Source organism: Aliidiomarina haloalkalitolerans (assembly GCF_003987315.1).
GTDB lineage: Bacteria > Pseudomonadota > Gammaproteobacteria > Enterobacterales > Alteromonadaceae > Aliidiomarina > Aliidiomarina haloalkalitolerans.
In genome coordinates this window covers 1-57,671 of sequence record NZ_PIPI01000005.1, presented here as the reverse complement: position 1 = coordinate 57,671, position 57,671 = coordinate 1, and the positions used below count along the sequence as shown (strand labels likewise).

53 protein-coding genes, 1 other RNA gene and 1 pseudogene are annotated in these 57,671 nt (G+C 50.2%); 26 read left to right on the top strand and 29 right to left on the bottom strand.

What is annotated here, in order from left to right; translation table 11 throughout:
* Positions 1–141: 141 nt before the first annotated feature.
* Positions 142–2,235, top strand: a pseudogene (locus CWE06_RS12635) (putative bifunctional diguanylate cyclase/phosphodiesterase); the annotation flags it as partial.
* A gap of 95 nt (positions 2,236–2,330) precedes the next feature.
* Here the strand turns inward: CWE06_RS12635 and rnpB are convergent.
* Together rnpB and rsmI are read right to left on the bottom strand one after the other, a co-directional pair.
* An RNA gene (gene rnpB, locus CWE06_RS08030) (RNase P RNA component class A) lies at positions 2,331–2,702 on the bottom strand.
* A 65-nt stretch (positions 2,703–2,767) separates the two neighbouring features.
* Complete coding sequence (gene rsmI, locus CWE06_RS08025; RefSeq protein ID WP_126793149.1) at positions 2,768–3,595, bottom strand: 16S rRNA (cytidine(1402)-2'-O)-methyltransferase; 828 nt, start codon at positions 3,593–3,595, stop codon at positions 2,768–2,770.
* Between the two features lie 56 nt (positions 3,596–3,651).
* On the opposite strand from rsmI, the gene CWE06_RS08020 reads away from it, so the two are divergent.
* Genes CWE06_RS08020 through CWE06_RS08005 form a run of 4 tightly spaced genes read left to right on the top strand, consistent with a single transcriptional unit; the run spans position 3,652 to position 7,104 of the window.
* On the top strand, positions 3,652–5,640 hold the full coding sequence (locus CWE06_RS08020) for a penicillin-binding protein activator (RefSeq protein ID WP_126792946.1): 1,989 nt from the start codon (positions 3,652–3,654) through the stop codon (positions 5,638–5,640).
* Complete coding sequence (locus tag CWE06_RS08015) at positions 5,615–5,965, top strand: YraN family protein (protein ID WP_126792944.1); 351 nt, start codon at positions 5,615–5,617, stop codon at positions 5,963–5,965. Before CWE06_RS08020 ends, CWE06_RS08015 begins: the two co-directional genes overlap by 26 nt.
* Positions 5,966–5,967: 2 nt before the next feature.
* Positions 5,968–6,531: a D-sedoheptulose-7-phosphate isomerase gene (locus tag CWE06_RS08010; protein ID WP_126792942.1), complete on the top strand. Its 564-nt coding sequence runs from the start codon at positions 5,968–5,970 to the stop codon at positions 6,529–6,531.
* A gap of 3 nt (positions 6,532–6,534) precedes the next feature.
* Positions 6,535–7,104, top strand: a complete 570-nt coding sequence (locus CWE06_RS08005) for a BON domain-containing protein (protein WP_126792940.1) — start codon at positions 6,535–6,537, stop codon at positions 7,102–7,104.
* On the opposite strand, the gene CWE06_RS08000 is transcribed toward CWE06_RS08005, so the two are convergent.
* The 8 genes from CWE06_RS08000 to zapE all read right to left on the bottom strand — a co-directional run bounded on the left by CWE06_RS08000 (position 7,081) and on the right by zapE (position 13,504).
* The gene (locus CWE06_RS08000; protein ID WP_126792938.1) at positions 7,081–7,626 is read right to left on the bottom strand and encodes a ClpXP protease specificity-enhancing factor; all 546 of its coding nucleotides are present in this window, start codon (positions 7,624–7,626) and stop codon (positions 7,081–7,083) included. The two genes, CWE06_RS08005 and CWE06_RS08000, sit on opposite strands and share 24 nt — an antisense overlap.
* 5 nt (positions 7,627–7,631) lie before the next feature.
* Positions 7,632–8,267 carry a stringent starvation protein SspA gene (sspA, locus tag CWE06_RS07995; protein ID WP_126792936.1) on the bottom strand — a complete coding sequence of 212 codons (636 nt, stop codon included), beginning with the start codon at positions 8,265–8,267 and terminating at the stop codon, positions 7,632–7,634.
* A gap of 108 nt (positions 8,268–8,375) precedes the next feature.
* Entirely contained in the window at positions 8,376–9,110 is a 735-nt protein-coding gene (locus CWE06_RS07990) for a cytochrome c1 (RefSeq protein WP_126793147.1), read from the bottom strand.
* Positions 9,110–10,369: a cytochrome b gene (locus tag CWE06_RS07985; protein ID WP_126792934.1), complete on the bottom strand. Its 1,260-nt coding sequence runs from the start codon at positions 10,367–10,369 to the stop codon at positions 9,110–9,112. The genes CWE06_RS07990 and CWE06_RS07985 overlap by 1 nt, the downstream gene beginning before the upstream one ends.
* Positions 10,369–10,956, bottom strand: a complete 588-nt coding sequence (gene petA / locus CWE06_RS07980; RefSeq protein ID WP_126792932.1) for a ubiquinol-cytochrome c reductase iron-sulfur subunit — start codon at positions 10,954–10,956, stop codon at positions 10,369–10,371. Before petA ends, CWE06_RS07985 begins: the two co-directional genes overlap by 1 nt.
* Positions 10,957–11,295: 339 nt before the next feature.
* Positions 11,296–11,688, bottom strand: coding sequence for a 30S ribosomal protein S9 (gene rpsI, locus CWE06_RS07975; protein ID WP_126792930.1), 393 nt, complete (start codon positions 11,686–11,688; stop codon positions 11,296–11,298).
* A gap of 16 nt (positions 11,689–11,704) precedes the next feature.
* Positions 11,705–12,133 carry a 50S ribosomal protein L13 gene (rplM, locus tag CWE06_RS07970; protein WP_126792928.1) on the bottom strand — a complete coding sequence of 143 codons (429 nt, stop codon included), beginning with the start codon at positions 12,131–12,133 and terminating at the stop codon, positions 11,705–11,707.
* Positions 12,134–12,349: 216 nt separating this feature from the next.
* Positions 12,350–13,504 carry a cell division protein ZapE gene (gene zapE / locus CWE06_RS07965; protein ID WP_126792926.1) on the bottom strand — a complete coding sequence of 385 codons (1,155 nt, stop codon included), beginning with the start codon at positions 13,502–13,504 and terminating at the stop codon, positions 12,350–12,352.
* A gap of 97 nt (positions 13,505–13,601) precedes the next feature.
* Here zapE and CWE06_RS07960 point away from each other — a divergent pair, with 97 nt between their 5' ends.
* The 3 genes from CWE06_RS07960 (at position 13,602) to CWE06_RS07950 (ending at position 16,926) form a co-directional block, all read left to right on the top strand.
* Positions 13,602–14,045: a ZapG family protein gene (locus CWE06_RS07960; RefSeq protein WP_126792924.1), complete on the top strand. Its 444-nt coding sequence runs from the start codon at positions 13,602–13,604 to the stop codon at positions 14,043–14,045.
* A gap of 233 nt (positions 14,046–14,278) precedes the next feature.
* Positions 14,279–15,649, top strand: coding sequence for a DegQ family serine endoprotease (locus CWE06_RS07955; protein ID WP_126792922.1), 1,371 nt, complete (start codon positions 14,279–14,281; stop codon positions 15,647–15,649).
* A gap of 200 nt (positions 15,650–15,849) precedes the next feature.
* Positions 15,850–16,926, top strand: coding sequence for a trypsin-like peptidase domain-containing protein (locus CWE06_RS07950; RefSeq protein WP_126792920.1), 1,077 nt, complete (start codon positions 15,850–15,852; stop codon positions 16,924–16,926).
* Between the two features lie 70 nt (positions 16,927–16,996).
* Here CWE06_RS07950 and murA read toward each other — a convergent pair whose 3' ends face one another.
* The 7 genes from murA to CWE06_RS07915 form a co-directional block, all read right to left on the bottom strand.
* Positions 16,997–18,298, bottom strand: coding sequence for a UDP-N-acetylglucosamine 1-carboxyvinyltransferase (murA, locus tag CWE06_RS07945; RefSeq protein ID WP_126792918.1), 1,302 nt, complete (start codon positions 18,296–18,298; stop codon positions 16,997–16,999).
* 51 nt (positions 18,299–18,349) lie between these two features.
* Entirely contained in the window at positions 18,350–18,607 is a 258-nt protein-coding gene (locus CWE06_RS07940; RefSeq protein WP_126792917.1) for a BolA family protein, read from the bottom strand.
* Positions 18,608–18,688: 81 nt separating this feature from the next.
* Entirely contained in the window at positions 18,689–18,985 is a 297-nt protein-coding gene (locus CWE06_RS07935) for an STAS domain-containing protein (protein ID WP_126792915.1), read from the bottom strand.
* A gap of 20 nt (positions 18,986–19,005) precedes the next feature.
* Positions 19,006–19,473 carry an outer membrane lipid asymmetry maintenance protein MlaD gene (gene mlaD / locus CWE06_RS07930; RefSeq protein ID WP_126792913.1) on the bottom strand — a complete coding sequence of 156 codons (468 nt, stop codon included), beginning with the start codon at positions 19,471–19,473 and terminating at the stop codon, positions 19,006–19,008.
* A 3-nt stretch (positions 19,474–19,476) separates the two neighbouring features.
* Positions 19,477–20,250, bottom strand: coding sequence for a lipid asymmetry maintenance ABC transporter permease subunit MlaE (gene mlaE / locus CWE06_RS07925; protein ID WP_126792911.1), 774 nt, complete (start codon positions 20,248–20,250; stop codon positions 19,477–19,479).
* Positions 20,247–21,053, bottom strand: coding sequence for an ATP-binding cassette domain-containing protein (locus tag CWE06_RS07920; RefSeq protein WP_126792909.1), 807 nt, complete (start codon positions 21,051–21,053; stop codon positions 20,247–20,249). The genes mlaE and CWE06_RS07920 overlap by 4 nt, the downstream gene beginning before the upstream one ends.
* Before the next feature lie 197 nt (positions 21,054–21,250).
* Entirely contained in the window at positions 21,251–21,859 is a 609-nt protein-coding gene (locus CWE06_RS07915) for a TetR/AcrR family transcriptional regulator (RefSeq protein ID WP_126792907.1), read from the bottom strand.
* Between the two features lie 209 nt (positions 21,860–22,068).
* On the opposite strand from CWE06_RS07915, the gene CWE06_RS07910 reads away from it, so the two are divergent.
* The 10 genes from CWE06_RS07910 (at position 22,069) to CWE06_RS07865 (ending at position 28,874) form a co-directional block, all read left to right on the top strand.
* Positions 22,069–23,058: a KpsF/GutQ family sugar-phosphate isomerase gene (locus CWE06_RS07910; protein WP_126792905.1), complete on the top strand. Its 990-nt coding sequence runs from the start codon at positions 22,069–22,071 to the stop codon at positions 23,056–23,058.
* Positions 23,058–23,639 (top strand): 3-deoxy-manno-octulosonate-8-phosphatase KdsC, encoded by a 582-nt coding sequence (kdsC, locus tag CWE06_RS07905; RefSeq protein WP_126792903.1) that lies wholly within the window; start codon positions 23,058–23,060, stop codon positions 23,637–23,639. Before CWE06_RS07910 ends, kdsC begins: the two co-directional genes overlap by 1 nt.
* The gene (lptC, locus tag CWE06_RS07900) at positions 23,636–24,229 is read left to right on the top strand and encodes an LPS export ABC transporter periplasmic protein LptC (protein ID WP_126792902.1); all 594 of its coding nucleotides are present in this window, start codon (positions 23,636–23,638) and stop codon (positions 24,227–24,229) included. The genes kdsC and lptC overlap by 4 nt, the downstream gene beginning before the upstream one ends.
* Positions 24,189–24,791: a lipopolysaccharide transport periplasmic protein LptA gene (gene lptA / locus CWE06_RS07895; protein WP_126792900.1), complete on the top strand. Its 603-nt coding sequence runs from the start codon at positions 24,189–24,191 to the stop codon at positions 24,789–24,791. The genes lptC and lptA overlap by 41 nt, the downstream gene beginning before the upstream one ends.
* A 1-nt stretch (position 24,792) precedes the next feature.
* Positions 24,793–25,518, top strand: a complete 726-nt coding sequence (gene lptB / locus CWE06_RS07890; RefSeq protein WP_126792898.1) for an LPS export ABC transporter ATP-binding protein — start codon at positions 24,793–24,795, stop codon at positions 25,516–25,518.
* 83 nt (positions 25,519–25,601) lie between these two features.
* Positions 25,602–26,954 (top strand): RNA polymerase factor sigma-54, encoded by a 1,353-nt coding sequence (locus CWE06_RS07885; protein ID WP_126792896.1) that lies wholly within the window; start codon positions 25,602–25,604, stop codon positions 26,952–26,954.
* 26 nt (positions 26,955–26,980) lie between these two features.
* A complete protein-coding gene (hpf, locus tag CWE06_RS07880; RefSeq protein WP_126792894.1) occupies positions 26,981–27,268 on the top strand; it encodes a ribosome hibernation promoting factor in 288 nt (95 codons plus the stop codon).
* Positions 27,269–27,273: 5 nt separating this feature from the next.
* Positions 27,274–27,738, top strand: a complete 465-nt coding sequence (ptsN, locus tag CWE06_RS07875; protein ID WP_126792892.1) for a PTS IIA-like nitrogen regulatory protein PtsN — start codon at positions 27,274–27,276, stop codon at positions 27,736–27,738.
* Entirely contained in the window at positions 27,729–28,586 is an 858-nt protein-coding gene (gene rapZ / locus CWE06_RS07870) for an RNase adapter RapZ (RefSeq protein ID WP_126792890.1), read from the top strand. The genes ptsN and rapZ overlap by 10 nt, the downstream gene beginning before the upstream one ends.
* Before the next feature lie 12 nt (positions 28,587–28,598).
* Positions 28,599–28,874 carry an HPr family phosphocarrier protein gene (locus tag CWE06_RS07865; protein WP_126792888.1) on the top strand — a complete coding sequence of 92 codons (276 nt, stop codon included), beginning with the start codon at positions 28,599–28,601 and terminating at the stop codon, positions 28,872–28,874.
* A 106-nt stretch (positions 28,875–28,980) separates the two neighbouring features.
* Here the strand turns inward: CWE06_RS07865 and pmbA are convergent, their stop codons facing one another.
* Entirely contained in the window at positions 28,981–30,378 is a 1,398-nt protein-coding gene (pmbA, locus tag CWE06_RS07860; RefSeq protein ID WP_126792886.1) for a metalloprotease PmbA, read from the bottom strand.
* Between the two features lie 107 nt (positions 30,379–30,485).
* On the opposite strand from pmbA, the gene yjgA reads away from it, so the two are divergent.
* Positions 30,486–31,010, top strand: coding sequence for a ribosome biogenesis factor YjgA (gene yjgA / locus CWE06_RS07855; RefSeq protein ID WP_126792884.1), 525 nt, complete (start codon positions 30,486–30,488; stop codon positions 31,008–31,010).
* Between the two features lie 2 nt (positions 31,011–31,012).
* Here yjgA and tldD read toward each other — a convergent pair whose 3' ends face one another.
* From tldD to CWE06_RS07815, 8 genes are all read right to left on the bottom strand, one after another.
* On the bottom strand, positions 31,013–32,479 hold the full coding sequence (gene tldD, locus CWE06_RS07850; RefSeq protein WP_275065575.1) for a metalloprotease TldD: 1,467 nt from the start codon (positions 32,477–32,479) through the stop codon (positions 31,013–31,015).
* Positions 32,469–33,305: a carbon-nitrogen hydrolase family protein gene (locus CWE06_RS07845; protein WP_126792880.1), complete on the bottom strand. Its 837-nt coding sequence runs from the start codon at positions 33,303–33,305 to the stop codon at positions 32,469–32,471. The genes tldD and CWE06_RS07845 overlap by 11 nt, the downstream gene beginning before the upstream one ends.
* Complete coding sequence (locus tag CWE06_RS07840; RefSeq protein WP_126792878.1) at positions 33,292–37,320, bottom strand: YhdP family protein; 4,029 nt, start codon at positions 37,318–37,320, stop codon at positions 33,292–33,294. Before CWE06_RS07840 ends, CWE06_RS07845 begins: the two co-directional genes overlap by 14 nt.
* Entirely contained in the window at positions 37,320–38,789 is a 1,470-nt protein-coding gene (gene rng, locus CWE06_RS07835; protein ID WP_126792876.1) for a ribonuclease G, read from the bottom strand. Before rng ends, CWE06_RS07840 begins: the two co-directional genes overlap by 1 nt.
* Before the next feature lie 6 nt (positions 38,790–38,795).
* The gene (locus CWE06_RS07830; protein ID WP_126792874.1) at positions 38,796–39,410 is read right to left on the bottom strand and encodes a Maf family protein; all 615 of its coding nucleotides are present in this window, start codon (positions 39,408–39,410) and stop codon (positions 38,796–38,798) included.
* 64 nt (positions 39,411–39,474) lie between these two features.
* Complete coding sequence (mreD, locus tag CWE06_RS07825; RefSeq protein ID WP_126792872.1) at positions 39,475–39,960, bottom strand: rod shape-determining protein MreD; 486 nt, start codon at positions 39,958–39,960, stop codon at positions 39,475–39,477.
* Complete coding sequence (gene mreC, locus CWE06_RS07820; protein ID WP_126792870.1) at positions 39,960–40,856, bottom strand: rod shape-determining protein MreC; 897 nt, start codon at positions 40,854–40,856, stop codon at positions 39,960–39,962. The genes mreD and mreC overlap by 1 nt, the downstream gene beginning before the upstream one ends.
* A gap of 3 nt (positions 40,857–40,859) precedes the next feature.
* Complete coding sequence (locus tag CWE06_RS07815; RefSeq protein ID WP_126792869.1) at positions 40,860–41,903, bottom strand: rod shape-determining protein; 1,044 nt, start codon at positions 41,901–41,903, stop codon at positions 40,860–40,862.
* A gap of 230 nt (positions 41,904–42,133) precedes the next feature.
* On the opposite strand from CWE06_RS07815, the gene CWE06_RS07810 reads away from it, so the two are divergent.
* The 3 genes from CWE06_RS07810 to CWE06_RS07800 all read left to right on the top strand — a co-directional run bounded on the left by CWE06_RS07810 (position 42,134) and on the right by CWE06_RS07800 (position 48,175).
* Positions 42,134–43,600 (top strand): histidine-type phosphatase, encoded by a 1,467-nt coding sequence (locus tag CWE06_RS07810; protein ID WP_126792867.1) that lies wholly within the window; start codon positions 42,134–42,136, stop codon positions 43,598–43,600.
* Positions 43,601–43,766: 166 nt separating this feature from the next.
* Positions 43,767–46,616: a TonB-dependent receptor gene (locus tag CWE06_RS07805; RefSeq protein ID WP_241972517.1), complete on the top strand. Its 2,850-nt coding sequence runs from the start codon at positions 43,767–43,769 to the stop codon at positions 46,614–46,616.
* Between the two features lie 83 nt (positions 46,617–46,699).
* A complete protein-coding gene (locus CWE06_RS07800) occupies positions 46,700–48,175 on the top strand; it encodes a purple acid phosphatase family protein (protein WP_126792865.1) in 1,476 nt (491 codons plus the stop codon).
* Positions 48,176–48,265: 90 nt separating this feature from the next.
* On the opposite strand, the gene CWE06_RS07795 is transcribed toward CWE06_RS07800, so the two are convergent.
* From CWE06_RS07795 to CWE06_RS12600, 3 genes are all read right to left on the bottom strand, one after another.
* Positions 48,266–49,171 carry an MBL fold metallo-hydrolase gene (locus tag CWE06_RS07795; protein WP_126792863.1) on the bottom strand — a complete coding sequence of 302 codons (906 nt, stop codon included), beginning with the start codon at positions 49,169–49,171 and terminating at the stop codon, positions 48,266–48,268.
* An 86-nt stretch (positions 49,172–49,257) separates the two neighbouring features.
* Positions 49,258–51,564 (bottom strand): Calx-beta domain-containing protein, encoded by a 2,307-nt coding sequence (locus CWE06_RS07790; RefSeq protein ID WP_126792861.1) that lies wholly within the window; start codon positions 51,562–51,564, stop codon positions 49,258–49,260.
* A 164-nt stretch (positions 51,565–51,728) separates the two neighbouring features.
* A complete protein-coding gene (locus tag CWE06_RS12600; protein WP_157981157.1) occupies positions 51,729–52,268 on the bottom strand; it encodes a pilus assembly FimT family protein in 540 nt (179 codons plus the stop codon).
* A 189-nt stretch (positions 52,269–52,457) separates the two neighbouring features.
* Here CWE06_RS12600 and CWE06_RS07780 point away from each other — a divergent pair, with 189 nt between their 5' ends.
* Genes CWE06_RS07780 through CWE06_RS07765 form a run of 4 tightly spaced genes read left to right on the top strand, consistent with a single transcriptional unit; the run spans position 52,458 to position 57,447 of the window.
* Positions 52,458–53,036, top strand: coding sequence for a type IV pilus modification PilV family protein (locus tag CWE06_RS07780; RefSeq protein WP_126792857.1), 579 nt, complete (start codon positions 52,458–52,460; stop codon positions 53,034–53,036).
* Positions 53,036–53,848 carry a PilW family protein gene (locus CWE06_RS07775; RefSeq protein ID WP_126792856.1) on the top strand — a complete coding sequence of 271 codons (813 nt, stop codon included), beginning with the start codon at positions 53,036–53,038 and terminating at the stop codon, positions 53,846–53,848. The genes CWE06_RS07780 and CWE06_RS07775 overlap by 1 nt, the downstream gene beginning before the upstream one ends.
* A 10-nt stretch (positions 53,849–53,858) precedes the next feature.
* Complete coding sequence (locus tag CWE06_RS07770; protein ID WP_126792854.1) at positions 53,859–54,320, top strand: hypothetical protein; 462 nt, start codon at positions 53,859–53,861, stop codon at positions 54,318–54,320.
* Positions 54,307–57,447 (top strand): DUF6701 domain-containing protein, encoded by a 3,141-nt coding sequence (locus tag CWE06_RS07765; protein ID WP_126792852.1) that lies wholly within the window; start codon positions 54,307–54,309, stop codon positions 57,445–57,447. The genes CWE06_RS07770 and CWE06_RS07765 overlap by 14 nt, the downstream gene beginning before the upstream one ends.
* Positions 57,448–57,671: the final 224 nt, after the last annotated feature.

Below are 57,671 nucleotides of genomic sequence, written 5' to 3'. Positions count from 1 at the left end.
AATGATACAGTCTAGGTGTCAGTCTGATCACCTGTCAAGAAAAAAAGCACAAGAATTAAGCGAAGTGCGACATTAATTTCACTTGCGCAAAACTTGAACATCGGTAACTATCGAACTTATAACTTAAACAAAGGTACAGTCGTGCGTCGTAAGCTGTTCATCATTCTCATCAGCCTGTCCGTCTTTCTTATTGGAGAGGTGATTTTGGCACGCTTAATTCAAGCCGAGCAGCAGCGCATTGAAGAAACCAATCGGTATTTAGCCCTTGAACGAGTGAGTACTCTGCGAGCTCGAGTCGAAGGGCTCTTGCAAGCAAATCTGCTGGCCATTCGACAACTGCGCACAGAAATCTATTTAAACCCCGAGTTCGACGAAGAACGCTTGCGCCTTATTAGTAACAGTATTTTCTCTGATTCACTGCAAACTCGGCACGTGGCAATTGGTGTCGGCTACGTCATTCAATTTATTCACCCACTTACAGGCAACGAAGCAGCGCTTGGCTTTGACTATCGCACCGCCCCAGAGCAGTTAAATAGTTACGAGCAAGCACTCGAAACCAATGAAATTACTATTAATGGTCCAGTTCAACTGACCCAAGGTGGCACCGCACTGATAGCACGCGTTCCAGTTTTCGCCGACGGTGCGCATAACATTGTTATTTCGCAAGTCATCGACCATGAGCGTTTGTTCCAGCAGGCAGGCGTGATGGACAGCTCAGAGCTCTTGGTGAGCATTCGCGGCCGCAATGGTTCGGGTCGCGAAGGTCCTGTGATTTTCGGGCCCAACGCTATTTGGCAACAAGATCCTGTCACCCAAGTGATTAACTTGCCAAGTGGTGAATGGTATATCGCCGTTATGCCAGCGAGTGGTCATTGGCGCAGCGAGTCTGGACTCGCGCCCTGGTGGTGGTTTTTTGGTACTTTGTTATCAGCCCTGTTAGCACTTGCGACTGCCTATATCTTATTCAATCAGCAACGCTTAAAACGGGCTTTCCGAACGATTACCCAACAAGCCCGCTTCGACTCACTAACCGATTTGCCAAACCGGCATTATTTTCTTGAGCAGCTCGAGCACTATGTCAATAGCTGCAAACGGCGTAACGAACAATGCGCACTGTTGTTTATCGACCTCGATCGCTTTAAAGAAGTGAATGATGTTCTTGGCCACGCAGCGGGTGATCAATTATTAAAAGTGATTGCGGAACGCTTACGAATCTCCATGCGCCAAGACGATCTCGTTGCACGCTTGAGTGGTGACGAATTTGTCTTGGTGTTAAAGAATCTGCACGAGCCCGTGCACGCGCAAATCCAAGCTGAGAAGATTCTCCAGTTTATCCGTGAGCCTATTACCTTAAACAACCAAGACGTCACCATCGACAGTTCGATTGGCATTGCCATTTATCCGGAAGATGGTGACAGCGCCGATGACCTATTAAAAGCCGCTGACCTCGCCATGTATGAGGCGAAAAATAATGGCCGCGGCATGGCGGCATTTTTTAGTCAGAAGTTACGCGCGAAAATTGAAGACCAAGTCCGCCAACATCATGAACTTGTGCACGCACTCAATAATCAAGAGTTTTTAGTTCATTACCAACCGGTTATTCATGCCGACAACGGCGAAATAACCAGCGTTGAAGCTTTGGTTCGCTGGCAGCATCCGACCGCAGGCTTACTTGAGCCTGCTGAATTTATTCAAGCAGCAGAGCGTAATGGTACAATTCGGGAGCTAGGTAACAAAGTGCTGCAGCAAGTCTGTCGCGACTTACCCGCACTTCGCGCGGCCGGTATTCAGGGTCGCATTGCGGTCAATATTTCATCCCATCAGTTTTACGACCAAGCCGCGGTGGAGACCTGGTTTGCAATAATGCAGGAGCATGACGTTAGTCCAGCGGAGTTTATCTTTGAAATTACCGAGTCCATGTTGCTGCCAGACCGCGAGCGCCAACGCAAAATGCTACTTTCTTTGCATGACCGCGGGATTCAACTGGCCATTGATGATTTTGGAACCGGTTATTCGTCGGCCAATCACTTACGCCACTTTCCAATTTCAATGTTGAAAATTGATCGTAGCTTTGCCGTGGGCGTACCGGATGACCATGCACACAGCAACCTTTTAGCCGCATTAATCCATATGGCGCGAGCTCTGTCTGTTGATGTGGTCGTAGAAGGCATTGAATCTGCACAGCAAGTTGAATTTATTCGCCACCAATGTGCCGATTTAATCCAAGGCTATTACTTTGCCCAACCCATGGCGTTGGCTGAATTATTGCAACGCTACGGAAAAACCGACGCAAGCAACACTGTTGATTTAAATGCTGCTACAAAAAAGAAAGGTGGAGTCAGCCGTTAAGCCGGGTTCTGTCGAGGACAATCATTCGTCTAGGACTACAGTCACCTGTAGCCTCCAGCAACCTACCCGGACCCGAGGCGGGCCACCCCATGGATCCCTATTTGGTCTTGCTCCGAGTGGAGTTTACCGTGCCACAAACTGTTACCAGTTGCGCGGTGCGCTCTTACCGCACCCTTTCACCCTTACCTGATCCTATTCCGAAGAATAGGCCATCGGCGGTTTGCTCTCTGTTGCACTAGTCGTCGGCTCGCGCCGCCCAGGCGTTACCTGGCACTCTGCCCTATGGAGCCCGGACTTTCCTCCCCTCGCTATGTCCGAAAACACAGTAAGCAGCGATTGTCTTGGCTGACTCCGGCGCGCAGTATAGCCGATTTACCTATGCTCACGCTAGCGCATTCGGGCTCGTAAGCAAACGCACTCATTTGAGTGCGTGCTGATACAATTCATTCGCGCGCAAGTTATAGTGGCTCGCAACTAATTTTGCCGCTTTCTTCGGCGGTAGTTCAGCACTCAGTAGCTGCAGCAACTGCAGCGCCGCAACTGGGATCTCATCGCTTTGACTCGGAGCCCCAGCAACCATTAGTACGATTTCCCCGCGCTGCTGGTTCGGGTCACGCTCGACCTGCGCCAACACCTCACTGACCGTGCCGCTTAAATAGGTTTCAAACTGCTTGGTTAGCTCCCGCGCCATCACAACTTGGCGCTCAGGGCCAAATACAGATTGCATTGCCGTTAAGCTTTCGACAATCCGTCGTGGTGCTTCGTAAAACACCAAAGTCGCAGTTTCAGCTGCAAGTTTTTGCAGTGCGGTTAAACGCGCTTGCTGCTTCGGCGGCAGAAAACCCGCAAATAGAAACCGGTCAGTGGGTAAACCCGCCGCTGACAACGCCGTAATGGCCGCACATGCACCTGGCAGCGCAACCACCGGTACACCCGCCGCACGACATGCGTTCACCAACGGATAACCTGGGTCGCTAATGAGCGGTGTGCCAGCGTCACTAATCAAGGCGATTGACTTGCCACTACGCAGTTGCTCAATCAAGCCTTGGGCTTTCTCCCGCTCATTATGCTCATGCACCGCCCACATCCGAGTTTGCACGCCGAGGTGTTGTAACAAGACACCACTATGGCGGGTGTCCTCTGCCGCTATCACATCAACCTGTTTGAGCGTTTCAATGGCGCGCAAAGTAATATCACCTAAATTACCAATCGGCGTTGGCACAATATATAAGGTGCCGGGGGAGATGCTCACAACGAAGCTCCTTTTGTGTGGCGTTGTCGACCGCTAGCGAAGTCGCCACAATGAAAGTTCTTTACGAATTTACAACACGGTTGCGTTTGTCTGCAGCGCACTGGCAGTTTATAGTAAGGCTACTGCAGGTAACTGAGACGTTCATTGTGCCAAAGAAGATACTTCCTTGCCTAATATTTTGTTCCTTCGCCACGGTTTGGTTAGCCGGCTGCGCCTCTGCGCCTGCGCCGCAGCAACCCTCTACCGAGCAAAGCCCTGAACAGCAACGTGAACGGCCCGTCGTTATCGACGAGCTTTCTGCAGCCGATTATTTAGCCCGTGCCGAACGCGAAACCTTACCAGCGCAGCAACATGCGATGTTAGTTCGCGCCGCTGGGCGTTACTTTGATAACGAGGAGTTTCAAGCCGGCGGCGTCGTCCTCTCGTTTATTAATTCTGGTTATTTAGCCTCGGCGCCTGCTCAGCAACACCGGTTACAGCAAGCACGCTTTGCAGCCTACATGGGCGACTGGCAGCGAGTGATTGAACTCACAAACGGCCTCGACCAACAACTGACCCAACGTGAACAACGTTTGCAAACGCTCGACTTGCGTCACCAAGCCTTTAAAAACCAAGCAGATTATGTCGCTGCGGCAGCGGCATTAGTGGCGTATGGTCGCTATGCCCCCGACTTAAACCTCAGCACCGAAGTGTGGCAATTGTTAGCCCAAGTTCCAGCTGAGCAATGGCGCCAAGGCGTCAGCCATAATGATTCAATTATGCGCGGTTGGATTCAGTTGTTTGAGCGCCTGACCCAAGCACTTGACGAAAACCGCTCACGCGCACAAGTGCTCTCGTCGTGGCAGCGGGCATTTCCGCAACATCCCGGTGTAGAGTTTGTTACCGAGCTGCTTGAACGTCCAGAAATTACCGCTCAATTACAAAATGTCGCCGTGCTTTTGCCACTCAATGGCCAATTTGCCGACGCCGGCCGCTCCGTTCGAAACGGCATTCTTGCGCGACTAACACAGCAAGAACAACCACTGCAGGTGCAGTTTATCGATACCACGCAAATTAGTGTCGAAGAGCTCTACCAACAACTCATCGACAGTCAAATAGAGCTAGTGATCGGTCCGCTCGATCGCAATACTTTGGAAGCGTTTAACAATTTTCAGCGCCAACAAGAAGAAGCCGCCCCTTGGGCGCAACTATGGCTAAACAACCCAGAGAACAAGAACGATAATGATCGTCATGCGTTTTTTGCACTCGATACGGTAGCCGAGTCGGTGGCAGCAGCCGAGTTGTTAGAACAAATGAATTACCAACACGTTTTGGTACTCGGACCCGACACCAATCGCGGCCATAACGTTGCCGAGACCTTTCAACGCTATTGGCCAGAACAAACCGATTACTCCATGCGTGCGCGCTTTTATGCTGCCAGTACCGACATCCCAGATGCAGTGCAACAGAGTTTATTGGTCGATCGGAGTCAAGCTCGCATTGATATGATTGAGCGCTTGGTTCAGCAGCACGTACCGGCAACGCGCGGCACCACGGAACTCCATTATGAAATTCGCAGCCGTCAAGACATCGACGCTATTTACGCCTCGGGTGACGCTCAGCAAGTACGGTTATTGAAGCCCTACTTAGACGTCAACATGAGTGCGTTCGGCCGCCGCGCACCTGTGTATGCCAGTAGCGCCGTTCACCAAGAACAACTCAGCCGCGGTGAAAATGACCTCGACGGCGTTATTTTTTCCGACGCACCTTGGTTACTCAGTGCCAGTCTGGCAGCTGACGTGCGGCAGCAGTTTGAGCAACAAGTCGGTCGTTTAAGCTTAAGCCAACAACGCTTAATTGCGATGGGCTACGACGCCATGGCCATTGGCCCGAAAGTGCTCGCGATGAACTACCTCCCCGGCTACACCCACAATGGTTTAACTGGGCAATTGCGGATAGATGCGCAAAAAGTGGAACGCCGCCTCGATTGGGCTAAGTTTGAGGGACATGAACTCAAACTGGAGCGTACCATTTATGACAACCAGGCAAGTCGGCACTGAGTATGAAGAACTCGCGGTCACCTATCTCAATGAGCACGGTCTCACCTGTATCGATCGCAATTTCCGTCTCGACAATGGCGAAGTCGATTTAATTTGCCGTGACGGTGAATATTTTGTCTTCGTTGAGGTCAAATATCGCCGTAACCGGTACTTTGCTGATATCCTTGAACAATTGACCGCAGCACAGTTACAACGGGTGCGTTTCGCTGCCCGGGTGTGGCTGCTGCAGCAAGACATTAGTGAAAACTCTGCGGCGTGTCGCTTTGACGTCGTCGCTATCACCGGTGAGCCTTTTCAAATAGAGTGGTTAAAGGACGCATTTTAGTTATGCAAGATACGATACGGACCTTTTTTAACGAAAGTATTCAGGTACAAGTTGCGGCAGCCGACAGCTTAGTTCAGCCATTGGCACAAGCCGTACAGTTGCTTACGTCGTCGTTGCTCGATGGCCGACGAATTTTCAGCTGTGGTGACGGCAATAGTACTTTCGTTGCCCAACATTTTACCGATTTACTCATTCACGGTACCGAGCTTGAACGTCCGCCCTTCCCGGCAGTGACCTTGGGGATGAATTCGACGCAGCCGGTACAAGTTGACTGTCTGGCACGCCAACTCAGCGCACTCGGTAGTCAAGGCGATATTCTTTTAGCGTTTGTCAGTCAAAATCACTCCGAACGCGTTCACCAAGCCATGGAAGCAGCGTTATCGCGGGAAATGACCATTATTGCCGTTACTGGCGATGACGCCACCGAAATTACCAGCTTACTTGGTCCGAATGACATTGAAATGCGGATTCCAAGCACCAACACCACACGCATTGTTGAGCAACAATTGTTTCTTAGTCAGTTGCTGTGTGACCTTATCGAACAACAAATTTTTCACGGGGGTTAACCCATGCGTAAGCTTCTACCGCTCGTTCTTTGTTTACCGTTGTTGTCGGGTTGCGCTGCCGCTGTGGTTGGCGTTGCCGTCGGTACCACAGCCGTCGCCCTCGACAGCCGAGAAGTTGGCCAACAAGTCGATGACAGTGCCATTCGCTTACGGATTGTCGGCTTATTAAACCGTGACCAAGACTTTGCACAGCAGCGCGTGCGGGTGATTTCGTACAACGGTGATATCTTGCTTTACGGCCAAGTCAGTCAGGACAGTCTTAAGCAAAAAGCGGAAACCTACGCCCGTAATACCGACGGCGTGGTAAGGATTTTTAATCAGATTCAGGTGGGAGAGATTTCAACCCTGCGCGAACGCGCTGATGACAGTTGGATAACCACTCGAGTCAAAGCAGAGTTACTGCGTGATCAAGATCATGATCTGTCGGGTGTTAAAGTGGTGACCGAAAAGCGCGAAGTGTTTCTAATGGGCATCGTGACCCAGGCAGAAGCGGATCGCGCCATTCATATTGCTCGTCATGTGAATCGCGTTAACCGAGTTGTCAACGCCTTAATCGTTGCGGACAACTCGTAACATCGGTTTACCACGAACTGGGCGTTGGTCGCCGGAGGTGGCTTGTTCTGAGTCATCTTCCATGTCACTAGCCGGCTCTTCTTGCACCTCGTCATGGGGTGCGTCAGAACCGTCATCACTGACCGCCCAAAGCTCACGTTCGTTATTCAGTTCGCTCGCGTTTTCACCAGTAAAGTTTTCGCTCTCATCGTCCTGCGCTGGGAAATCTATCCCTTCTTCTGGTTCGAAAATCATGCCCGCGCCATTCTCGCGGGCATAAATCGCCATAATCGACCCAATCGGCAAATCAATCTTTTGATCCTGACCACCGAAACGCGCGCGAAAGCGCACGCCGTCATTGTCCATCATAAAAGCTTGCACCGCGGTCGGCGCCACATTCAAAACAATCTGATCATCATGAACGTAGTCCAGTGGTACTCGAACGTGCGGCCAAGTCGCATCGACAACTAAATGAGGGGTAAGCTCATTATCGATCAACCAGTCGTACAGGCCACGAAGGATATAAGGTCGACGAGGGATCATAAAACTTAGACTTTACCGATTTCGCGTTCGTCGTCAGTCAATGCATCGCGGAACGATTCACGCTCGAACAACCGCAGCATGTACTGTTTTACTTCTTTAGCACCCGTACCTGACAACTCGATGCCATATACCGGTAAACGCCATAACAGTGGCGCTAAGTAACAATCGACCAACGTAAACTCTTCGCTCATAAAGAACGGCGTGTCAGCAAAAACTGGAGCAAGAGCTAAAATGCTCTCTTTTAGCTCTTGGCGAGCCGCTTCCGCTTCTTTCTTCGTGCCAGTCAAAATCGTGTCTGCTAAGGCATACCAGTCACGCTCAATACGGTACATCATTAAGCGGCTAGTGCCACGCGCCACAGGGTAAACAGGCATCAGTGGTGGGTGTGGGAAACGCTCGTCGAGGTATTCCATGATGATTTGCGCTTTGTATAGCACAAGCTCACGGTCAACTAGCGTTGGAACGTTATCTGCATATGGATTAAGCTGGAGCAGGTCTTCCGGTTGATTATCTTGATCAACAAACGCAATCTCTACAGTTACCCCTTTTTCAGCCAACACGATACGTGTTTGGTGACTGAACAAATCATCTTTCCCTGAATACAGGGTCATTACTGAACGCTTATTGGCAGCAACAGCCATAAGATTCTCCACTCTCAGAAAACAGCAAAGGGGGCGAACCTCGCCCCCGAATAAACTTCTTACTTTCCAGTAGGTTGCAACTTCATGCAGACTACTTGCAAAGAGAAATTACTTAATGTCGCGCCAGTATTCTTTCTTCAGAAGAATACTCAGTACGAGCAACACCAGTAAGAATCCAATGACGAACATACCTAAGCGTTGACGCTCAAGAATCATTGGTTCACCGGTGTACACCAAGAAGTTAGTTAAGTCTAACATCGCTTGGTCGAACTCTTCTTCGCTCAGGCGACCGGTGCCGTCTGACTTAATGCCGACATAGACTTCACGCATTTCGCCATCCACCATCCGACGCTCGTAGGTTTTACGCGGAACACCCTGCATTTCTTGCAGAACCCACGGCATACCGACATTGTCGAATACTTCGTTGTTAACGCCGAACGGGCGGCTTTCGTCAACATAGAAGCTGCGGAAGAAGGTATATAACCAGTCAGCACCACGGACACGAGCAACCATGGTTAAGTCTGGCGGTGCCAAACCGAACCATTCCGCCGCGCCTTCACGGTCGATTGCTGAGAACTTATGCGAACCAGGACCTTCGCCGGTGAACTGTAGTAACTCAGCACCTAAGTCGACCGGAATACCTAAGTCTTCGAAGGTACGCTGGTAACGCTGATACTGCATGCTGTGACAGCCTAAGCAGTAGTTCATGTAGATCTGCGCACCACGCTGCAAAGAGGCTTTGTCAGACTGATCAATGTTAGCTTTATCTAGCGGGCCACTATAACCTGCCGCCAAAACGGTGGCAGGTAATAATAGAGCCAGAACCATCAGAAAACGCTTCATCATTTCGTCAACCTCTCTGGTAGTGGCTTGATCTTCTCATTCTTACTGTAGAAGAACAGTGCAATAAAGAATCCGAAGTACAGAATTGTACAAACACGTGCAATGAAGGTGTACAAGTCAGTCGCTGGCATCGCACCAAGGTAACCTAAGATCACGAAGCTGATGGCAAACTGAGTCAAGTTCGCTTTATGCAGCGTGCTACGGTAGCGCACTGAGCGTGCTTTAGCACGGTCTAGCCATGGAATGAGCGCAAGCATAACAATGGCTGCGAACATTAGGATAACGCCACCGAGTTTGTCTGGAACCGCACGCAAGATTGCGTAGAACGGAGTGAAGTACCAAACCGGTGCAATGTGTTCAGGCGTGACCATTGGGTCTGCCGCTTGGAAGTTAGGTGGCTCAAGGAAGAAGCCGCCCATCGTCGGTGCGTAGAAGATCACCAATGAACACAGAATTAAGAACACCACGAGACCAACGATATCTTTCACCGTGTAATACGGGTGGAAAGGAATTGCGTCAACAATGTCGTATTTGTTGGTGTAACGCTCATGGAATTTGAACTTCGCTTGCTCAGCTTCAGGCACTGAACCTTTTGGCTTCTTAATTTCAACGCCGTCAGGGTTGTTCGAGCCAACTTCGTGCAACGCGATTAAGTGTAAGAACACCAGAATGACCAATACCAATGGTAAGGCGATCACGTGTAATGCGAAGAAGCGGTTCAAGGTCGCGCCAGAAATGACGTAGTCACCACGAATCCAGGTGGTTAGGTCATCGCCGATAATCGGAATTGCACCAAACAGCGAGATGATAACCTGCGCACCCCAGTAAGACATTTGACCCCATGGCAATAAGTAACCCATAAAGGCTTCTGCCATTAAGACCAAGAAGATCAGCATACCGAAGATCCACAGCAATTCACGTGGCTTCTGATACGAGCCATACATGAGACCGCGGAACATGTGTAGGTAGACCACCACGAAGAATGCCGAAGCACCGGTGGAGTGCATGTAGCGCAGCAACCAGCCGTATTCAACATCACGCATGATGTATTCAACCGAGGCGAACGCACCTTCTGCACTTGGGTTATAGCTCATGGTCAGCCAGATACCAGTCACGATTTGGTTGACTAAAACCACAATCGCTAATGACCCCATGAGGTACCAAAAGTTAAAGTTCTTTGGTGCCGGGTATTCCGTCACGTGCAACTTCATGGTGTTGCTAAACGGAATACGCTTATCAATCCAGTTCATGAGTGACATTATGCAGCTCCCTCTTCTTCACCAACCAGCACGGTTTCGCTATCAACGAAATAGTGCGGTGGAATGACCAAGTTGGTTGGGGCTGGCACACCTTGGAACACGCGACCAGCGATATCAAAACGTGAACCGTGGCATGGACAGAAGAAGCCAGAATCGACACCTTCCGCAACACCAAAGTTACGGTCGATAAACTGCGGTGAACAACCGAGGTGAGTACAAATACCCACAGCAATAAACCACTCTGGGTCTATTGAACGGTGTTGGTTACGGGCATAGTCAGGCTGTTGTGGCTCGCGCGACTCAGGATCACGTAAACGGCCTTCAATCAGTGGAAGACTGTCTAACATTTCTTGAGTACGGCGAATAATCCATACCGGACTACCACGCCACTCTACGCGGACTAATTGACCTGGCTCTACTTTATCGATCTTCACTTCTACCGGTGCACCCGCAATACGGGCTTTCGCACTTGGGTTCCATGAAGCAATGAAGGGCACGGCGGCACCAACGACTCCTGCACCACCAACTACCGAAGTAGCGACAGTCAGAAACCGACGACGGCCTTTATCTACAGGCGCATTGCTCATCCATCTCTCTCCAGTTTGGACGCTTCGCGAAATAACGCAGCAAAATTAACTCAATGCTTGCTCGAAAAAAATCCTCACAATCATAAAGAAAATCACCGATCTTTACAAGGCACAGGCGCAAGTAAAACCACATGCAAATTCGTGGTATTCGGTGCTACTCCTGATTCAGGTAGTTCAGCGCTAACCCTTATTTGCCGTAGCTTACAGCAGAATAGGCAGGTTCCAAACTGAACAGGAGTACTCCTCGATTAAGCTGATAAGAAAAAACCCGACACGAGGTCGGGTTTTTGTAAAGTGGTCTGTTCCAACAGAAACTCTGTTGGCCGCCAGTTCGGAAACTTAACGCTTCGAGAACTGTGGACGCTTACGCGCTTTGTGAAGACCAACTTTCTTCCGCTCAACTTTACGCGCGTCACGAGTAACATAACCCGCTTTACGTAAGTCGCTACGAAGTGCTTCGTCGTATTGCATTAACGCACGGGTAATACCGTGACGGATTGCACCCGCTTGACCTGTTGTACCACCACCAGTAACAGTGATGTAAAGGTCAAACTTCTCAGACATCTCTAGAAGTTCTAGAGGCTGACGTACAACCATACGCGCAGTTTCACGACCGAAGTATTCTTCGATTGAACGGTTGTTGATTTTAATGTCACCGCTGCCAGCACGCAAGAAAACACGCGCTGTAGAGCTTTTGCGACGACCTGTACCGTAGTATTGATTATCTGCCATCTTCATCTGCTCCGTATTAAATCTCTAAAGGTTTAGGCTGCTGAGCTGCATGAGTGTGCTCAGGACCCGCATACACTTTCAGCTTACGGAACATCGCACGGCCTAATGGACCACGTGGCAGCATGCCTTTAACAGCTGCTTCGATGATCATTTCTGGTTTCTTAATCAATAGCTTTTCAAAGCTGATTGACTTCAGACCACCAGGGTAACCGCTGTGCGCGTGATACATTTTAGCTTTCGCTTTGTTACCAGTTACGTGAATTTTCTCAGCGTTAACGATAACGATATAGTCACCCGTGTCTACGTGCGGCGTGTATTCTGGCTTGTGCTTACCGCGCAGGCGGGTTGCTACTTCAGTGGCCAAACGACCTAAAGTTTTGCCTTCTGCGTCAACGACATACCAGTCGCGCTTAACAGTTTCTGCTTTTGCTACAAAAGTTTTCATGAGTTATTTATACCCAAATTCATGAGTTTACCTTGCGGCTTTCCGGGCTTCCCCGCGAAATGCCAATTAATTTTCACCCCGTGTAAACCGGGGTAGGTAACGTGGGCGGCCGACATTATATACACGCAGCCATACAAACGCAACGCAAGATGGTGTTTTTTTGAACCTTTGCGAGACTCGCAACTGCCTAACTCAGTGGCAGCGAAAAACTGGTTCCTACGGTAAGTGCTCGAGCCCTAAGTACTCGTGCGACTGCATTTCTTGCAAGCGACTGAGACAACGGCGGAATTCAAAGCTTAAACCGCCACCGGTATACAGCTCATTCATGGGTACCTCCGCAGAAAGAATGAGCTTCACTTTGTGCTCGTAAAACTCGTCAACAAGGGCAATGAAGCGCCGTGCGGCGTCATCTTTTTCGCGCCCAAGTTGCGGCACATTGCTAACTAACACCGCATGGTACAAGCGCGCGAGTTCAATGTAGTCATTTTGACTTCGTGGGCTGTCGCACAATTCTTTGAAATCAAAGAACGCCACGTCATCGGCTTCACAGCGAACCTGAATCGGACGGTTGTTAATCTGAATCGCTTCGTTACACTTATGCGCAGTGTGGTCTGGGGCTAATTGATGAAAGTACTTCAGCAAGTTTTCATCGGCTTGTGGGTCTAGCGGTGAATGATAAATTTCGGCTTGAGTTAATGTTCGCAAGCGATAATCAACACCACCATCAACATTGACCACGTCACAATGCTTTTTAATCAGCTCAATGGCAGGTATAAAGCGAGCACGCTGCAGGCCATTTTTATACAGATCATCAGGCACAATATTCGACGTTGCCACAAGTACGACGTTATTCTTGAACAATGCGTCAAGTAACGTCGCAAGAATCATAGCGTCGGTAATATCTTGCACATAAAACTCATCAAAACAAATCACGCGTGCTTCTTTGGCAATTTTTGCGGCGATTTGCGGCAGCGGATCGGAGACCCCTTTCAAGTTTTTCATTTCGTCGTGAATACGATGCATAAAGCGATGAAAATGCACACGCCACTTTTGTTCGAACGGCAGCGCATTAAAGAAGGTGTCGACTAAATAGGTTTTTCCACGGCCAACGCCGCCCCAAAAATAGAGCCCCTGCACGCTGTGGTTATTTTTCTTCCGTAATGGCGCAACCAGTAACTTTTTCAAGCCACGCTTTGGCGGCGCTTCAAGCAAGTCCTCGTAGAGACGCTGCAAGTGCTTCACCGCTTGCTCTTGCGCGGCATCCGCATGAAACTCTGGGCGTTCTAAGTCGGCTTGATAAGCTTCCCACGGACTTGGCTTTGATTGTTCTTGAAGATTATTTGCGTTTTTCACCACAATTTTGCCTGACATCTGACTTCTGTTCGAATGTAAACATGATACCATTAAGTCAGAAATTAGATCACACTAGTTGTGCTACAATGACGTCACACGCTTGAGGATTTTCAATATGGATTGGCTACTAGGAATTTTACTGCTTATTGCTGGGGCGATTATCGGCTTCTTCGTCGCGCGTTTTTACTTGAGCCAAACCGGCGAGTCCGCGCAGCTTAAAAGTGAAATTGAGAGCACCCGTCAGCAGTTTGAAGCCTACCGCAAAGATGTGGTCGAGCATTTAGGCACCGCCCGCCAATTGGCGTCGGAAGTGACTGACATTCAGCACCGCTTAAACCTGTTTTTACAAGACAGTCAAAACTTGCTTGAGCAAGAAAAAGACTGGCAGCAAAACCTTCCTTTCTTTTCCGAAGAAACCATGCGCTCTATTCGTCAGTCGAATATTCTCAATCGCGAACGCCGCGACGAGAACGAAGACGAATCGTTAGAAATGCCTCGCGACTACTCCGAGCCAGGTAGTGGTTTATTTACCCCGGTCAAAACTGACAAAGAAAGTTAAGTCTCGGCACTCAATCAGCGTCGCAACTCCTCTTTGCTTTAGCAGCGGGTTGCGACTTGATTAGCCACTAGCCTCTCTATCACTTCGCAAAATTTCACCTTGAAATCAAAAATTAGCGAACTTATTTCTATCTTCGATGGTCATTTCTAACTGTTAGGTGTGTAGTCCTGCTGCCTGTTCGGTAGTCGCCTGCAACACCCTGAACGTCAGGATGTTTATTCGGAGTAGAACAGATGAAGAAACTCGTTAATTTCGCCACTGCATTAACAGCAGTTTTTGTTCTTTCAGTACAAGGTTTTGCCATTGCCCCAGCGTTGGCAAACTTCCCTGCAGCTGCGACCGACGAACGCGGCATTCCTACCCTCGCCCCAATGCTCGAAGAAGTCACACCCGCGGTTGTGAATATTTCTGTGCAAGGCAAACGCGTCACTCGCCAACGCTTACCGGAAGCATTTCGATTTTTCTTTGGCCCCAATGCGCCACGCGAAGAAGTTCGTGAGCAGCCGTTTCAAGGGCTGGGTTCCGGGGTAATTATTGACGCAGAGAACGGCTACGTCGTTACCAATAATCATGTCATCAATGACGCCACGGATATTACCGTCACCCTCAAAGACGGCCGTCAATTCCAAGCGACCGTGCTTGGCCGCGACGATGAGTCTGACATTGCTCTATTGCAGCTGGAAAACCCACGTAACCTCACCCAAGTCGAAATCGGCGATTCCGACCAACTCCGCGTCGGTGACTTTGTCGTCGCCATTGGTAACCCCTTTGGTTTAGGTCAAACCGTTACCTCTGGTATTGTCTCGGCACTTGGCCGCAGCGGGCTCGGTATCGACCGCTTAGAGAACTTTATTCAAACCGACGCAGCAATTAACAGCGGTAATTCCGGCGGCGCCCTTGTTGATCTTAATGGCAACCTGATCGGCATCAATACCGCTATTCTTGGCGGCGGTGGTGGCAATATCGGCATCGGTTTTGCGATTCCTGCCAATATGATGAAAAACCTCGTCGACCAAATTATCGAGTTTGGTGAAATTCGCCGCGGTGTCCTGGGCGTCCGTGGTGGCAACCTTAATCAAGAACTTGCCGATGCACTCGGCCTCGATCGCACGCAAGGTGCATGGGTCAGTGAAGTCGTCGAAGACGGTCCAGCAGCTAAAGCTGGCATTGAAGCGGGCGATGTAATTCTCGCAATTGACGGCACGCCAGTACTCTCGTTTGCCGAGCTGGCGGCAAAAGTTGGTACCATTGGCGCAGGTCGCTCAGTCAACTTAACGATTTTACGTGACGGTCGTGAGCGTCAAGTCACGGTTGAGCTGCAACAGCGTGAAGCCGAGCAAATTGAAGCAGCAACGTTGCACCCGAACCTCCGTGGCGCTGAACTTAGTAGCGACGACCGCCAAGGAATTCGTGTGACAGCTATCGAAAGCGGCTCGCCCGCTCATCGTGTTGGCTTGCGTGAGAACGACGTCATTATTGCGGTCAACCGTCAGCCGGTGAATAGCAATCGCGAACTACAACAAGCCATGGAAAATGCACGCGGCGTTATTGCTTTGAACCTACGACGCGGTAATCAGCATTTATATTTAGTGTTGCAAAACTAGTTCGCAGCGAGCGAACACTTAGACAAGCCTCAGCGCAACCGCTGGGGCTTTCTTTTTCGTGTTAGTGATTGTTTGCTACTGATTGTCTGCTACTGATTGTCTACTACTGATAGCTGCCCACCGACCCCGACTATCCGCTTCGCAACTTTAGTGTTACTATAGTTTAATTCATTGACTCGCTTAGGTTTATAGTCACCACCATGCAGAACCGTCGTGGCAAACTAGCCACCTTTTTCACAATGTGCTACCAATACCTTTTCAAGCCAGCCCTGCTCGGCTTGATCGTGGCGGCTATTGTGCTGACGTTTATGCAGTTTCGTGACCAAAATCCAACACCTGCCGAGCCAGTCGCCAGCAGCGACCTGATCAGTTTTTCCAGCGCATTTGAAAACGCAGCCCCAGCGGTTGTGAATATTTACACCACCCAGTCTGTGCGCGAAGCTCGCTTCAGCGGTCGCCCAACCACGGTTATGCGCCTTGGCTCGGGTATTATTATGGACCCGCGCGGTTACATTTTAACGGCACTGCACGTAGTTCAAGACGTCGATGAAATTCAAGTTGCACTGCAAGACAGTCGGATTTTTGGCGCCCAGCTCGTTGGTAGTGACGCCCTCACCGACTTAGCCGTACTCCGTATCGACGCCGGTAACTTGCCCGTGATTCCAGTCAATCCAGATTACGTTGCTCGCCCCGGCGATGTCGTCTTAGCCATTGGTAACCCATATAACTTAGGACAAACTGTGACCCAAGGGATTGTTTCCGCGACCGGACGCATTAGCCTAGGGAGTGGTTATGCCGAGTTTATCCAGATGGACGCTGCAATTAATGAAGGCAATTCAGGCGGCGCTTTGGTCAACAGCCGTGGTGAGTTAGTGGGTATTGCTAGTGCGTCTTACCAATCGGAATTTAGTAGTCGCGGGTCGCAAGGTATCTATTTCGCTCTGTCCTACCAATTAGCCGAACGTATTATGCAGCAGCTGATTAGTGAAGGCGTGGTGACTCGCGGTTACCTCGGCATTACCGCTGGTCAGTACTATCGCGACGACTTCTCAACCCGAGGCTTACGCGTCGATGACGTCGACGAGCGCGGCCCTGCATGGCAAGCGGGTTTACGTCCTGGTGACTTCATTTACGAGATAGCTGGCCAGCAAGTAACCTCCGTCAACCAAGGCTTAGACCTAGTCGCTGAAGCACGGCCAGGAACACGACTATCCATTCGTTTTTACCGCGGCGAACAACAACTTGAAACCGAAGTTGTCATAGAGCAGTTACGTTAGAGCAGTTACGTTAGGACAGTTACGCTAGCACGCCAAAAGCAATCGAGAACAACTCAAAAAAAACCAGCGACTAATCGCTGGTTTTTTGAATTCGGGTTGGACACATTTTTTCTCGTCGGATTTGCGCCCCTAATGCCGACAGCTTCTGCTCAATCGTCTCGTAACCACGGTCAATGTGGTAAACGCGTTCGACTTCCGTCGTACCTTCCGCCACTAAACCAGCAATCACTAGCGACGCTGATGCCCGCAAGTCTGTGCACATCACCTGCGCGCCGGTGAGTTTATCGACGCCCGTCGACACTGCGGTATTGCCTTCAAGCTCGATATTGGCACCCATACGACGCAATTCTGGCACATGCATAAAGCGGTTCTCAAAAATGGTTTCGCGCACGCGGCCGGTACCTTCAGCAATTGCGTTTAACGCAATAAACTGTGCCTGCATATCCGTTGGAAACGCCGGATGTGGCGCTGTCACTAAACTTACGGCGCGAGGACGACCTTTGCTTTTGAGTTTGATCCAATCGGCACCCTTGGTGATTTCTGCACCTGCTTCGGTTAGCTTTTTCAGCACCGCATCAAGAAAGTCAGGGTTGGTATGCGTGCAAGTGATTTCACCTTGCGTTGCTAACGCTGCGACCAAAAAGGTACCGGTTTCAATCCGATCCGGCATGACTTTGTAGTCACCACCATGCAAACGGTCAACGCCTTGAATGCGAATAGTATCGCTGCCCGCGCCAGTGACTTTTGCGCCCAAACTATTCAAGAAATTCGCAAGGTCTACCACTTCCGGTTCACGCGCTGCGTTTTCAATAATGGTTTCGCCGTCAGCTAATACGGCTGCTGCCATCAGGTTTTCAGTACCGGTCACGCTGACTGTGTCGAGCAGAATATGGGCGCCACGCAAGCGTCCACCTTGCTCGGCTGGAACATGGGCTTTAATGTAGCCATTTTCGACGACAATGGTTGCACCCATTTGGCGCATGCCTTCAATGTGTAAATTAACCGGACGTGCGCCAATTGCGCAGCCGCCTGGTAACGACACTTCTGCATGACCACATTTAGCCAATAACGGACCGAGCACGAGAATTGACGCACGCATGGTTTTCACCAGCTCGTATGGCGCCACATGGCCATGCTTGGCTGGTGGTGTAATAACATAGGTGTCGTTGCTTTCACGGGTATGCGGAATACCCAGCTCACCCAATAAGGCTAACGAGGTTTCAACGTCCTGCAAGCGCGGAACATTGCTGATACGCACGGGGCTGTCGGCAAGAATTGCCGCTAAGAGAATGGGTAACGCTGCATTTTTTGCGCCCGAGATACGCACTTCACCGTGTAAACGAGCACCACCAGTGACGACTAACTTTTCCATTTCTTTGCACTCTTTTCGGTCAGTATTTTTAAATTAACGCGTGAAACCAGCCTAACCCGGCATATTCAGGAGCTTTTCACGACGCCACTTTTCTGGCGTATAGGCTTTTATACTGAGCGCATGAATGGTGCCGTCGGCAATTTTCTCTTGCAGCGGCGCGTAGATCATTTGCTGCTGACGCACACGCGACATGTCGGCAAATACCTCACTGACAGCAATCACTTGGTAATGGCTGCCTTCGCCTTTGACATGCACTTCGTCAAGGTTCAATGCGTCTTGCAACAAGACTTCAATTTCTTTTGGATCCATGATGATTTCACTTTTATAAAATTCGAACGGTGCTTAACTTAAGGCTTAACTTAAGGCTTAACCAAGTATTTAAATAAGTGCTTAGCTTAGCGAAAGCAATGCCGTGACGCCACTGACCTCGGCGAACTGACGCAACTGAGTGTTTACATTGCGTAAAGCTAAGTCGCGGTTTTGTTTTTGCAGCTCTGCTTTTACTTGAATCAGCAAGGCTAAACCGGCTGAGTCGACTTTTTCCACCGCACACAGGTCAATGTTTAACGTACCGGTACTGCCAAGCCACTGCTCGCGCTCTTTCCAAGCTTGGCCGACATGGTCTCGGTCAAGTTCACCGCGCACCACAACAGCGTCACCTTGCACGTCAAACTGTAAACTATTCATGCGTGCCTCCTGACTCAGCTTTAATCGTTACCTTGGCTAAACAAGAACTGGCCAATAAGGTTTTCCAGAACCATCGCCGAGTTGGTCATGAAGATGTGATCTCCGTCTTCTAATGTCATCACACCGTCATCCATGAAGCCTGGCTCTAAGCCAATGTACTGCTCGCCAAGTAAGCCCGAGGTTAAAATCGACGCTGTACTCGTGTCAGGAAAGCCTTTGTATTGGACACTGATTTTCATTTCTACAACCGGCTCAAAGTACTCACTGTCGAGGCTGATATTGCTAACACGGCCGACGACAACACCACCAACTTTCACTGGCGAGCGCACTTTCAGGCCGCCAATGTTGTCAAACTTCGCATATAAGGTGTAGGTTTCACCGCGCAATGCACCCGTGGTGTTCGCCACCTGCATGGCTAGAAAAACCAGCGCCGCAATGGCTGCTGTGATAAATACACCGACTAATAATTCAATTTTCCGCGCTTCCATAGATCACCCGAACATTACAGCTGTCAAAACAAAATCTAAACCGAGAACGGCCAACGAGCTATACACAACCGTTTGTGTCGTTGCAGCACTGATTCCCGGCGACGTTGGCTCTGCGGTATACCCTTTATAGAGGGCGATCCACGTCACCACAAAAGCAAATACTAAACTCTTAATAAAACCATTCATGACGTCGTGTTGCCATTCAACGCTGGCCTGCATCACCGACCAAAAAGCACCGTCGTCAACGCCAAGCCATTGCACACCGACCACGAAACCACCGTAAATACCGATGGCACTAAACATGAAGGCCAATAGTGGCATGCTTAAAAAACCAGCCCAGAAACGCGGCGCAATAACACGACGCAGAGGGTCTACTGCCATCATTTCTAAACTTGAAAGTTGTTCTGTTGCACGCATTAAGCCAATTTCAGCGGTCAGCGCCGAACCAGCGCGACCGGCGAACAAGAGCGCTGTTACTACCGGCCCCAGTTCTCGTAACAAGCTTAAAGCAACCATGGGCCCCAACGCTTGTTCAGCACCGAAATCAACCAGAATCGTGTAACCTTGTAAACCAAGTACCATGCCGATGAACAAGCCCGACACCAAAATAATCAGCATTGACTGAACACCAACCACATAGAGTTGGCGCATCAGTAACGGGAACATTTTCAGCGGTTGTGGTTTACCGACGAGCGCTTGGAACAGCATAATTGTGGCATTACCAATGCCACGAATGGTATTTAGCGTATTGCGCCCGAGTTCTTGAATTGCTTTCATCGGCGAACTCCTGACCCGAGTAAATCTTCGGCATAATCTGCAGCTGGGTAATGGAATGGCACTGGACCATCCGGCTCACCATGCAAAAACTGCAGAACTAACTCATTCCCTTCGCGCTCAAGCTGCTCAGGCGAGCCTTGAGCAACGATCTTCTTGTTCGCCATAATGCAAACATGGTCGGCAATGCTCATGACTTCATGAATATCGTGAGACACCACAATCGAGGTTAAACCGAGGGTGCTATTTAATGAGCGAATCAGCTTCACCAGCATGCCCATCGAAATCGGGTCTTGGCCAGCGAAAGGTTCGTCATACATAATCAGCTCAGGGTCGAGCGCGATTGACCGCGCCAGCGCTGCTCGCCGAGCCATACCACCGGACAACTCTGACGGGAATAAGTGCGCCGCACCGCGCAAACCCACCGAATCGAGCTTCATTTTAACCACGGTGGCAATAATGTTCTCAGGTAAGTCCGTATGCTCGCGCAAAGGGAACGCGACGTTATCAAAAACCGTCATTTCACTAAATAATGCACCGCTTTGAAACAGCATGCTCATGCGCTTACGCAGGTCAAATAAAGCGCTGCGACCAAGCTTATTCACTTGGTGGCCGGCAAAATGAACTTCACCACGGGTTGGCTTCAGCTGCCCACCGATCAGGCGTAACAGTGTGGTTTTACCACAGCCACTTGGCCCCATAATGGCGGTTACTTTACCTTCTGGCACAACTAAGTTCACGCCTTCATAGATTGGCGTGTCACCCCGGTTAAAATAAACGTCTTTTAATTCTACTAAATTTTTCACTACCGCCCTCGTTCATTCGGTATCTGAAAAGGTCGAGCATCTTAGCATTAATTCAGGCTAACCGGCTATGCAATTGCGACCCTCGCTGACAAACAACGACAATCATTTTGCTTGGCTTACAAAAATAGCCCCGCAGGGCTACTTGAACAAAGCAAATGAACAGTATTACTAATCAACGCGTGTGTGGCTGATTTGGATTAACCAAACACACTATCGTCACTGCTATTTTTGGCACTCGGCGTTAACATCGCAGTAACTTCGGCAATAAATGCTTCGGTTTGCTCGTCACTTTCAATCAGCAAGCCAAATTGCTTCAACAGGCGATGGCCAACAACCGCTTTCCAAGCCACGCGCGCTTGAGCGGCACCGGCCTGAGCTTTGTCTAACCGCTCCCAAAGCTCTCGATTACGTTGCCGCACCGGCTCTAACAGTTCTGGGTTGGCGGCAACCGCAGCGACGATAGCACTGTCAACCGCCAACATCTCTTGTGGCTCGGTGATTTCGGCTTCAACCATGGCCAACAGCTCACCGTCTGGCGCATCAAGTAAATAAGGTTTCGCTTCCAATACTGCTGCAGTGCGTTCTTGGCGTTGGCCAATGTAGCGCTCGAGCATGGCAATAATTAACGCTTCCTTACTTTCGAAATGATACAGCAGACCACCTTTACTAATTCCAGTTTGCTCGGTCAAGGCGTCGAACGTCAGTTGTGACGCACCACGTTCCCGCACCAAAATCTCCGCTTGCTTAAGAATAAACTCACGTTTGCTCGGGCGACCGCCGCGAAACTGTTTTTTCGTGTCACTCATTTCTATAATCCTAAAACTTAGTTCTAACCGACTAAAGGGTTTACTTTCGAACAATAGCAAAAAGGCAAACCGACTAACAATGCACAAACTGTCGCACCCATCGGATTAACCCATCGATTTACCGCAGTTTGCCCGATTCCATACCTATTCCAGAACGGCAGTGATATACTTTGGCAAAATCACTCGCTTAGACCAAGGACACGCGCAACATGAGTGCTACCGATATCCCTGCCGCAACCGACTTTATTGCTCAAGGCCGCCGAGTACTCGAGATCGAATCTGCTGCCATTCAAGGGCTTTATCAGTCGCTCGACGATAGCTTTCGCAATGCTTGCCAGACCATTTTACGCTGCCAAGGCCGCGTTGTCGTTACCGGCATGGGTAAGTCCGGTCATATTGGCGGCAAAATTGCTGCGACTCTAGCGAGTACCGGAACACCGGCCTTCTTTGTTCACCCGGGCGAAGCAAGCCATGGCGATTTAGGCATGATTACTGCGCAAGATCTGGTTATCGCGATTTCCAATTCAGGAGAAACCCATGAAGTGGTCAGTATCCTCCCTGTAATTAAACGTTTAGGTGTGCCGCTGATTGCCATGACCGGGAAACCCGAGTCGACCTTGGCTACGCTCGCTGACGTTCATTTAAATGTTGCTGTTGCCGAAGAAGCCTGCCCGCTTGGTTTAGCGCCAACTGCAAGTACCACCGCGACCTTAGTGATGGGCGATGCCCTCGCCGTTGCCTTGTTGCATTCGCGCGGTTTTACTGCCGACGACTTTGCCTTGTCACATCCGGGCGGCAGCCTCGGCAAACGCCTGTTACTGCGCGTTAGCGATATCATGCATACCGGCGACCGGATACCGAAAGTCAGTGCCGAAGCGATCATCACCGAAGCCTTGCTAGAAATTTCGCGCAAAGGCCTTGGCATGACCACCATTGTCGACCAAGATGACAAATTACTCGGGATCTTTACCGACGGTGATTTACGTCGCATCCTCGACCAACGCATTGATATTCACCAAACCCGCATTAGCGAAACCATGACCCGTCACTGCACCACAACGTCGCCAGAGACGCTGGCTGCCGAAGCATTAAAAGTCATGGAACAAAAGAAAATTAATGGCCTAATTGCCGTGAACAAAGAACAACAAGTCGTTGGTGTGTTTAACATGCATGACTTACTGCGTGCGGGGGTACTGTAATGACAATTCCAACTCAGTCGCCGTCACTCCAGTACACCTCGACTTGGTATGGTGATTTACACAACGACCTCATGGCTAAGTTTGCCAACATTAAGTTACTGGTTTGTGACGTCGATGGCGTATTTTCCGACGGCCGCATTTACCTCGGCAATGACGGCGAAGAACTGAAAGCATTTCATACCCGCGACGGGCTGGGCGTCAAAGCCTTGCTCAGCGCCGGCATTCAAGTGGCTGTGATTACCGGTCGCGACTCGCAAATTGTGGAAACGCGGATGCGCGCCCTTGGTGTCCCGCATATCTACCAAGGCCAGCATGATAAAATGCAAGCCTTCGCCGACATCCAAAAAGCGTGTGGCGTCAACAATGAAGCCACTGCCAGCGTTGGTGACGACCTGCCCGACTTACCCATGCTTAAGGCTTCAGGCTTGGCGTTAACGCCTTTCGATGGCCATCCACTGCTGCAACAGAACGCCGACTACGTCACCACCCAGCGCGGAGGCTTTGGTGCCGTGCGGGAAATCGCCGACCTCATTTTGCTCAGCCAAGGGCTTTTACATCAAGTGCAGGAGAGCAGTACATGAACCGGCGTACGCTGATTCTGCTGATTATCCTCGCTTTAGTTAGCGGTGGCGTGTTGTGGTACTTGAGCGAGCGCGAGAGTACACAAGTCACTGACCATGACGACTTGCAACTAATTCCCGATTTTACTGCCTATGGTTTAGCAACCCGAGTATTTGAAGCGGATGGCCGCTTAGCGCACCAAATTCGTGCCACGCGCATGGCCCACTATAGCGCCATTCGTTTGACCGAACTTGAAGAGCCGATTTACACCACCTTCTTGTCTGAACGCTCAGTGAATGTGCAAGAAACCGGCGCAGAATGGCAGATTAGCGCGCAATTTGGTCGCTTTTATGAAGATGAACGCTTGGAGTTAACCGACGATGTCGCCATCGTGAATCGCTCGGGAATCGGGTATATTCACGAAATTATGACCGATAACCTCGCGATCGACTTGCAATCGGGTATTATGCACACAGATGCCCCTGTCACGCTTCGCGGCCCACAGTTTTATGTCCATGGCATTGGTATGCGCATTGACTTAGAAGCTCAGCAACTGGAAATTATTGAACATGTTGAAACCATTTATTATCCCCGTAACTCTAGCCGCTAGCCTTGTGTTAGTTCTGGCTTCCTTTACGAGCCAGGCTAAGCTGATGGCGCAGGAGACTGAGTCACGCTCGCAGCTGTCGCAACTATCGCAACTACAACGTGACTTCGAAGAGCCCATTCAAATTCTTGCTGAGAATGACTTCCTTGACCTTGCCGCCAACGTCTATCGGGCCACCGGCAATGTGCGTATTAACCAAGGTACCCTGCGTATTACTGCGGATGAGCTTGAGGTCACCGGCTTTGAAGAGCGCGACGGTGAAGTCGAGCTGTTTATTTTGCGCGGCACACCAGCAACCTACCAACAAGAAATTGAGCCAGGCGTGTTAGTTGAAGCGCAAGCACATCTGATTGAATACAATGCCACCGAACGTACGCTGACACTCAGCACGTTAGCGGAATTGCGCCAAGACGGTAGCTTGGTGCGCGCGAATCGCATTTCCTACAATATTGAACTGCAGCAAGTTATTTCCGAGAGTGGCGACGGCACCGAACAAGTCGAAACAATTTTGCGGCCACGTCAGCGTCAAAGTCAGAACCAAAACGGCAACGAGAACGGCAATTAACATGGCAACATTACGCGCAGAACACTTAGCGAAAGCATACAAAGGCCGTACTGTCGTTCGCGACGTCAGTATCGCCGTCAATGCAGGCCAAATCGTCGGCCTACTGGGTCCAAATGGCGCCGGTAAAACCACCACGTTTTATATGATCGTCGGGCTGGTCAACAACGACAAAGGCCATATTCGCCTTGACGACGAAGACATTACCTTACTGCCCATGCACGCCCGCGCGCGCAAAGGTATTGGCTACTTGCCACAGGAAGCTTCGGTGTTTCGTAAGCTGACCGTGCGCGACAATATCATGGCCATTTTGGAAACCCGCAGTGACCTTACCCCCGCTCAACGCGAAGAAAAACTTGATGAGCTCGTCAATGAATTTCACATTGGCCACATCGTCAATAGCTTAGGTATGAGCTTGTCCGGTGGTGAACGTCGCCGCGTGGAAATTGCCCGGGCACTGGCCGCTGAGCCAAAATTTATTTTGCTCGACGAACCATTTGCCGGGGTAGACCCAATTTCCGTGCTCGATATTAAAAAGATTATTCAGCAACTCAGCGACCGCGGCATCGGTGTTTTGATCACCGACCACAATGTCCGGGAGACCCTCTCCGTGTGCGAAACAGCTTATATCGTGAGCCACGGTGAACTGATTGCAACGGGCAACGCACAAGAGATTCTCGCCAACGAAACAGTAAAAGAAGTGTATTTAGGCGACCAATTCTCCTTGTAATTTCCGCAAAAAGACCAATGATATAAGTAAGAGCACAATTTAATATTCGCTCACTTGGTCGTTAAGGAACCCAAATCGCATTCATGAAACAAGGTCTGCAGCTTAAGTTTAGTCAAAACCTCACAATGACTCCGCAATTGCAGCAAGCCATTCGGCTCCTGCAGTTGTCTTCTCTGGAGTTACAAACCGAGGTGCAAGAAGCGTTAGAAGCTAATCCGCTGCTAGAACTACCCGAGCCCGACGGTCAAGACGAACAAGCGCCTTGGGACGCTCGGATTTCTGCCGGCACCTCCTCAAGCGCCGGCCAAGCCAGCGAAGAAGACTACGTTTACCAAGGCGAAACCACCGAAAGCCTACAAGATTACCTGCGCTGGCAAATGCGGCTGTCACATTTCACGCCAACTGACGAGCTCATCGCTGAAGCGATTATCGATGCCATCGACGACAATGGCTATCTACAACAAACCCTCGAAGAAATTCACGCCGCCGTGGTCAGTCAGGACGACGACATTAGTTTTGACGAAGTGGCCGTGACACTGAAACGCATTCAACATTTTGATCCGGTTGGCGTCGGCGCTCGCGGCGTTGGCGAATGTCTGCTCATCCAACTCAACCAGCTACCTGCAGATACCCCCGCGTTAAGTGCCGCAAAACTCGTGGTGAACAAACACCTCGACCTCCTAGGCCGGCGTGATTACCGCACGCTTGCTCGCCGCACCCGGTTGTCTGAAGCCAAACTTAAAGACGTTCTCGAGCTGATTCAGAAATTAAATCCACGCCCAGGCGAATGCTTCGGTGAACGTGAATCCGATTATGTCATTCCCGATGTTTTAGTTAGCAAGCATAACGGTCGTTGGCGGGTGGCATTAAATCCCAATGCAGCACCAAAATTGCGGATTAACAGTGCTTATGCTGATCTACCGCAAAGCCACTGTACGCAAGCCGATTCACAATATATACGGCAGCATTTGCAAGACGCGCGCTGGCTGATTAAAAGTATTGAAAGCAGAAATGAAACTTTATTGAAGGTTGCCCATTGTATCGTGCAACGACAACAGGCATTCTTTGAACATGGCCCAGAAGCAATGAAACCAATGATTCTGAGTGATGTCGCAGAAAGTATAGAGATGCATGAATCGACAATATCGCGTGTCACTACGCAAAAGTTCATGCATACCCCGCAAGGCGTGTTTGAGTTGAAGTACTTCTTCTCCAGCCACGTCAGCGGTGACAACGGGGACGATTTTTCATCAACTGCCATCCGAGCCTTAATTCGCAAGTTGGTGGCAGCGGAAAATCCTGCGAAGCCATTGAGTGACAGTAAGTTAGCTGCACTGCTCGGCGAGCAGGGAATACAGGTAGCAAGAAGGACCATTGCGAAGTACCGGGAATCACTCAATATCCCGTCTTCGAGCCAACGGAAGACTCTACTTTAACCACGTCAACAGAAGGAAGATGTGCTATGCAAATTAATCTAACTGGTCATCATGTAGATATTACTGACGCTTTACGTGAGTATGTTGATACTAAGTTCGCTAAGCTAGAGCGCCACTTCGACCATATCAACAACGTCTATGTCATTTTAAACGTTGAAAAATTAATGCAAAAAGCCGAAGCTACAGTTCACCTGAATGGCGGTGAAGTGTTTGCCACTTCGGAGCATCAAGACATGTATGCAGCCATCGACGCTCTGATTGATAAGCTCGATCGTCAAGTTATTAAACATAAAGAAAAACTGAAGAAACACTAAGGACTATGAACCTCAAAGAGATCCTAAGCCCGGACTGTACACGTGTGAGTGTCGCCGAGAGCAGTAAAAAACGCGTATTGGAATATATCAGCCAATTACTGGCGCCGAAATTAGCCGGCGTCAGTAAGAGCGATATTTTCGACAGCTTACTTCAACGCGAGCGTCTCGGCAGTACCGGGATAGGACTCGGCATTGCAATCCCGCATGGCCGGCTAGAAAATGCCGGCCAACCGGTTGCAGCGCTATTAACGCTTGCCGAACCGATTGATTTCGATGCCATCGATAATCAGCCGGTTGATCTCGTTTTTGCGTTACTCGTGCCAAAAGACAACCCAGAAATTCATTTGAAAACGCTCTCTGCTGTTGCTGAGCGTTTAAACAATAAGGACTGCTGTCGGAGTTTACGGCATGCCAGCAGCGACGCTGAGCTGCATGAACTCATGACACAGGATCCCGCACTATGCAGTTAATTGTGGTCAGCGGCCGTTCTGGCTCAGGAAAAACAGTCGCACTAAGAGCCTTGGAAGACCTTGGTTTTTATTGCGTTGACAACCTGCCGATGGCATTGCTGCCCACCCTGCTGCACTCTGTGTTTGGTCGCTTTGAAAACATCGCAGTCAGCATTGACGTGCGCAACCTCGAAGCCGACGTGAAAGACCTCAACGAAACCCTCGAATTTTTGCCCCACGACGTTAAAGCCGAAGTACTGTTTATTGACGCCAGTGACGAGACATTAATTCGACGCTACGGCGAAACCCGCCGAATGCATCCGCTGTCGCATAATCAAGCGACATTAGCTGACGCAATCGCAACCGAGGGGCAACTTCTTGAGCCCCTTGCTGCATTAGCAACTTGGCGCCTTGATAGCAGCGAATTGAGTGTTCATGACCTGATTGAGCAAGTCAACGAGCGTGTACTTGGCCGCAGTGAAAACCAAATGATCTTAGTCCTAATGTCGTTTGGCTTTAAACACGGTTTGCCGACCACTGCCGACACGGTTTTCGACGCTCGAATACTACCCAACCCGCATTGGGAACCTGAGTTGCGGCCCTATTCCGGCCTCGACGCACCCGTGCAAAACTTTCTCCAACAGCAGCCCTTGGTGAGTAAGTTTATTCACCAAACTGAGACGTTTATTAGTACTTGGTTGCCTTATTTCCAGCGCAGTAATCGTAGCTATCTCACTGTCGCAATCGGTTGTACGGGTGGTCAACACCGTTCGGTGTATATCACCGAAACACTTGCTGCACTGCTGCAGAATCAACATGCCAAAATTCGTGTGAAACACCGCGAGCTTGAGCGTAAAAAGAATCAATAAATTGAGCTGTCCATGACCGAAGTCTCTCGCACTGTCCTCATTCGCAATAAACTTGGCCTGCACGCGCGTGCCGCCACGAAACTGGCGAAACTCGCGAGCCAATTTGACGCCAAAATTACAATTGGGCAAGGGGAAAAGTCAGTCGACGCGAGCAGTGTCATGGGCTTAATGCTGCTTGCGAGTCAGCAAGGTAAGGAAATTAGTGTTAAGGCGGTGGGACCAGACGCCGAGCAAGCACTCGACGCCGTCACCCAATTGATTTTTGACCGCTTCGACGAAGACGAATAAGCGCTTAGACGTTAACGCCTAGACGGCCTAGGCGCGCTGTCATTCTTGGCACGCGTTCTTGCCCAACGTTATTGGCCAGGTTGTTGGTCAACATTCTTAAGAAATATTATTGGCCAGCGACTTTCATCGCTGACACCAACACCGAGCCACTTAACACACCGTGGCGAGGATCCACATCGTCGCCAATCGCGACAATATTTGCGAACATATCACGTAAATTACCCGCAACTGTCACTTCTGTCACCGGGAACTGAATTTCACCGTTCTCAACCCAGAACCCTGCTGCGCCGCGGCTGTAATCACCGGTCACCAAGTTCACGCCCTGCCCCATGAGCTCGGTCACGAGCAAGCCGGTACCCATTTGTTTGCACAACGCATCGAGCCCTGTTGCAGTGTGAGCAGCGTCGGCACGAATAAACCAGTTATGAATGCCGCCAGCGTGACCGGTACTTTGCATGCCCAATTTCCGTGCTGCATAACTCGTAAGTAAGTACGTACTGACAACGCCATCATTGACGATGTCGCGGGCTTCGGTACGCACCCCTTCGTGGTCAAATGGGGTCGTGGCTAAGCCACCGGCGAGTAAGGGCTCTTCCTGAATGCTCAACCAGCTAGGAAACACTTGCTTACCAAGATGGTCGAGTAGGAACGTACTTTTCCGGTACAAGTTACCACCGCTAATCGCCCCGGCGAACTGGCCAAATAAATGATGAGCAAGGTCTCGATGGAAAATTACCGGCACTGTACAGGTTGGCACTGAACGTGCACCTAAGCGCGCAACAGTGTTAGCCACCGCTTCGAGGGCAACCGCTTCGGGTGCCAATAAACGCTGCGGATCGCGAGCAATGGTGTAAGCATAGTCCCGCTCCATGACGTCACCTTGCTTAGCAATCGGCATACAACTCAAACTCTGACGCGAACTCATGTAATGGCCGAGGAACTCATGGCTGTTACCGTAAACACGGAAACCACAGTGGCTGCTGTAATGGGCGCCGTCTGAGTTAATAATGCGCTCGTCGGCATTGAGCATGGCCTGCTCACAAGCAAGCGCAACTTGCGTCGCGTGCTCGGGTGACTGTGGTGCCGGATAGAATAACTCAGGGTCGCTGTAGCCAAATGCCATCAGCTCTTTGTCGGCTAAACCGGCAGCAGGATCAGCCTCGGTCCAACGCGCAATGGCATCCGCTTTTTCCACCGTGGCGCGAATCGCCGCTGGTGATAAATCAGAGGTGCTGGCACTGCCTTTACTTTGCGAACCGTCTTTGTGACGACGATATACAGTAATACCCAGCGAGCCGTCTTGGTTAAATTCGACTGTTTCCACTTCCGCTAAACGGGTCGACACACTTAAACCACGACTATGAGAAATTGCACATTCTGCGGCACTGGCGCCAGCTTTTTTCGCTTGCTTCAGCGCTTCTTCAACTGCGTCCACAGCGCGCTCTAAGTCCGGCTGCAATTGCTCTTTTGCCGTAATTTCAGGAATCGTTACTTCTTGTGTCATGAAATAGCCTTTTAGTTGTTAATCGCACGCCGATACCACGGCAGCGCAGATCCTGATAAACTAGTGCGTATGAATTAGGCATAATGAACGAATACGTGGATACCTTCATGCAATACGACGATCAGGACGAATTTTCATCTGCTGATGATTTCAGCAAAACCCAGTTAAAACGCGAAGCCGCTGCCATGCATGATCTCGGCGTGAAATTGGTGAATATGGGCAGCAATACCCTCAAGCAACTGCCTCTCGATGAAGAGTTGCTCACCAATATCAAACTGGCTCAAAAAATTGCCAACAAGCGCGAAGGTTATCGTCGACAGCTGCAGTACTTAGGAAAGTTACTGCGTCAACGCGACACCGACGACTTGCTTCTTGCCATCGACAAAATCGAAAACCGTGCGCTTTACGAGGCCGCTCATTTCCATGCTCTGGAGCAATGGCGCGACCGCATTTTGCAACAAGGCGACGATGGTGTTCAGGCCTTTTTGGACCAGTATCCGCATGCGGATCGTCAGCAGTTACGCCAGTGGGTTCGCCAAGCGAAGAAAGAGCAAGAGCAAAATAAACCACCAGCGGCTGCACGCGCTTTGTTTAAATATATTCGCGGCGTCACTGAAACCACCGCGTCGTAAGTTTATTCAGTACCACCAACGGTCATGGCGTCAATTTTTAAGGTTGGCTGACCAACGCCAACGGGCACGCTTTGACCGTCTTTGCCGCAAACGCCTATACCTGTATCGAGCGCCAAATCATTACCAATCATCGACACTCGCGCCATTGCTTCTGGGCCGTTGCCAATTAAGGTGGCGCCTTTTAATGGCGCGGTGATTTTCCCGTCTTCAATTAAATACGCTTCCGACGCCGAAAAAACAAACTTGCCGGAAGTGATATCGACCTGACCACCACTAAATTGCGGTGCGTAAATGCCTCGCTTCACGGACGCGATAATCTCGTCCGGCGCATGATCACCACCGAGCATATAAGTGTTGGTCATTCGTGGCATCGGTAAATGCGCATACGACTCACGACGGCCGTTACCGGTGGCCGCAACACCCATAAGGCGAGCATTGAGCTTGTCTTGCATGTATCCGACTAAGCGCCCGTCCTCGATCAGAACGTTATGCTGGGTTGGCGTACCCTCGTCATCCACTTGCAGTGAACCGCGACGATTGGCCAAGGTGCCATCATCGACAATGGTGCACCCTTTCGCCGCCACTTGTTCACCAATCCGCCCCGCATAAGCCGACGAGCCTTTACGGTTAAAGTCACCTTCTAAACCATGGCCGACCGCTTCATGCAATAAAACACCCGGCCAGCCTGAGCCCAACACCACAGGCATGCTGCCAGCTGGAGCTGGTTTTGCTTCGAGCATAATCAACGCTTGGCGCACCGCTTCATCAACAAAGCTTAAGTAGCGCGGCTGTTCGTTCTGCGAGTCATTTTGGTCAAGCCACACTGGCTCGAAGAAATACTGATAGCTGACACGGCCACCACCGCCTGAAGATCCGCGTTCACGCCGACCGTTTTGCTCAGCCAACACACTACAATTCAGACGCACTAATGGCCGAATGTCGGTCGCCAACGTGCCGTCAGTTGCCGCCACTAAAATATGCTCGTACACGCCGGTTAAACTTACCGTTACTTCTTGAATACGTGGGTCTGCTTTGCGAGCGTGCTTATCCATGGCTTGCAACAACGCAATTTTCTTACTTTCGCTTAAGCTGCTCAGCGGGTTTTCTGGCTGATAGAGATCGTGACCATTCACCGACGTCAGAACTTTAGCTTTGCCTTCACCGCCGCTATCAGCAATACCCTTGGCTGCTTTTGCTGCACGCGTCAGCGCTGCTGGGTCGATGCTGTCCGCATAAGCGAAGCCAGTTTTTTCACCACTAATTGCACGAATACCGAGACCGCTCTCGATACTGAAGCTGCCACTCTTCACAATACTGTCTTCGAGCACCCACGCTTCGTGGCTGCTGCTTTGTAAATAAATGTCGGCATAATCAATGCGACTGCCGGCCAGATCATCTAGGCAATGCTGTAACAATGACTCGTCGAGTTGCCCCGGAGCCAACAGCTGTTCAGCGACTTCAGTTGCTATCTTCAATGAAACGCACCTCAAATTTGTTGTGTTGCTGCACCGGCATACGTTGGCGCAGCGCATGAAGTTCAGAAAAATCAGGAGTAACAGTTAAAAAGCCAGGCGCATCGCCAAGCTCAGCAATCACTCGACCCCACGGGTCGGCCACCAAGGAGTGGCCGTAGGTCTCGCGACCATCATCGTGGGTACCGGTTTGATTCGGAGCCAGCAGATACACTTGATTCTCAATGGCACGGGCTTGAATTAATGCGCGCCAATGAGCCGCCCCAGTTACTTTCGTGAATGCCGACGGCAAAGCAATCAATTCTGCACCTTGCGCTCGTAATGCCCGAAACATCTCAGGGAAACGCAGGTCATAACAGACCGCTAAGCCCAGCTTACCAAAAGGCGTATCTGTGACCACTAAACGCTTGCCGGGTACCGTATACTTCGACTCCCGATAGCTTTTTGTTTGGTCAGCTACATCGGCGTCGAATAAATGAATTTTATCATAACGCGCATGCACGCGGCCTTGGTCGTCGTACAAAATTGAGGCGGCGGCGTAGCGCTCACCTTCGTCAATCGCTAACGTACCAGCAAGAATCCAGAGTTGAAACTTCTTTGCACAGTCCGCAATAAAATCCTGCACGTCACCCTGCCCAAAGCTCTCAGCACAACGGCCTTGAGCCGACTCACCTGCACCAAACCGGGCAAACATTTCGGGCAGAATCACTAAGTGCGGCGCAGCTGTGGTTGCCGCCAACTGCTCGAGTTGCGTGGCAATGTAATCACGGTTCAGCGCCCATTCACGGCGCGAAGTCCATTGCAGTAGACTAATGCTCGCCATTGTTTTCGCTCTCAGGGCTTTCGTTCTCAGGGGAGTCGCCTTGAGTACATTTGCGCTCAAGCTCAGCTTCCGTATTTTCCGGTAACTCGCGTGGCAATACTTCGTCGGCTAACTCAGGCAATTCCACTTCCTGACTATCGCGGCTTACTTCATTCACGACCGGGTCACTCATGGTACCCGTGACTTCGTACTGCAGGCGGCTAATTACTTGCGCGTCGTGCAGCATACGGTCGATGAGTAACGCTGCTAAGCCACTTGGCGGGTTAACCATAAACGCCAACAACACCGGCAAACTCGAGGTTACTTTCGGTACATAAGTCAGCTGATAATGGATCGCTTCCGTGGCAAGGTTCGTGGTACCGCTTACTGTCATATCACCAGCAGCGCCATTCATGCGCGTGTTGTCTGTACTGACCACCCCGTCCTGCAGGTTCAAGGTACCACCGAAGGACGAATAAAACATACCGCGCGCGAAAATGTCGCGGAAGTCGAGGGTAAACTTACGAATCACGCTTTCTAAGCTAAGCACTGAGAAAATCCGTGCAGCGTCTGGGACGTCGCGCAAATACCCCGGACCTAATAACCATTGCACTTCGCCGCTCAGGTCAGCGCGATCAAAGTCGGTTGGCAGTCCAGGCCAATTTAATTGATATTCCACTTTTAAGTCTGAATCACGCACCACTGAAGTGAAGCCCATATCGGCAACATAGGCACCGATATTGTTCGAGTTAAAGCTGCCACGAATCGTGGTGCGCAAGTTTTCACCTTGGTCATGAGTCCAGCCACCTTGTGCAGCCAAAACAGTACGACCACGGCGCATTTCAAAGCGTTCGATTTGCCCGCCGGCAGCCGGGCTCAAGCGCAGGCGCACTTCGCCTAAGTCTTTGTCATCGTAACGACAAGTCCGACAATTAAATGCAATCGGCGGTAAACCTGCCAAAAAGTCCGGATCAAACACTTCGCTGCTAGTCACTGTTTCCGCAAGCTGAGAAGCATCATCACTCGCACCTTCTTCAGTATCGCCGCGTGCCGCTGAGCTTAATAGTAAATAATCCGCCCCGACGGTAATCTGCCCTGGCGTCGCCACATTCCAATCGACACGGGTGCGGGTGTTGTCGGCCGTTAAGTCGATTAACCAACCGTCATCCGAGCTGCGCCCTGTAATTTCACTATTCGGAAACCGTTGGCCCAACCAGTGCAAAGTTGTCACATTGGCGTCAATGCGAGTTAATGCCGGAATGCGAGCCGTTGCTTGGCTGGCACCTGCTGCTTCACCTTCAGTAATCGTTTCACTTGCAGCAGTCGCTTCACTGGCAACAGCGCTGTCTTCGTCGGAAGCACTTGCATACAGCTCACCAATCAGTGGCAACCAGTCGCCTAAGTCCGTTTGCTCAAAACCGGCAAAAATTTGAAAGCCTTGTGCAGGTCGCGCAGCAACCGGATAATTGCTCGCACCGAGTTGAATTTCGAGGGCTTGAAAACCGCCTTGGCTCAAAGCCATTTCACCACGCACCTGCAGTACATCGGCAACCCGCCCAAGTGCAACAAGATCATCATCGTCAATGCGCAACTCTAAGCGGGCGCGACGTTCATTTCCCGGCACATGCGCAATCGGCTCCGGTAGATTGAACTGACTCGCTGCCAAGTCACCATCAAGGTCAATCTCGAGCTGAAACTCTTGCCCCAGCGCAATGGCGAGTTCCGCCGTCCAATCCATCTCACCGCCTAAACGCGATAATAAGGGAATCTCCGGGTAGCGCTGGGCTAAATCGGGTAAGTTCCAAAGCCCAGCAAGGTCAGCGCGTAGCATATACTCGTCATTGCTTAAGCCACCAGTGAGGTCAACTGTTGCCGGCTGACCAAATAGTCGAGCTGACTCTGTGGTAAACCGAATGTCGGCATTGTCGAAACTGAGTTCGCCATGAACGTCCCGCAACCACATATCGACAGAACTCAAATAGATATTATGATTGGCGAAATTGACACTGCCAGCAGCAATGACGTCACTGTCGGGCACTAACGGGATATCGAGCGTAAAGGCGCCTTCAATCGGCTCTTGCACCTGCACTTCGCGCAAGGTGGCTGCAACTGAGCCAGCTAATGGACTTAAAGCAAACATGTCAGCAAGCGGCTGCGGCTCTGCGACAATAGATGACGCAATGTGCAGGTGTGGCTCACTGTCACCAATAATACCGCTAATAACACCATTCACCGTCGTTAATGGAATTCCCGCAAGCTCACCGCCACGGGTTTGAATATACAGTTCTTGGTCGACAAAGCGTAAATCTGCCTGCGCACCGACAATTGCCGGCCAGTTAGGCTGAAACTTCAGCCCTAAATCGTTCATTTGTACCTGCGCTTGAAAAATACCGTCGCCTTCCTGATACGGAAACGCCGCCATTGGCCCGCGCCAAACCATGCGTAAATCGTCAACGGTACCGGCCACCAACGAGTCGGTTAGGTACTGGCCTAAACGTTCACCCATTTGCAGTGGCAGCAAGGTCACCACGTCTAAGACCGCCATGCCGTGACTACCACCGACCACGAGCCAGTCAATTGCGACACCTTCCGCATGACCGTTACTAATGCGCATCTGTTGACGAATTTCCGCACCTGGCAATCCGAACGTTGCTGAGTCGATATCGAAAACCCAATCACCATTGTTTTGTAGCCAGCCACCGGCAATTGCCAACTCACTCAGCGCTTTGTCGTCGTTATAGGTTGCTGGCGAGCTTAAGCGAACTTCGTCACCGCCAACGACAAAATTGCCTTGCCTGCGGCTGCTCCACAGCTCTAGTTGCAAGCCTGAGATACCCGGCACGCCTCGATGCGGTTGCCAGTCGAGGTCATCCGCACGTAAATGGAATTGCCACTCCCGTTCTGGCGTTAACCGCACTTGCAAGTCAGTTACGACACCGCGTGTCGCAAGACCTTCCGACCATTCAGCTAAGACTTCACCCGGCGAACCAAACACGCTCCACAGTGGGCTAAAATCGACAAGTTCAATGTTACCCGTGTTCCACGTGTGTTCACCGTTGCGGTATTGCCACAACACACTGTCAATCAACCAAGTCCGCTCATCAAGCTGGATTTCCAATGGCTGGCTATTCAGCAGCCAACCATTTTCTTCCGGTTGTAACACCCAAGAGGTCGGCTGTGTGGTGAGTTCATGTTCTTCGCCATGGCGTTCCCAACTCAGTACGTTTTGATTTAGGTGTAATTGGCCGTGACCAAACTGGCCTTCGCTGAAGTCGAGCCAACCTTGTAGGTTAAACGCCGTGCGGTTAAATCGGGCAGTTGTGGTTAACTGCTGAATCCATGGTGTGATATCCAGGTTTTGAGCGTCAACGTATAAACTGCCTTGGGCGCTGGCAAAGGTGTCGCCTGTCACATCGAGAATAAAGTCGAGTGAATTCACGGTTACGTTTGGAATTCGGAAACTTCCGGTCGCTTGGCGATTGCCATTGTGCTGCCGCCAAATGAGTGTATCGAGCTGGATTTCACGCGGAGCTTGCTCAAATAAGTGAAAACGCACTAAGACGTCGTTTAGCTGGAAGTGATCGAGCTGACGTAAAAACAGTGCTTCAAGGAAATCTAAGGTTGCGTCGGTATTGCCAACCTCGCCATCGCGCTGAATTTGAATATCAAGCTCGGCACCCATGGCCGAAAAGTGCTCAAACTGCAGTTCCCAGTTCCACAAGCTCTGCCAAAAATGAATACCTAAATTCGCCCGTTCAACATGCAGTGAAACCGGTGAGTCAACCTCAGGGCTTAAACGCAAGTCATGCAGCACCACAGTTGGCCCAGTGCGTGTCCAGTCGGCGTGCAAGCCTTCGAGCGTCACCGGATAACCGAGTTGTTGACTAAGCTGTTCGGCAATGTCGTCATGAAAACGGTCCGCGTACGGCAACGAGTACCGCACAACACTGAGCAGCACCGCAGCGACCACCAGCAGAATGCCAATGGTTAGCCATAGTTTTGCAATAAAAAAGTTAACCGCTTTACCTAAACTCACTACATCATCACCACATCAAATTGTTCTTGATGGTACAAAGGCTCCACCTGAATCTTAATTTGCTTTCCGACAAACACTTCTAATTCCGCCAATGCTTGCGATTCTTCGTTCAATAACCGCTCTGCGACAGCAGCTGACGCATAAACGACAAATTTATCCGCTGCGTACGCCCGGTTCACCCGGACAATTTCGCGCATCACTTCATAGCACACGGTTTCCACCGTTTTCATGGAACCGCGACCTTTACACACCGGGCATTCCGACGACAACACGTGCTCTAAACTCTCGCGCGTGCGTTTGCGGGTCAGTTCGACCAAACCTAACGAGGTAAACCCGCTGATACTGGTTTTGGCGCGATCTTTGGCGAGTGCCAGCTCTAAGCTGTGTAACACCCGACGTTTGTGGTCGTCGTTCTGCATGTCGATAAAATCGACAATGATAATGCCACCAAGATTTCGCAACCGTAGCTGGCGCGCGATGGCCTGCGTTGCTTCGGTATTGGTATTAAAAATTGTTTCTTCCAGGTTACGATGACCAACAAACGCACCCGTGTTGATGTCAATGGTGGTCATCGCTTCGGTTTGGTCGATGACCAACGAACCACCCGACTTCAATTGCACCCGACGGTCTAGTGCGCGCTGAATTTCATTCTCGACATCAAACAAGTCAAAAATCGGTCGTTCGCCTTCGTAATACTCCAAGCGATCGGTCAGCTGCGGCACAAATTCCGCCACGAATTCTTGCAGTTGCTGAAAGCTTAGACGGGAATCAACCCGAATTCGTTCCACTTCAACACCGACAAAATCACGTAAAACCCGTGCTGCAAGGTTTAAGTCCTCATACAACATGCCGCCTTTTGAGTGGCGTTTTTTGCGCTCAAGAATCTTTTCCCACAGCCGGCGCAAAAACAATGCGTCTTGCTCGAGCTCTTCGCGCCCTGCACCTTCTGCTGCTGTACGAACAATGAAGCCAATGTCGTCGTCACAGAATTGGTCCACAGCTTTACGCAGGCGTTCACGCTCGTCGTCACTTTCAATGCGCTGCGACACGCCAACGTGTTTTGAACGCGGCATCAACACCAAATAACGGGAGGGAATCGTAATGTCGGTGGTCAGCCGCGCGCCTTTCGTGCCAAGCGGATCTTTCACCACTTGCACCATAATGTGCTGACCTTGTCGGACTAACTGAGAAATATCGGCTGGCGGTAAATGCTCACGATCCAGCTCTTCAACGTTTTCAATGTGGGTAATAATGTCGGAGGCGTGCAAAAAAGCGGCTTTTTCCAAACCAATATCAACGAACGCAGCCTGCATGCCTGGCAGCACTCGGCTAACTTTACCAACGTAGACATTGCCAACCAGACCCCGGCGGGCCTGACGCTCAATGTGTACTTCTTGCAGAATTCCGTTTTCCACCAGTGCCACTCGCGTTTCACTTGGCGTCACGTTAATCAGAATTTCTGCACTCATCGGCGTTTACTCCACGTTGTTTGCGGCCAGTCGCCACTGTTTCAATAATTGTTCGGTTTCGTATAGCGGCAAACCCACCACGGCGAAATAACTACCGGCGAGATGTTGCACAAATTTACCCGCTGCACCTTGAATACCATAGCCGCCAGCTTTGTCGAGCGGCTCGCCGGTCGCCCAATAGTCAGCGATCTCTTGTTCAGAAAGCTCGGCGAAGGTCACTGCAGTCTTGACCACCACAGACCAGCTCCCCAGCGTCGAGCACAAATGCACGGCTGTCAGCACCTCATGGGTACGGCCGCTTAGCCATGTCATCATTTGCTGAAAGTGAGCAAAATCCCGCGGCTTCTCGAGCACTTGGCAGACACCGTCAACCAGCACGGTCACAATGGTGTCCGAACCGAGCACTGCGGTGTTGGTTTGCCAGCGATTTTGTGCACTTAATATACCATAAACCGCCTGCGCTTTCTCCCGCGCCAGCCTTGCGACATAATCTGTCGCAGCCTCTCCCTCGGAGCGCTCTTCGATAATGTCCGCCGGCTGGGTAGTAAACGTCACACCAAGTGACTGCAGTAGTTCTTGCCGACGTGGAGACGCCGACGCTAGATAGAGATCACAGTTCATTATTCACGTACTACCACTCTTTACGCCTTACATTCTTTACAGGTTACATTCTTTACAGGTTAAATTAACGGACAAGAAACTTACGGCGCACTTTGCGCAGCATTAAAAACACCCAAGGCCAAAACAATGCAGAGCTGAGCGCTGGCCAAAAGTAATGCCACATCAGCGGGGCGTTATTTAAATAGTGTTCAAATATGTAGACAATGGCGCGGGCAACAAACACCAACACCATCACCAGCAAGGCTTGCTGTGACAGTGAAAAATTACGAATACGGCTGTAATAACGTGCGGCTGGATACGCAACAATTGCATAGGCGGCGGTATGGAAGCCGAGCGTTGAGCCTAGTAAGACATCAACCGCTAAACCAACCCCCGCTGCATAGCCAATATTGACCCGATGCGGTAAGGCGATAATCCAATACACTAGCACCAGTAACGGCCACTCGGGGCGCCATGGCGCAATGGCGAGCGACATCGGCATCACCGCAAGAATCAGCGCCAGCACAAAAGTAATGAGAATAATCGTACGTTGTAGAATCCGACCCAACATTAGCGGCGCTCCTCTGGCAGGTCACTCGCGTTGGCGCTTTCAGTCGCGTCACCGTTAAGCGGCTGGTATTCACTATCACTTTCCCACAACAGCAGCAGCATTCGAATACGGTCTAAGTTTGCCACTGGCGTCGCGCGTACTTGTGCGAAGGGTAACGACTCGTCACGGATAATCGCCGTAATGCGCGCAACCGGGTAGCCTTCTGGAAACACACCGCCAAGCCCTGACGACATTAATAAGTCACCAACTTGTAACTCAGTTGAGTGCGGCACATGCATTAATTCGAGGGTATTGGTTTCACCGACACCTTGGGCGATGACGCGAATACCGCTGGCTTGCGCACGAGTCGGAATGGCATGGCTTTGGTCAGTTAGCAGAATCACTCGAGCGGTAATCACGCCAACGTCAACAACTTGACCAACCACACCTTCTGCGTCAATCACCGGTTGCCCAATATACACACCATGCCGCGTACCTTTGTTCACCACCACTTGATGGGTAAACGGGTCGGAGTCGACAGCAATGACCTCGGCGACCATGCGCAAACGCTCACGGCGCTCATCGCTGGCCAACAAAGTCCGCAACCGATCATTTTCTAAAGCAAGAAATTCGAACCGCTGCAGCTGCCCTTGCAAGTCAAGCATGTCGCGCTTCAGACGGTCGTTTTCGGCAATTAAACTGCGCCGACTTTGCAGGCGGTAAACCAGGTTATCAAGACTTTGCTCAGGCATCACCGCCAAGTATTGCACCGGGCTAATCACTGAGTTTAGAAACATCCGAGCTTGTTGCATGGCGCCAAGGCGGTGGTCTGCGAAAATAAGCAAAAACGCTAGCACTAAGGCTAGCGTTAAACGCACACGCAAGGAGACCGTTCGAATAAATAGCGGAGTCGACACGGTTTACTCGTCGTTGAAGAGGTCGCCACCATGCTCGTCGATGAGCTCGAGAGCTTTACCGCCACCGCGGGCAACACAGGTTAATGGGTCATCAGCGACAATCACTGGAATACCAGTTTCTTCCATCAGCAAGCGGTCGAGGTCGCGTAACAAGGCGCCACCACCGGTTAGTACCATGCCGCGCTCAGAAATATCCGCCGCTAATTCTGGCGGTGACTGCTCGAGTGCATGCATAACCGCCGCCACAATACCCATGAGCGGCTCTTGCAGTGCTTCCAGAATTTCATTGCTAGTTAGAGTAAACGAGCGTGGCACACCTTCGGCAAGGTTACGGCCGCGAACTTCAAGTTCACGCACTTCTTCGCCTGGGTAGGCCGCACCAATTTCATGTTTGATCCGTTCTGCAGTTGCATCACCAATGAGTGAACCAAAGTTACGACGAACGTAGCTAATAATCGCTTCATCGAATTTGTCACCACCAATCCGTACCGAGCTGGAGTACACGACACCGTTTAGGGAGATAATCGCAACTTCCGTGGTACCACCACCAATATCGACCACCATGGAACCAGTTGGCTCAGACACGGGTAAACCAGCACCAATGGCTGCGGCCATGGGCTCGTCGATGAGTACCACTTGACGGGCGCCTGCACCTAATGCTGATTCACGAATGGCGCGACGCTCAACTTGGGTGGCACCGTAGGGCACACACACCAGAACCCGCGGGCTTGGCCGCAGGTAATTATTCTCATGTACTTGCTTAATAAAGTGCTGAAGCATTTTCTCGGTGACGTGGAAGTCGGCGATAACACCGTCTTTCATCGGCCGAATCGCTTTAATGTTGCCTGGCGTACGACCGAGCATTTGTTTTGCCGCATGACCTACTGCCGCAACACTTTTGGCACCACCCGCGCGGTCCTGTCGAATCGCCACTACAGACGGTTCATTTAGCACAATGCCTTTATCTTTCACATAGATGAGAGTGTTTGCTGTTCCCAAATCGATCGAAAGATCGTTGGAAAACAAACCGCGCAACTTCTTAAACATGGGGGGTTGTTCCCTTTAACGTGATTATTGTGGTGAACATTAACAAAATGTAGCGCTAACTTTACCAAGCTGAGATCCCTGCGGCAAGCATGTTTTCGCGGTTTTGCAAGATTTATACAGTTTGCGATCACTTACATTCCAGCGACCCAAATTTGCGCTGTCATGAAACCGTCATGCACTCGGTTTAGGCTGCGGGCACACGTACCCCGCTTTCGCAAAAAGGACTATTTATGCTTCACCGTCATTCTTCCGCAACCCGTGCGCCATCATCAACACCTGCGCGTCTGCAATTCGACACCAAGCGCTTCGTCACTCGCTCCGCATTGTTAGCTTTCAGTATGACCACATTGCTCGGCTGTAGTTCAGCGTCACCTGCAAGTTTCACGCAAGATGACAAAAACGCCCTTAGCGTCCGTAGCACAGCAACCGTCACCTATTACACCAGTAAAACACCGTATGCACCGCGGGCTGACTTAAGCAGCTACTCGGTGCCGCCGTCAGGCTATCAGTTGATCAGCATACAGCACGTAGCGCGACATGGCTCACGCGGGTTATCTAGCCCAGACGCCGACGACTTAGTGCTGCAGTTATGGTTGCAAGCACAACGTGAACAAGCGCTAACCCCGCTTGGCAAAGAACTAGGTGCAGCAGTCGTCAGCATGCTCAATATTCATCATGACTTAGGTTATGGGCAATTAAGTGAGCTAGGGCGACAAGAGCACCGCGACATGGCCGTGCGCTTAATTCAGCGCCATGCCCAAACGCTCGTTAACCTGCCAGCAACAGCAGCCTTTGGTGTCATGCATTCAGGCCGCTCACGAGCGCGCGACAGCGGTGAAGCCTTTGTTCAAGGTTGGCTGCAAGCCCGCCCTGAAGACCAGCAACGCTTTCAACCCGCATTCGCAGACGAACATGTGGTTTATTTCCACAGCGCTGAAGGTTCTGAAGGCTATGACGACTACAAAGACGGGCCACGTGTGGCCGCCGTCATGGACGGTTACTTGAACGATCCACGCACTCAGTCGGCAAGCCGAGAAATTCTCGAACCGCTATTTCACCCCTCGTTTATCGACAAACTCGAACAAGGTGCGTATCAATTCGTCGCTTATGACGATGCCGATGATCAAATTAACAATGCCGATGATGCGGCGCTCGCAATCTATGACCTCTTCAGCATTGCCATTAACCTGAGTTTAGAAAATGCACCGGACTTCACGCGTTTCATCCCTGAACCGACCCGTGAGTGGCTAGCACTCATTGACGACGCGGACTCTTTCTATGGTCGTGGCCCAGGCTTTGCTGACGAAGACATTAGCTATGCAGCGGCACGTAACCTTGTGGTCGACATGGTTCAGCGTGCAGAAGCAGCTGCTGCCGGCAATCAAGAGTTTGCCATGTTCCGTTTTACCCATGCCCAAGCGTTGATGCCAGTCGCCACTTGGCTTGGACTGCCAGAAGCAACTCAAAGTGCCGACCCGAACTTGCCGTATAGCTACAGCAATAACCCGTGGCGCGCCGCGATTATTGCGCCGATGGGGGCGAATATTCAGTGGGACGTCTATCGCAATGAACAAGGACAGACACTGGTGCGAATGCTGTGGAACGAACAAGAAACCCCGTTTGCAAAGCACTGCCAAGCGTATTCCGGCTATTTTTACCAACTAGCCGAGCTGAAAAGCTGCTACGAAATCGAGTAGCTCAATTCTGTTTTCTGAGTGCAAGCCCTGCGGTGCAGGGCTCTTCATGGAACTGTCATCGAATTAGCGCAAAGATGTAAACAAATTGTAATCAGTGCTGACCTCTTTTGTCACATAACCTTCTTACACTGCCTTCCCATCATTACTAAAACGATGGGATTGCATCATGACTACTGTTCGCCATACTCACTCACAACACCAACCTATGCGCACCTTCGCAAAACGCGCACTCGTTTCCCTTGCTGTTGCGGCTGCCCTCACCGGCTACACCGCAACTGTACAAGCGCAAACGCAAGTTAATACGGTTGCCGCTTCGGTACAAACCATTAACGCCCCGTCCATTCGTGGCCAAGTGGTAAGCCCGGAAGGCCAAGCCTTACAAGGTGCACTCATTCGCGTACTCGGCACCAACCGCGAAGTAGCAACGGATCGCCAAGGTCGTTTCCGGATCGACGGCTTACCAGCCGGCAACTATGAACTAAGCGTCGACTTTATTGGTTACGAAAACCAAACCGTTGCTGCAGTCGTTACTGCTAACGCTGGTCAGGAGTTCCTATTCGAACTTGAACAACTTGCCGTTGAGCGCATTCAGGTTGTAGGTAGCCGCGGTGGTCAAGCCCGAGCATTAAACGCACAGCGTGCGTCTGACAATATCAAATCTGTGGTTTCTTCTGACTTTCTTGGGCGCTTTCCCGACGCCAACGTTGCTGAGTCCATGCAACGGATTCCTGGCGCATCCATTCAGCGTGACCAAGGTGAAGGTAAATATGTCAACGTGCGCGGAGCACCGTTAGAGTACGCCAACGTTTCAATTGACGGTATTGTCTTACCCTCGCCAGACGGCAGCACGCGTGCCGTTGACCTTGATACCATTCCAGCTGATGTGATTGCAGCTTTAGAGCTAACCAAAGCCATTACGCCAGACATGGACGCTGACGCCATCGCTGGTAACATTAACATTGTGACTCAAGGTGCTCTTGATAGCCGTGGCCGCATCATGCGCGGCAGCGTCGCTATGGGACGCAACGAAAAAGGCAATGGCGACTCACATCGTGTTGCAGCAACTTTTGGTGACCGTTTTGGCGAGCGCGAGAACATTGGTTTACTGGTGTCATTTAATGACAGCGAAACCAATCGCGTTACCGATAACATCGAGCACACTTGGTTTGAAGACGACGGTGTATTCTTGCCAGAAGTGACCGAATTTAAAGATTACGAAGTGAAACGCAGCCGCACTGGCGCCACTGCACGCCTTGACTTCCGCCCAACCGACGACGCGCATTTCTTCTTAAGCCATACTTATTCGCGCTTTGAAGACTATGAATACCGTGACTCATTAGTCATTGAGTACGATCGTTTCGAAGCTGGCTCAAATTCAGTCACCGGTGTTTCTGGTCGCACAACCTTCGAAAAAGAAATGCGTCATCGGACGTTTGTGAACCGCATCAATGCAACCCAGTTTGGTGGTCGACACTTCCTCGACAACATGACCATCGACTACTCAGCTGCATACAGCCGAGCGTCACAGAAATACCCAGACCGTGATTATCTGCTGTATCGTGAGAGCTCGCGTCCTCGTGTTGCATATGATTACAGTAACCCTGACTTCCCAACCTATCAGGTTCTCGACAGCAACAATAACGTTGTGCGCTCTGACTTTAACTTCCCACTTGAAGACTTGAGCTGGCGTCGTTATGAGCGTCGTTTTGGTGAGTCTGAAGACAAAGAGCAGTCCTACGCGATTAATTTCACCATGCCGGGCGAATGGGGTAACGCATTCTCAACCTTTAGATTTGGTGCGAAAATGCGCTTACGTGAAAAGTTCAGTGACGAAGACCGGATGCGCAATAGCGTCGGTGCCGGAGCGCCTGCTTTCGCAGACATTATTATCGACCGCCATTCGCGTCCATTCGATGGCTTCTACCACAATGGTCCGAAAATGATTCGTGACTACGTCGCACGCTACGGTTCGCTGTTCGAAAATGAAGACTACTTACCACGCGTCGCCGCCTCGGTAACGGGTGACTACACAGCGAGCGAAGACACCTATGCCGCCTACGCCATGAATACCTTGGCTTGGGACAACACCACCGTAGTTTTCGGTGCACGAGTCGAGCATACGAAAATCACCGGTGACGCTTTTGAATTCGATGCGGACACCGAAGAAGCAATGCCTGTTTCTGCGAAGAATGACTACACCAAGTTCTTCCCAAGTGCCCATCTGCGTCACGAGTTAGACAATGGTATCGTGCTGCGTGCAGCCTACAGCACTGCACTTAGCCGACCAAACTTCACTGACATGGCCCCGTATTTTGTCATCGAAGATCGTGAAACTGGCGTCGGAACAATCGACATTGGTAACACCGACCTAAAGCCAACGTTTGCGCATAGTTTCGACTTAATGGCTGAATACTATATTGAGCCACTCGGACTAATCTCAGCGGGTGCTTTCTACAAAGACTTGAAAGATCCAATCTTTAAAGCCCGGAGCACCTTCGTCGGTGGTGAGTTCGACGGTTTCCGGATGACGCGCCCTGAAAACGCAAACAGCGGCGAATTGTACGGATTTGAAGTGAACTGGCAGCAAACCTTAGCAAACTTACCAGGCTTCTGGTCAGGCTTCGGTTTCTTAGCCAACTACACCCATACCCAGTCGTCTGCAGACTTACCATTTGGAATTGGTAAAACTGACCTTGCCGGCACCAGTAAGCATACTTACAACCTTGGCCTGAACTACGACTCTGAACGTTTCAGTGCACAGTTGGCATACAACTATCGCTCTGAGTTCATTGATGCCTACGACACGGCTAACCCAGGCTTGAACGTGTACTGGGACGGCCGCGGCACCATGGACTTCACCGCCAGCTACAAAATCAATGACATGTTCACCGTGTTCACTGAAGCGAGCAACCTGAGCAACTCACGTGCGATTCGCTATCAAGGCGACCGCACCCGAGTGTACGAGCACGAGCAATTCGGCCGCGCTTGGCAAGTTGGAATTCGCGCTAACTTCTAACACTGGCTCTCTGTGAAAACCGAAGCATAAGGAGGTGCTTCGGTTTTACTTTTTTACCTAACCTGACAAAAGAGAGAAACATCATGTCGATTAGCCTCTTAGCTTTTGCTCTCACCGCGCCCTTAGCTGCCCACGATGTGACACCTGTTGTCACAACCAACTACCAACCAGCACCGCAAGTCGAACGAAATGTTTTAGTACCCGAAGGCGTGATTCGCTACGCGCCGACTATGTTTCCGGACCGCATTGTGTTGCTTCCGGGTGCCGCAGCCGAGCGTAGCCATCAAGTCACATGGCGTACCGACAGTTCAGTTACTTTTGCGGTTGCTGAAATTTCGCCAGCTTTAGACACACCAGGCTTACACTACGTTGCCACAACGGTGCAGGGACAAACATTAGCGCTGTCTACGACAAACGGTGACGCACACCACCATCACGTGACGTTTAACAATCTGGAGCCCGACACCCTGTATGCCTATCGCGTGCGTGGTGGCAGCCATACGGCGGCAGCGAGCTCAGAAGCAAACGGCCCTGAGCAAGTCGCTTGGAGCGAATGGTTTCAATTCCGTACACCGAAAGCCGAATTTGCACCCTTTTCAGCCATTTACTTTGGTGACGCGCAAAACGCAGTGAAATCACACTTTTCGCGAGTTATTCGTGAAGCATTTCGCAGCACACCGGAAGCCATGGTCATGGTGCATGCCGGCGATCTCGTGAACTCGCGTTATGGCGAGCACGACAACGAATGGGGCGAGTGGTTTGACGCGGGCGGTTGGGCCAATGGCATGATTGCGCAGTTCGTGACGCCCGGCAACCACGAGTACATTGAACACGATGACGGCCCGCGCACTATTGTGCCGCAATGGGAAACCCACTTCGCCGTAGCCGCCAATGGCCCAGAACCATTACAGCGCTCGGTGTGGTATAGCGATTACCAAGGCGTGCGCTTTATTTCACTCGACTCCATGGAAGCGGTGCAAAGTGACGACATGGCGCGCATACAAGCCGAATGGTTACGCGAAGTACTGCAAAATAACCCGAACCAATGGACTGTTGTGACCTATCACCACCCGATGTTTTCAGTGTCTTTAGGCCGAGATAACCCGGCATTGCGCAAGTATTGGCAACCCGTATTCGATGAGTTTGGCGTCGACCTTGTGCTGCAAGGCCACGACCATACGTACGGCCGAGGACAGAATCACACCGAAGGAACGAGTGGTCAGTTAACACGGTACGGACCCATGTATGTGGTGTCGGTTGCAGGCCCTAAAATGTATTTAGTGTCGGACGACTCCGCGAAATTCATGCAAGCCACTGCGGAAGAACTACAGTTGTTCCAAACCTTACGCTTTACCGAAGAGCGCTTGCACTACGAAGCCCGCACCGTCACTGGCGAACTGTTCGACGCCTTTGACCTCGTTAAAGCCGAAGACGGCAGTGTCAGCGTGCACAACAAAGCAATTGGCAGTGACTCCCCGCTGTATTTACATCGCTGCAGCAACCCCAACAAGCCGCGGGAAACTCGCTGTTGGAATGGCACGGAAGTGATTCAGCCTTAGTAGCGAACTGGCTCGAAGCAAAACAGAAAGCCACTAGCGACTGATGTCGTTAGTGGCTTGCGTTTTGTTATGTTAGTTAAACGCAGGCGCTTACTGGGATGCCAACAAATCATTGTGCAAGGTGCGAATCCAGCGCTCTTCGTTAATAAAATTCCACGTCCAGTCCTGCCACTTCTCGCCGAGCCCCGTCGCAACCATGGTGTCGACATCAGCGCCAGCTGCATGCCATTCACGCACTTGCTCGCGGGTTGCAATGATCATGTCACGCAAGTGGACATAATCCGCCGTTGTCGAGAGCGGGCCGTGACCAGGAATGATTTGGGTTTGTTCATTCGCACGTGCGAGCACCGCATTAATTGCGTCGATATAGCCTTGCACCGTCCCGCCCGCACTCAGGTCAACAAACGGAAAGCGGTCAACAAAAAACAAGTCGCCGACATGAACAATATTTAATTCGTCCACCCAAATAACGATGTCACCGTCAGTGTGCGCAGTCGGGTAATGTTGAATACTAAGATTAACGGCGCCAAGGTCGATTTGCTTGCGCTCGGTCATGGTTTCGCTAGGCAAACCTTCGCGCGGAAACTCCTCATTGGCAGTTAAGCGCACCAACACATTTTCATGCGCCAGAATCTCTGCACCTAATGCTTCGCGCAAATAACGGTTGGCACCGACATGGTCACCATGAAAATGGGTGTTGATTAACAGCGACAACGGCTGCGACGCTTTATGCGCCAAGGTAATTGCAATGGCTTCAGCCATCCGCGCAAACTGCGCATCTACCAACACCGTGTGCGTCGGCGTCGACACCAACATCATATTACCGCCCTGACCTTCCAGCATATACACACCATCAGCGAGCTCAGCTTCAGTGAGCTCCTGCGCTTGGGTGGGTTGGCTGATCAAGAGTTGTAAAGCCAGAAAAGATAAAGTTAAGAGCGCAACGACCCCTAAATTAGTCTTCAAACCAAAGTTTGTCTTCTTCAAAGCAAGCATGCTAAATCTCCAATAAAAAAGCTGTTTTGGACTTCATTAATATAGTCACAAAACAGCTTTTTAGTTTTTGTCTGAAACCAGTTTAATTAACTAAACGGAATAATCCGAACAAAGATAATACGATCTTCAAAATCCTCTGGCAGTTTGGCGTTAACCGCACTCACCAAAACAATCTCGAAAGTCTTCTCTGTGGTTATGCTCTGCAATAGATTCAGTGTAATTGAAACACCATCGGAGCCAATCGCAAACTCAAAAATGTCATCATCGAGTGCAAAATCGACACCTTCTTGCGCGGTACGATTCTGCGCATAAACTTCAATTTCACCTCGTAATGGCGCTAACCCATCAAACGGCAGAACAATAACACGTGCTTCACTGCCGGCTTCTGGGGCTACAAATTCAACTTCGCCATCGCCTCCAGGAACACCAATCGTAGGAATGGCAGGCGTATCGCGTGGATCAATTTGCACGGTCACAGAACGACTCTCCGGTAGTTGCAAACCCTGTCCTCGCGAGAATACGAGTTCAAATTCACGTGCTTCACTCGCTAACGTTGGCAAAAGCTCGACAGAAACAGTTAGCTCAGTGAAACTCTCGCCCACAACATAATCGAGTAACGCTACCTCTGTGAAGTCAATGCCCGCAGCTGCACTGCCATTGCGACTGCGAATTGTAACAGCACCATCACTTGGCATCGGCTCTGACAACTCGAAATACAGCGTCACCGTTTCTGGGTCGTCTCCGCGCGGCGTCGGAACACGCAATAAGCCAGGCGCTAAACTAAGCATCGGTAATGGTGCTACTTCGCCAGAGTCAATGATGCGCACCGTGAACTCGCGATTGGCCGGCAAAATAACGCCATTTGGGCTGTAGAGCTCGACCCGAAACTCAGCGTTCTCTAACGACGTACTATTCTGATATAGGGTTAGTGGAATAGCGAGTTCGGTAGCTCCTGAAGGAATAACTACATCGCCACTGAAACCGTCAAAATCGACTCCGGCACGGGCAGTTCCATCGATAAATGAAACACCGACAGCGCCTTCTGACGACATGACCTCACTCAACGCCAACCGCATAACATAGTCTTGTGAACCGCTTGCTGGCTCATGATAAACCTTCTCTGCAGGGACGTTCACAGTTGGTACTGGGGTTCCTGCTGGGTTGGTATTTACAACTTCAACAATAATCCGGCGATCGACAGGTAATTCCAAACCACTCGCACTCACCAATTGCAGTTCAAATTGAGCATTCGATGACAGCGCTGGATCGTGAAGAATTTCCAACTCGAATGACCATTCGCGAGTTCCAGCATGTAACGTATCGGCATTCGTACCCGTCGCATCAACGGCGGTAAAATGCAGACCCGCAAGCGCACTTCCCTCAACAGTACGCCATTCAAGCTCTGCAGCTTCTAATAATGTCGCACTTAACGGCACCACAAATGGATAGTTAACTGAACCTCTTGTCGCACTTGGCATACGCACTGAAATATTGCTCGGAGCAATTAGCTCAGGGCTTGCTGGCGACGTTTCTGTGCCATACTGAATCTCGACTGCAATTTCTCGGTTCGATGGTAGTTCAAAACCCTCTGCCCCAAGGAACTGCAAGCGGAAAGAACGCGAGGCAGAGTTTGCTGCTCCGTTTAATGGTACAAAGAAACTAAGTTCACTAGCGCCAGCCGGAACAGAACAGCGCCCGTTTGTACAGTTGGTACCAGTTACTGCACTAAAATGCTCGCCTTCTATTGCTGAACCAGAAACGGTGCGTATCTCAACCGAGCCTGGTCCGCTTAGACTGCGCGACAATGGTAGAACAACGGAATACTGCTGAACGCCGGACGGTGGCGCCATGAACTGTAGGCTGTCAGGAAGATTCAGTGAGGCTGGTGTAACGTCGCCACCTGAGCCACCAGACTGGTTTCGTGCCTGCAATATAACGGTATGACTTACCGAATTGCCGAGCGTTGCATTACTCGCACCTGACAACTCAACACTAAACTGACGGTCGGCAAAACGGTCACTTGCATTCAGCAAACGAATTTGAATGCTCGCCTGCCGCTCACCTTTAGAAAATTGAATCGTAGTGGATCCCGCTTCGAAATCTCGACCAGCAAGTGCGCTGCCCGCAATATACCGGAACCGCACTTCGCCATCAGCTGGAGCTGCTCGCGAAAACGTGATCGGAATCGAATAGAAGATCTCCGTACTTCCCGGTTCAAACTCAACATTACCAACACCGCTGATCGACACTTCCGGTAAAGGGTTATTCACCCCGCCTGGCTTGTCATCTGGGTGGTCGGAGCTACAAGCTGAGAGAACTAGTAGTGAGGCTAGCAACACGGAAAACCGCAATGTGTTGCGCAGGGCAGAAAATAAGCAATAGGATTTTGACATGAGGCTGCATCCTTGTATGAGTTTTTATATCCATTGCACTATAGCCGAGTTCTGAAATATTGCACACCTAACAATCGTCATAGTTCAATTGAATTGTAACAAATTGTTTTTATGCAAGATCCTGTTTTACTGAGTTCGACTTAAAACGCAAATAAAACTTTATCTTAACAAGCCCCCGGGCGGATATAGCCTTGGCTTTGAATGCAGATTTGGCGGGTGGTTGCCCCAGTGATAGTTAATTGAATGCGAGCAGAGCCACATGCTTGTTCTGTGGTCTCATGGACAACTGAAACAGGACAACCAAGTGAATTGAAGCGAATCGCACTTTCTAGCCCTGCTGGCACTGAAATAGTCGCCAGGGTTAAAGCTGACGGCAATTCAATAATACGCACCGGATCTACTGTCGCACCGCAGTCATAGGGCTCAACGCGACCGGTCGCAGCAGTAAACACTGCGCCAAAACATGGTGAAGCACTATCTTGCATGGCTCGCTGTTGTTGCAGGCGTAACATACTAATGACGCGAGACTCTAGCGCAGCCTCATCAACACCCGAGGTGCCAAAAAATCGAGGGGCCGCAAAAACCGAAAGAATACCTAGTACAACTATAACAATAATCAGTTCAGTTAAAGTGAAGCCTTGCTGCTGTTTTGACGCTTGGAAACTGCCGCGCGCACGAGCAATTCCGTTAGGGAAAAAATTCAATGTGCAAACTCCTGAGTGCGAATTGCGTTTAAGCATAGTCCCATCTAAGCTTCATCCATATATGAAGAACATTATATAAACAAAGTCTAGTAGATAAGCTAGAATTCTCAATAGTTTGATTAATTTAGAAGCCGGATTTCTTTGTGATGGTAAACTTCTTGTTAATCATGACATTGAAATGGAGTTAGTATGGCAAAAATGCCTCGAGTAACTAGCGCATCGCAACGAGGGTTTACGTTGATTGAAATCATCGTAGGCCTTGTCACACTGACGGCGAGTTTCGTCATTTTGACCCTCATGATATTACCACAAGCGCAGCGCTCTGCAGAGCCTGTGTTGCAAGCTCGTGCCGCTGCATTGGGTAAGGCTTTGCTCGACGAGATTTCTGGTCGCTCGTTTGACGAAAACAGTGACCGCGTCGGCGGTCTCATTCGCTGTGGCGAGGCTGGCACGAGTTGCACCGCTGCTGGTTCGCTTGGCCCCGAGAGTGGTGAGTTGCGTCCTAACTTTAATGACGTTGACGACTACAATGGTCTTGTTTCTTGTGAGTCTCCTGGAGTTCCTGTTGGTTGTTCAGACTTAGTCGACGCCTTAGGAAATGAGATTGCGGATGTTTACCGTAACTTCCAATATTCAGTCGAGGTTTGTTATAGCGACCCCGTTGGATTATGCCAAACCGACATTACCGACTTTAAGCTCATCAAAGTAACTATCACAACTCCATTAGGCCAAGAATTTGTTTTTAGTAGCTTGCGAGGTAACTTCTAATGAAAGCCTCACAACGCGGTTACACTCTAGTTGAATTGATCACAGTCATTATTTTGCTCGGCGTAATTGGTACCTTCACCTTCAATTACATTGGCTTTGGTACTCGTATTTACAGCGATACAGTGGGTCGAGAAAGAATTACAGGTGAAGGCCGTTTTGCGGTGAACCGTTTAACCATCGAATTAAAAAACGCCCTACCCCGAAGTATTCAAGTGTTTGATGACGGCCGCTGTATCGAGTTTTTACCCGTGATTGCCAGCGGTCAATATGTCGATATCGCATTACCAAGCCAACCTACGAATCAGTTTATTGTGGTTCCACCGTTGAGCAGCACGGCTTTAAGTCCCGGCCAACATCTATTTGTTTTTGCCGAAAATCCTGCTCAAGTTTATGCAGGCACGTCGCCACGACGCAAAACAATTGGCACACCAGCAACAACATCTGCGGGTTTACCTGCAGGATTATTTGCCATCAATTTTGTTGAGTCCGAGGTTTTTGAAACACAAAGTACAGGGCGTCGCTTTTATGTGACAGAAAATCCAGTTCAATGGTGTTTCGACGCCAGTACTGGTGAGTTGGTTCGTCGAGCAGGTCATGCACTCACTAGCGCTGGAAGCGTAGCCATTGCAGCCCCCTCGCAAGAGCGGATGGCTACTGGCCTTGCGAATGAAGCAGGCGAGCCTGTTTTTTCAGTAGCAGCGCCAACTCTCAATCGCAACAGTTTGGTAATTATTGATTTTCGCTTCACTCGTCCTGGGACTGGTGAGTTTATGCAATTAGCTCACGAGGTGTTTTTACCCAATGTACCTTAATAGAAGAGTTATGCGACTTACTAATAAAGCCTTCATGCATAGAAGCCAACATGGTGGTGCTTTACCGATTGCCATATTTATTATTGTTGTCATGAGTTTACTAGGGCTGACCATGATGAGAATTCTAGCGGACGTTTCGAGCGCAACCGTCGCAGAGGTGTTTGGTACCCGCGCGGAAGCTGCTGCCTCAAGCGGATTAGAGATAGCATTAACAAACATATTTCCACTAAATGATGACGTCAACCTCACGTATTGCACAGTCCGCGGGACAAGCCCCGCGATCACCCACCAATATGATTTTAATGTAACTGGGCTGCTAAATTGCAGCGCAATTATTGAATGTAACTACTTTGACATTCCTGACCCATACCGCGGCTATAATTTCCGCATTGAATCGATTGGTTCATGTGAGGCAGGCAATCAAACATACTCTCGGCGCATTTTGCTGGAGGCCACCGATGAAATTTATTGATAACTTAAAGACCGCAATGAACCTTGTGTTTAAAAGTTCATTTGTTATTGCCTTCCTTCTAGTCGGTGCGCCGACTAATGCGCAGGATACTTTCCCCATAGCGCCAATTTGGTGTGACGCTTTAGATTTCGGTGGGCGACTGCAAGGGTATGTCGGCTTGACTGGAGTGACTGTCAATAGTGGCGCAATAGTCCGAGTTCGTGACTTAGTGGATTCGCAACTTACGACATATCCTCTTTTGATGAACCCTGGAGCTCACAATTTTCTTCAGTATAACCCAGACATTCCAGAAACAAGATTAATATGGACTGAAGATTTAGAAATTCCTGCTCCTAATGTAACACCTTTAAGTTTCACTCGTTTAACAGGCAATACCAATAACCGTACTTTTACAAGTACAACGGTTCCTCCATCGGATTACAACACATTAACCATTAACGGAGGAGCCACATTTAGCGGCGGGACTTATTACATTAACACCTTGAACTTAGCAGAAAACAATAATACTTATACATTTAACTCGGGTAACTATTACATTGGTGATTTTAATCTGCGAAACGGTGCGAGAATCATTATTAATGGTCAGGTTAATTTTCACATTGGTCGCTCATTCGGTAACCAGTCAAATCCGAATAACAATGCGGTGATCAACCCTGGTGGAACACCTCGTGATTTGCGTGTTTATCTCTACAATAATACTCCCTCGGGTGCAGAGACAATCGTCCGGTTCAAGAACAATGCTGCGCTGACAGGCGTGGTGTATAGTCAGAATGCAAATACTTTAGTCGACATTCAGAACGGAAGTGTTTTTGAGGGCGGGATAGTCGTAGAAGGACGTATTAACGTTCAGCAAAACGCTGTTGTAATTATCAACGACGATCCTTTTGGCTTTTCAGATGGGTCTTCACTTTGCATTGATCACTTAAGAATAAGCAATCCACCGCAAACCTTATCCTGTTTAGCGGCTCCGGTCACACTGACTGCATGCGGTAATACAGCATGCTCGACTACTTATCAGCGACCTTTTGATATCGTACAAAACTCAACTTTGGCCACATCTTACTGGAGAAGCGGCACGCTTCAAGACCCATTGACCATTCGTATGAATGGGACTGTTACCAATGGACTACTCAACTTAAGTCTGGTGAATGTCCCAGGAGGAGTGACATCGATTGTTTCTAGCCACTATGCTCAGACTGGTAATATCAATTCTCTCACTGTCACCTCGGGCAGCCGCTTACGCTGTGTAGATGCTAGCGGTTTACCGCAGAACTGTTCAGTCAACTTCGTCGAATCAGGCCTCGTATTTTCTGGTAGCAACTCGGATCCGGCTGTACCAATTAGTCCGAAGCGAGCTGGCTCTACGTACGATAGTTACCTTTGGGCATTGCAGACAAATGTTGAAGAAGGCGGAACTGCCGCTACCTGTGCTCCTTTATTTACCGACCAACCACAGCAAACAGTTAATTTTCGGCTAGCATGCACAGATCCGAACTCCTGTACTGGAACGCCTTACGTTATTCAGTCTGGCTCTCTACCCGCAATAAATGTCCATAGCGCTGGCTATACAGCAGGTCAGGTAACCTTTAATAACCAAGGCTTTGCGCCTCTGTCGAATCGATTTAATGATGTTGGCCGTGTTCGCATTGATGCTTTTTTGCAACTCGAGGGTACAACTGGGACTATTCCAGACCCATCTGACGATCGTTTAGCTATAAAGACTAGTGCTGAAGGAGCTGCAAATATCCTCGTTTATCCTGCCGCCCTTGCGATTGTTCTGTCAGAAACAGTGAATTCTCCGGACCCATTTAAAGCGGCAGGAGAAAGCTTCAATCTCAGCATAGTTAGCTTATATGAGCCTCTACCTACTGAGTTGACAACCCCACTACCTATAACACAAAATTTTGGCAATGAGAGCGCCTTAACTTGGTCGGGAAGTACTCTCGCGAGTGGCCCTCTAACTGTCGGAGTAGATTTAGTTGCACCGAGCGACGGCGTGCTTGGAACTTTCGGCGGAGAGTGGTCGAGTAATACGGGCGGCTCGATTAATTACAACAATGTTTACTACCATGAAGCAGGAGTAATTCGCGCTATTCCGCAATTAGCTGGACACTCATATCTTGGATACAACATCGGTGAATCCGGCTACACGCAATACCCACTTGAGCTCGGTACTTTTTATCCAGCAAGCTTGTCAATCGTGAATGGGAACTTTTCAAACGCGCATTCATGCGGCGTGTTTACCTACATGGATCACGATGCACTCGACTTTAGTTTTGAGATTGAGGCACTTGCTGCACTGCGTCCCGGTGAAACAGTCCCAAGCAGAACAGTCAATTACACAGCAGGGTTTCCTGACCTTGCGAATATTGGCCTTGTTGCTGCAGAGACCCTCTCTGGAGCCTCTGTACCTGATAACCTTATCGCTCGATTTGAAGAATTTGACGCAGGACTTGATGAATGGGTAGTCATAGACGCCATAAGAAGCGATTGGGTTGATGGTGTTTTACAATTCTCAATGCCGGCCGATGAATATTTAAGGTTTGCGCGACAAGCAAGCTATGCACCAGATGGCCCCTACCGAGATGTACGGGTAGGCCTTTACGTTGAATCATCAACTTATAGCGAAACCATAGATACTGCAGGAGCTGAATTCGATGTCGATGTTGCCGGTGCAACTGTATCAGCCGTGCGCATTGGAACTGTAGATGACATTCAGGATATCTTCTATGGCCGCTTGGCCCTAGAGAATGTATTTGGCCCGGAAGATGAAGACTTACCCGTAATAATGCGGGCGGAGTACTATAACGGTTCTCGGTTCATACTGAACACACTCGATTCATGTACACCATATGACTACAACTTACTTAGTTTAGTGCCAGATGCACCTTTTCCTGCCAAAGGTGGAGAAGTAGCCGGAGAGCTCATAGACGGTTGGCTGCCTCATAGTCATATGCGATGGCTTGCTTTAGGCTCAGCCGGCACTGTGGAATTCGAATACGATGCACCTGCATGGCTCAAATACATTTGGGAACAAGGTGCGACAGAGCCTACAAACCCAACAGCTATTGGCGAGTTTGGGCGGTATCGTAGTTATGACCGGATATTGTTTAGACGACAACAATGATTTGAACCGGAAGGATATTAAAGGAGGCTTTCGAGCCTCCTTTTGATGTGCTGTGTCGCTTAATGTCCACTTCCCCAATAATGACACAGTTCTAAACGTAAGCGTCACTGGAAGCACACGTTGACTTTGGTAACGCACTTAGGTGATCAGTTTTGCTGGCCTATCAACCGGTCAAACTAATTGACGCTAGACCGAGTTTTTGATCTTCCAGGGCAGCAAGTGGT

Bases quoted from the DNA above. Each gene is read 5' to 3' on its own strand.
- CWE06_RS08020 (WP_126792946.1), top strand. From the start codon at position 3,652: ATGAAAGTTCTTTACGAATTTACAACACGGTTGCGTTTGTCTGCAGCG.
- CWE06_RS08015 (WP_126792944.1), top strand. From the start codon at position 5,615: ATGACAACCAGGCAAGTCGGCACTGAGTATGAAGAACTCGCGGTCACC.
- CWE06_RS08010 (WP_126792942.1), top strand. From the start codon at position 5,968: ATGCAAGATACGATACGGACCTTTTTTAACGAAAGTATTCAGGTACAA.
- CWE06_RS08005 (WP_126792940.1), top strand. From the start codon at position 6,535: ATGCGTAAGCTTCTACCGCTCGTTCTTTGTTTACCGTTGTTGTCGGGT.
- CWE06_RS08000 (WP_126792938.1), bottom strand. From the start codon at position 7,626: ATGATCCCTCGTCGACCTTATATCCTTCGTGGCCTGTACGACTGGTTG.
- sspA (WP_126792936.1), bottom strand. From the start codon at position 8,267: ATGGCTGTTGCTGCCAATAAGCGTTCAGTAATGACCCTGTATTCAGGG.
- CWE06_RS07990 (WP_126793147.1), bottom strand. From the start codon at position 9,110: ATGAAGCGTTTTCTGATGGTTCTGGCTCTATTATTACCTGCCACCGTT.
- CWE06_RS07985 (WP_126792934.1), bottom strand. From the start codon at position 10,369: ATGTCACTCATGAACTGGATTGATAAGCGTATTCCGTTTAGCAACACC.
- petA (WP_126792932.1), bottom strand. From the start codon at position 10,956: ATGAGCAATGCGCCTGTAGATAAAGGCCGTCGTCGGTTTCTGACTGTC.
- rpsI (WP_126792930.1), bottom strand. From the start codon at position 11,688: ATGGCAGATAATCAATACTACGGTACAGGTCGTCGCAAAAGCTCTACA.
- rplM (WP_126792928.1), bottom strand. From the start codon at position 12,133: ATGAAAACTTTTGTAGCAAAAGCAGAAACTGTTAAGCGCGACTGGTAT.
- zapE (WP_126792926.1), bottom strand. From the start codon at position 13,504: ATGTCAGGCAAAATTGTGGTGAAAAACGCAAATAATCTTCAAGAACAA.
- CWE06_RS07960 (WP_126792924.1), top strand. From the start codon at position 13,602: ATGGATTGGCTACTAGGAATTTTACTGCTTATTGCTGGGGCGATTATC.
- CWE06_RS07955 (WP_126792922.1), top strand. From the start codon at position 14,279: ATGAAGAAACTCGTTAATTTCGCCACTGCATTAACAGCAGTTTTTGTT.
- CWE06_RS07950 (WP_126792920.1), top strand. From the start codon at position 15,850: ATGCAGAACCGTCGTGGCAAACTAGCCACCTTTTTCACAATGTGCTAC.
- murA (WP_126792918.1), bottom strand. From the start codon at position 18,298: ATGGAAAAGTTAGTCGTCACTGGTGGTGCTCGTTTACACGGTGAAGTG.
- CWE06_RS07940 (WP_126792917.1), bottom strand. From the start codon at position 18,607: ATGGATCCAAAAGAAATTGAAGTCTTGTTGCAAGACGCATTGAACCTT.
- CWE06_RS07935 (WP_126792915.1), bottom strand. From the start codon at position 18,985: ATGAATAGTTTACAGTTTGACGTGCAAGGTGACGCTGTTGTGGTGCGC.
- mlaD (WP_126792913.1), bottom strand. From the start codon at position 19,473: ATGGAAGCGCGGAAAATTGAATTATTAGTCGGTGTATTTATCACAGCA.
- mlaE (WP_126792911.1), bottom strand. From the start codon at position 20,250: ATGAAAGCAATTCAAGAACTCGGGCGCAATACGCTAAATACCATTCGT.
- CWE06_RS07915 (WP_126792907.1), bottom strand. From the start codon at position 21,859: ATGAGTGACACGAAAAAACAGTTTCGCGGCGGTCGCCCGAGCAAACGT.
- CWE06_RS07910 (WP_126792905.1), top strand. From the start codon at position 22,069: ATGAGTGCTACCGATATCCCTGCCGCAACCGACTTTATTGCTCAAGGC.
- kdsC (WP_126792903.1), top strand. From the start codon at position 23,058: ATGACAATTCCAACTCAGTCGCCGTCACTCCAGTACACCTCGACTTGG.
- lptC (WP_126792902.1), top strand. From the start codon at position 23,636: ATGAACCGGCGTACGCTGATTCTGCTGATTATCCTCGCTTTAGTTAGC.
- lptA (WP_126792900.1), top strand. From the start codon at position 24,189: ATGTTGAAACCATTTATTATCCCCGTAACTCTAGCCGCTAGCCTTGTG.
- lptB (WP_126792898.1), top strand. From the start codon at position 24,793: ATGGCAACATTACGCGCAGAACACTTAGCGAAAGCATACAAAGGCCGT.
- CWE06_RS07885 (WP_126792896.1), top strand. From the start codon at position 25,602: ATGAAACAAGGTCTGCAGCTTAAGTTTAGTCAAAACCTCACAATGACT.
- hpf (WP_126792894.1), top strand. From the start codon at position 26,981: ATGCAAATTAATCTAACTGGTCATCATGTAGATATTACTGACGCTTTA.
- ptsN (WP_126792892.1), top strand. From the start codon at position 27,274: ATGAACCTCAAAGAGATCCTAAGCCCGGACTGTACACGTGTGAGTGTC.
- rapZ (WP_126792890.1), top strand. From the start codon at position 27,729: ATGCAGTTAATTGTGGTCAGCGGCCGTTCTGGCTCAGGAAAAACAGTC.
- CWE06_RS07865 (WP_126792888.1), top strand. From the start codon at position 28,599: ATGACCGAAGTCTCTCGCACTGTCCTCATTCGCAATAAACTTGGCCTG.
- pmbA (WP_126792886.1), bottom strand. From the start codon at position 30,378: ATGACACAAGAAGTAACGATTCCTGAAATTACGGCAAAAGAGCAATTG.
- yjgA (WP_126792884.1), top strand. From the start codon at position 30,486: ATGCAATACGACGATCAGGACGAATTTTCATCTGCTGATGATTTCAGC.
- CWE06_RS07845 (WP_126792880.1), bottom strand. From the start codon at position 33,305: ATGGCGAGCATTAGTCTACTGCAATGGACTTCGCGCCGTGAATGGGCG.
- rng (WP_126792876.1), bottom strand. From the start codon at position 38,789: ATGAGTGCAGAAATTCTGATTAACGTGACGCCAAGTGAAACGCGAGTG.
- CWE06_RS07830 (WP_126792874.1), bottom strand. From the start codon at position 39,410: ATGAACTGTGATCTCTATCTAGCGTCGGCGTCTCCACGTCGGCAAGAA.
- mreD (WP_126792872.1), bottom strand. From the start codon at position 39,960: ATGTTGGGTCGGATTCTACAACGTACGATTATTCTCATTACTTTTGTG.
- CWE06_RS07815 (WP_126792869.1), bottom strand. From the start codon at position 41,903: ATGTTTAAGAAGTTGCGCGGTTTGTTTTCCAACGATCTTTCGATCGAT.
- CWE06_RS07810 (WP_126792867.1), top strand. From the start codon at position 42,134: ATGCTTCACCGTCATTCTTCCGCAACCCGTGCGCCATCATCAACACCT.
- CWE06_RS07805 (WP_241972517.1), top strand. From the start codon at position 43,767: ATGACTACTGTTCGCCATACTCACTCACAACACCAACCTATGCGCACC.
- CWE06_RS07800 (WP_126792865.1), top strand. From the start codon at position 46,700: ATGTCGATTAGCCTCTTAGCTTTTGCTCTCACCGCGCCCTTAGCTGCC.
- CWE06_RS07795 (WP_126792863.1), bottom strand. From the start codon at position 49,171: ATGCTTGCTTTGAAGAAGACAAACTTTGGTTTGAAGACTAATTTAGGG.
- CWE06_RS07790 (WP_126792861.1), bottom strand. From the start codon at position 51,564: ATGTCAAAATCCTATTGCTTATTTTCTGCCCTGCGCAACACATTGCGG.
- CWE06_RS07780 (WP_126792857.1), top strand. From the start codon at position 52,458: ATGGCAAAAATGCCTCGAGTAACTAGCGCATCGCAACGAGGGTTTACG.
- CWE06_RS07775 (WP_126792856.1), top strand. From the start codon at position 53,036: ATGAAAGCCTCACAACGCGGTTACACTCTAGTTGAATTGATCACAGTC.
- CWE06_RS07770 (WP_126792854.1), top strand. From the start codon at position 53,859: ATGCGACTTACTAATAAAGCCTTCATGCATAGAAGCCAACATGGTGGT.
- CWE06_RS07765 (WP_126792852.1), top strand. From the start codon at position 54,307: ATGAAATTTATTGATAACTTAAAGACCGCAATGAACCTTGTGTTTAAA.